This window comes from Amycolatopsis tolypomycina, assembly GCF_900105945.1.
Taxonomy (GTDB): Bacteria; Actinomycetota; Actinomycetes; order Mycobacteriales; family Pseudonocardiaceae; genus Amycolatopsis; species Amycolatopsis tolypomycina.
This window is the reverse complement of record NZ_FNSO01000001.1, coordinates 108,334-164,259: the sequence shown is the minus strand read 5'-3', so window position 1 is coordinate 164,259 and position 55,926 is coordinate 108,334. Positions and strand designations below refer to the sequence as shown.

Annotated in this window: 61 protein-coding genes (2 of these 61 cut by a window edge); 14 read left to right on the top strand and 47 right to left on the bottom strand. The window is 70.2% G+C overall.

Annotated elements, in window-relative coordinates; all coding sequences use genetic code 11:
- Positions 1 to 207: the 5' end (the start) of a polyprenyl synthetase family protein gene (locus tag BLW76_RS00900; RefSeq protein WP_091303934.1), read on the bottom strand. 846 nt of this gene lie to the left of the window's left edge; the window shows 207 of its 1,053 coding nt (coding positions 1–207); its start codon is at positions 205 to 207; the stop codon falls past the left edge of the window.
- Positions 208 to 434: 227 nt separating this feature from the next.
- On the opposite strand from BLW76_RS00900, the gene BLW76_RS48270 reads away from it, so the two are divergent.
- On the top strand, positions 435 to 1,067 hold the full coding sequence (locus BLW76_RS48270) for a hypothetical protein (RefSeq protein WP_167384419.1): 633 nt from the start codon (positions 435 to 437) through the stop codon (positions 1,065 to 1,067).
- 75 nt (positions 1,068 to 1,142) lie between these two features.
- On the opposite strand, the gene BLW76_RS49395 is transcribed toward BLW76_RS48270, so the two are convergent.
- On the bottom strand, positions 1,143 to 1,778 hold the full coding sequence (locus BLW76_RS49395; protein ID WP_244169999.1) for a hypothetical protein: 636 nt from the start codon (positions 1,776 to 1,778) through the stop codon (positions 1,143 to 1,145).
- 76 nt (positions 1,779 to 1,854) lie between these two features.
- Positions 1,855 to 2,142, bottom strand: coding sequence for a hypothetical protein (locus BLW76_RS49390; protein ID WP_244169998.1), 288 nt, complete (start codon positions 2,140 to 2,142; stop codon positions 1,855 to 1,857).
- A 459-nt stretch (positions 2,143 to 2,601) separates the two neighbouring features.
- Here BLW76_RS49390 and BLW76_RS00885 point away from each other — a divergent pair, with 459 nt between their 5' ends.
- Genes BLW76_RS00885 through BLW76_RS00870 form a run of 4 tightly spaced genes read left to right on the top strand, consistent with a single transcriptional unit; the run spans position 2,602 to position 5,688 of the window.
- Positions 2,602 to 3,027 carry a hypothetical protein gene (locus BLW76_RS00885; RefSeq protein ID WP_091303933.1) on the top strand — a complete coding sequence of 142 codons (426 nt, stop codon included), beginning with the start codon at positions 2,602 to 2,604 and terminating at the stop codon, positions 3,025 to 3,027.
- Entirely contained in the window at positions 3,027 to 3,635 is a 609-nt protein-coding gene (locus BLW76_RS00880) for a DUF3558 domain-containing protein (protein ID WP_091303932.1), read from the top strand. Before BLW76_RS00885 ends, BLW76_RS00880 begins: the two co-directional genes overlap by 1 nt.
- Positions 3,635 to 4,909, top strand: a complete 1,275-nt coding sequence (locus BLW76_RS00875) for a PPE domain-containing protein (RefSeq protein WP_091303931.1) — start codon at positions 3,635 to 3,637, stop codon at positions 4,907 to 4,909. Before BLW76_RS00880 ends, BLW76_RS00875 begins: the two co-directional genes overlap by 1 nt.
- Positions 4,910 to 4,935: 26 nt before the next feature.
- Positions 4,936 to 5,688, top strand: a complete 753-nt coding sequence (locus BLW76_RS00870; protein WP_244169997.1) for an ESX secretion-associated protein EspG — start codon at positions 4,936 to 4,938, stop codon at positions 5,686 to 5,688.
- Positions 5,689 to 5,698: 10 nt separating this feature from the next.
- Here BLW76_RS00870 and BLW76_RS00865 read toward each other — a convergent pair whose 3' ends face one another.
- The 19 genes from BLW76_RS00865 to BLW76_RS00775 form a co-directional block, all read right to left on the bottom strand.
- Complete coding sequence (locus BLW76_RS00865; RefSeq protein WP_244169996.1) at positions 5,699 to 6,286, bottom strand: DUF5753 domain-containing protein; 588 nt, start codon at positions 6,284 to 6,286, stop codon at positions 5,699 to 5,701.
- Positions 6,287 to 6,507: 221 nt separating this feature from the next.
- Entirely contained in the window at positions 6,508 to 8,079 is a 1,572-nt protein-coding gene (gene nuoN, locus BLW76_RS00860) for an NADH-quinone oxidoreductase subunit NuoN (RefSeq protein WP_091303929.1), read from the bottom strand.
- 2 nt (positions 8,080 to 8,081) lie between these two features.
- Positions 8,082 to 9,632 (bottom strand): NADH-quinone oxidoreductase subunit M, encoded by a 1,551-nt coding sequence (locus BLW76_RS00855; protein ID WP_091303928.1) that lies wholly within the window; start codon positions 9,630 to 9,632, stop codon positions 8,082 to 8,084.
- Positions 9,632 to 11,533 (bottom strand): NADH-quinone oxidoreductase subunit L, encoded by a 1,902-nt coding sequence (gene nuoL / locus BLW76_RS00850; protein WP_091303927.1) that lies wholly within the window; start codon positions 11,531 to 11,533, stop codon positions 9,632 to 9,634. The genes BLW76_RS00855 and nuoL overlap by 1 nt, the downstream gene beginning before the upstream one ends.
- An 11-nt stretch (positions 11,534 to 11,544) precedes the next feature.
- Positions 11,545 to 11,844 carry an NADH-quinone oxidoreductase subunit NuoK gene (gene nuoK, locus BLW76_RS00845; protein ID WP_091303926.1) on the bottom strand — a complete coding sequence of 100 codons (300 nt, stop codon included), beginning with the start codon at positions 11,842 to 11,844 and terminating at the stop codon, positions 11,545 to 11,547.
- A complete protein-coding gene (locus BLW76_RS00840) occupies positions 11,841 to 12,701 on the bottom strand; it encodes an NADH-quinone oxidoreductase subunit J (protein ID WP_091303925.1) in 861 nt (286 codons plus the stop codon). Before BLW76_RS00840 ends, nuoK begins: the two co-directional genes overlap by 4 nt.
- Positions 12,698 to 13,222, bottom strand: coding sequence for an NADH-quinone oxidoreductase subunit NuoI (gene nuoI, locus BLW76_RS00835; RefSeq protein ID WP_091303924.1), 525 nt, complete (start codon positions 13,220 to 13,222; stop codon positions 12,698 to 12,700). The genes BLW76_RS00840 and nuoI overlap by 4 nt, the downstream gene beginning before the upstream one ends.
- Entirely contained in the window at positions 13,209 to 14,558 is a 1,350-nt protein-coding gene (gene nuoH / locus BLW76_RS00830; RefSeq protein WP_091303923.1) for an NADH-quinone oxidoreductase subunit NuoH, read from the bottom strand. The genes nuoI and nuoH overlap by 14 nt, the downstream gene beginning before the upstream one ends.
- Entirely contained in the window at positions 14,555 to 17,026 is a 2,472-nt protein-coding gene (locus BLW76_RS00825; RefSeq protein ID WP_091303922.1) for an NADH-quinone oxidoreductase subunit G, read from the bottom strand. The genes nuoH and BLW76_RS00825 overlap by 4 nt, the downstream gene beginning before the upstream one ends.
- Entirely contained in the window at positions 17,023 to 18,303 is a 1,281-nt protein-coding gene (gene nuoF, locus BLW76_RS00820) for an NADH-quinone oxidoreductase subunit NuoF (protein WP_091303921.1), read from the bottom strand. The genes BLW76_RS00825 and nuoF overlap by 4 nt, the downstream gene beginning before the upstream one ends.
- Positions 18,303 to 19,160 carry an NADH-quinone oxidoreductase subunit NuoE gene (gene nuoE, locus BLW76_RS00815; protein WP_091303920.1) on the bottom strand — a complete coding sequence of 286 codons (858 nt, stop codon included), beginning with the start codon at positions 19,158 to 19,160 and terminating at the stop codon, positions 18,303 to 18,305. The genes nuoF and nuoE overlap by 1 nt, the downstream gene beginning before the upstream one ends.
- Complete coding sequence (locus tag BLW76_RS00810) at positions 19,157 to 20,536, bottom strand: NADH-quinone oxidoreductase subunit D (protein WP_091303919.1); 1,380 nt, start codon at positions 20,534 to 20,536, stop codon at positions 19,157 to 19,159. Before BLW76_RS00810 ends, nuoE begins: the two co-directional genes overlap by 4 nt.
- Positions 20,533 to 21,282 (bottom strand): NADH-quinone oxidoreductase subunit C, encoded by a 750-nt coding sequence (locus BLW76_RS00805; protein ID WP_091303918.1) that lies wholly within the window; start codon positions 21,280 to 21,282, stop codon positions 20,533 to 20,535. The genes BLW76_RS00810 and BLW76_RS00805 overlap by 4 nt, the downstream gene beginning before the upstream one ends.
- Positions 21,283 to 21,286: 4 nt before the next feature.
- Entirely contained in the window at positions 21,287 to 21,835 is a 549-nt protein-coding gene (locus BLW76_RS00800) for a NuoB/complex I 20 kDa subunit family protein (protein ID WP_020643101.1), read from the bottom strand.
- 4 nt (positions 21,836 to 21,839) lie between these two features.
- A complete protein-coding gene (locus BLW76_RS00795) occupies positions 21,840 to 22,259 on the bottom strand; it encodes an NADH-quinone oxidoreductase subunit A (RefSeq protein WP_091303917.1) in 420 nt (139 codons plus the stop codon).
- 464 nt (positions 22,260 to 22,723) lie between these two features.
- A complete protein-coding gene (locus BLW76_RS00790; protein ID WP_167384418.1) occupies positions 22,724 to 24,010 on the bottom strand; it encodes a geranylgeranyl reductase family protein in 1,287 nt (428 codons plus the stop codon).
- Between the two features lie 64 nt (positions 24,011 to 24,074).
- Positions 24,075 to 24,764, bottom strand: coding sequence for a class I SAM-dependent methyltransferase (locus BLW76_RS00785; protein ID WP_091303916.1), 690 nt, complete (start codon positions 24,762 to 24,764; stop codon positions 24,075 to 24,077).
- Positions 24,765 to 24,774: 10 nt separating this feature from the next.
- The gene (locus BLW76_RS00780; protein WP_091303915.1) at positions 24,775 to 25,890 is read right to left on the bottom strand and encodes a glycosyltransferase; all 1,116 of its coding nucleotides are present in this window, start codon (positions 25,888 to 25,890) and stop codon (positions 24,775 to 24,777) included.
- Between the two features lie 2 nt (positions 25,891 to 25,892).
- On the bottom strand, positions 25,893 to 26,963 hold the full coding sequence (locus BLW76_RS00775) for a glycosyltransferase family 4 protein (protein ID WP_279627645.1): 1,071 nt from the start codon (positions 26,961 to 26,963) through the stop codon (positions 25,893 to 25,895).
- 177 nt (positions 26,964 to 27,140) lie between these two features.
- On the opposite strand from BLW76_RS00775, the gene BLW76_RS00770 reads away from it, so the two are divergent.
- Both BLW76_RS00770 and BLW76_RS00765 read left to right on the top strand, forming a co-directional pair.
- Positions 27,141 to 27,971 (top strand): inositol monophosphatase family protein, encoded by an 831-nt coding sequence (locus tag BLW76_RS00770; RefSeq protein WP_091303913.1) that lies wholly within the window; start codon positions 27,141 to 27,143, stop codon positions 27,969 to 27,971.
- Positions 27,972 to 28,001: 30 nt separating this feature from the next.
- Complete coding sequence (locus BLW76_RS00765) at positions 28,002 to 28,628, top strand: GNAT family N-acetyltransferase (RefSeq protein ID WP_091303912.1); 627 nt, start codon at positions 28,002 to 28,004, stop codon at positions 28,626 to 28,628.
- Here BLW76_RS00765 and BLW76_RS49385 read toward each other — a convergent pair.
- The 3 genes from BLW76_RS49385 to menD form a co-directional block, all read right to left on the bottom strand.
- Positions 28,555 to 28,992, bottom strand: coding sequence for a DUF3592 domain-containing protein (locus BLW76_RS49385; protein WP_091303911.1), 438 nt, complete (start codon positions 28,990 to 28,992; stop codon positions 28,555 to 28,557). The two genes, BLW76_RS00765 and BLW76_RS49385, sit on opposite strands and share 74 nt — an antisense overlap.
- Positions 28,993 to 29,014: 22 nt before the next feature.
- Positions 29,015 to 30,526, bottom strand: a complete 1,512-nt coding sequence (locus BLW76_RS00755; RefSeq protein WP_091303910.1) for a M1 family metallopeptidase — start codon at positions 30,524 to 30,526, stop codon at positions 29,015 to 29,017.
- Between the two features lie 120 nt (positions 30,527 to 30,646).
- The gene (gene menD / locus BLW76_RS00750; protein WP_167384417.1) at positions 30,647 to 32,323 is read right to left on the bottom strand and encodes a 2-succinyl-5-enolpyruvyl-6-hydroxy-3-cyclohexene-1-carboxylic-acid synthase; all 1,677 of its coding nucleotides are present in this window, start codon (positions 32,321 to 32,323) and stop codon (positions 30,647 to 30,649) included.
- 54 nt (positions 32,324 to 32,377) lie between these two features.
- Here menD and BLW76_RS00745 point away from each other — a divergent pair, with 54 nt between their 5' ends.
- Genes BLW76_RS00745 through BLW76_RS00735 form a run of 4 tightly spaced genes read left to right on the top strand, consistent with a single transcriptional unit; the run spans position 32,378 to position 35,543 of the window.
- Complete coding sequence (locus tag BLW76_RS00745; RefSeq protein WP_091303908.1) at positions 32,378 to 33,301, top strand: 1,4-dihydroxy-2-naphthoyl-CoA synthase; 924 nt, start codon at positions 32,378 to 32,380, stop codon at positions 33,299 to 33,301.
- Position 33,302: 1 nt separating this feature from the next.
- Positions 33,303 to 34,427 carry an o-succinylbenzoate--CoA ligase gene (menE, locus tag BLW76_RS00740; RefSeq protein ID WP_091304060.1) on the top strand — a complete coding sequence of 375 codons (1,125 nt, stop codon included), beginning with the start codon at positions 33,303 to 33,305 and terminating at the stop codon, positions 34,425 to 34,427.
- Between the two features lie 50 nt (positions 34,428 to 34,477).
- Positions 34,478 to 34,621 (top strand): hypothetical protein, encoded by a 144-nt coding sequence (locus BLW76_RS48265; RefSeq protein ID WP_167384415.1) that lies wholly within the window; start codon positions 34,478 to 34,480, stop codon positions 34,619 to 34,621.
- Positions 34,622 to 34,670: 49 nt separating this feature from the next.
- A complete protein-coding gene (locus BLW76_RS00735) occupies positions 34,671 to 35,543 on the top strand; it encodes a 1,4-dihydroxy-2-naphthoate polyprenyltransferase (RefSeq protein WP_167384414.1) in 873 nt (290 codons plus the stop codon).
- Here BLW76_RS00735 and cds1 read toward each other — a convergent pair.
- Genes cds1 through BLW76_RS00720 form a run of 3 tightly spaced genes read right to left on the bottom strand, consistent with a single transcriptional unit; the run spans position 35,540 to position 37,391 of the window.
- On the bottom strand, positions 35,540 to 36,622 hold the full coding sequence (gene cds1 / locus BLW76_RS00730) for an L-cysteine desulfhydrase Cds1 (protein WP_091303905.1): 1,083 nt from the start codon (positions 36,620 to 36,622) through the stop codon (positions 35,540 to 35,542). The genes BLW76_RS00735 and cds1 overlap by 4 nt on opposite strands.
- Positions 36,619 to 36,906 (bottom strand): DUF4229 domain-containing protein, encoded by a 288-nt coding sequence (locus BLW76_RS00725; protein WP_091303904.1) that lies wholly within the window; start codon positions 36,904 to 36,906, stop codon positions 36,619 to 36,621. The genes cds1 and BLW76_RS00725 overlap by 4 nt, the downstream gene beginning before the upstream one ends.
- Before the next feature lie 11 nt (positions 36,907 to 36,917).
- Positions 36,918 to 37,391 carry an Lrp/AsnC family transcriptional regulator gene (locus tag BLW76_RS00720; protein ID WP_167384413.1) on the bottom strand — a complete coding sequence of 158 codons (474 nt, stop codon included), beginning with the start codon at positions 37,389 to 37,391 and terminating at the stop codon, positions 36,918 to 36,920.
- Positions 37,392 to 37,669: 278 nt separating this feature from the next.
- Between BLW76_RS00720 and BLW76_RS00715 the strand changes: the two genes are divergently transcribed.
- Both BLW76_RS00715 and BLW76_RS00710 read left to right on the top strand, forming a co-directional pair.
- Positions 37,670 to 37,882, top strand: coding sequence for a BldC family transcriptional regulator (locus BLW76_RS00715; protein WP_091303902.1), 213 nt, complete (start codon positions 37,670 to 37,672; stop codon positions 37,880 to 37,882).
- Between the two features lie 145 nt (positions 37,883 to 38,027).
- Positions 38,028 to 38,213, top strand: a complete 186-nt coding sequence (locus BLW76_RS00710) for a hypothetical protein (RefSeq protein WP_091303901.1) — start codon at positions 38,028 to 38,030, stop codon at positions 38,211 to 38,213.
- A gap of 198 nt (positions 38,214 to 38,411) precedes the next feature.
- On the opposite strand, the gene BLW76_RS00705 is transcribed toward BLW76_RS00710, so the two are convergent.
- The 8 genes from BLW76_RS00705 to hemL form a co-directional block, all read right to left on the bottom strand.
- Positions 38,412 to 39,764 (bottom strand): MinD/ParA family ATP-binding protein, encoded by a 1,353-nt coding sequence (locus BLW76_RS00705; RefSeq protein WP_091303900.1) that lies wholly within the window; start codon positions 39,762 to 39,764, stop codon positions 38,412 to 38,414.
- A gap of 77 nt (positions 39,765 to 39,841) precedes the next feature.
- Complete coding sequence (gene ccsB, locus BLW76_RS00700) at positions 39,842 to 40,810, bottom strand: c-type cytochrome biogenesis protein CcsB (protein ID WP_091303899.1); 969 nt, start codon at positions 40,808 to 40,810, stop codon at positions 39,842 to 39,844.
- Between the two features lie 3 nt (positions 40,811 to 40,813).
- Positions 40,814 to 42,415 carry a cytochrome c biogenesis protein ResB gene (resB, locus tag BLW76_RS00695; RefSeq protein WP_091303898.1) on the bottom strand — a complete coding sequence of 534 codons (1,602 nt, stop codon included), beginning with the start codon at positions 42,413 to 42,415 and terminating at the stop codon, positions 40,814 to 40,816.
- A complete protein-coding gene (locus BLW76_RS00690; protein WP_091303897.1) occupies positions 42,412 to 43,185 on the bottom strand; it encodes a cytochrome c biogenesis CcdA family protein in 774 nt (257 codons plus the stop codon). Before BLW76_RS00690 ends, resB begins: the two co-directional genes overlap by 4 nt.
- Positions 43,186 to 43,393: 208 nt before the next feature.
- Positions 43,394 to 43,765, bottom strand: a complete 372-nt coding sequence (locus BLW76_RS00685; RefSeq protein WP_091303896.1) for a hypothetical protein — start codon at positions 43,763 to 43,765, stop codon at positions 43,394 to 43,396.
- A 96-nt stretch (positions 43,766 to 43,861) separates the two neighbouring features.
- A complete protein-coding gene (locus tag BLW76_RS00680) occupies positions 43,862 to 44,425 on the bottom strand; it encodes a TlpA family protein disulfide reductase (RefSeq protein ID WP_091303895.1) in 564 nt (187 codons plus the stop codon).
- A complete protein-coding gene (locus tag BLW76_RS00675) occupies positions 44,422 to 45,048 on the bottom strand; it encodes a histidine phosphatase family protein (protein ID WP_091303894.1) in 627 nt (208 codons plus the stop codon). Before BLW76_RS00675 ends, BLW76_RS00680 begins: the two co-directional genes overlap by 4 nt.
- Positions 45,045 to 46,346: a glutamate-1-semialdehyde 2,1-aminomutase gene (gene hemL, locus BLW76_RS00670; protein WP_091303892.1), complete on the bottom strand. Its 1,302-nt coding sequence runs from the start codon at positions 46,344 to 46,346 to the stop codon at positions 45,045 to 45,047. Before hemL ends, BLW76_RS00675 begins: the two co-directional genes overlap by 4 nt.
- Before the next feature lie 60 nt (positions 46,347 to 46,406).
- On the opposite strand from hemL, the gene BLW76_RS00665 reads away from it, so the two are divergent.
- Positions 46,407 to 46,883, top strand: coding sequence for a TspO/MBR family protein (locus tag BLW76_RS00665; RefSeq protein WP_091303886.1), 477 nt, complete (start codon positions 46,407 to 46,409; stop codon positions 46,881 to 46,883).
- Here the strand turns inward: BLW76_RS00665 and BLW76_RS00660 are convergent.
- The 11 genes from BLW76_RS00660 to BLW76_RS00610 all read right to left on the bottom strand — a co-directional run.
- Positions 46,880 to 47,428, bottom strand: a complete 549-nt coding sequence (locus tag BLW76_RS00660; protein WP_091303882.1) for a hypothetical protein — start codon at positions 47,426 to 47,428, stop codon at positions 46,880 to 46,882. The genes BLW76_RS00665 and BLW76_RS00660 overlap by 4 nt on opposite strands.
- 9 nt (positions 47,429 to 47,437) lie before the next feature.
- Complete coding sequence (locus tag BLW76_RS00655; RefSeq protein ID WP_091303880.1) at positions 47,438 to 48,640, bottom strand: ABC transporter permease; 1,203 nt, start codon at positions 48,638 to 48,640, stop codon at positions 47,438 to 47,440.
- Complete coding sequence (locus BLW76_RS00650) at positions 48,637 to 49,341, bottom strand: ABC transporter ATP-binding protein (RefSeq protein WP_091303879.1); 705 nt, start codon at positions 49,339 to 49,341, stop codon at positions 48,637 to 48,639. The genes BLW76_RS00655 and BLW76_RS00650 overlap by 4 nt, the downstream gene beginning before the upstream one ends.
- Positions 49,338 to 50,618 (bottom strand): efflux RND transporter periplasmic adaptor subunit, encoded by a 1,281-nt coding sequence (locus BLW76_RS00645; RefSeq protein WP_091303878.1) that lies wholly within the window; start codon positions 50,616 to 50,618, stop codon positions 49,338 to 49,340. Before BLW76_RS00645 ends, BLW76_RS00650 begins: the two co-directional genes overlap by 4 nt.
- A 62-nt stretch (positions 50,619 to 50,680) precedes the next feature.
- Positions 50,681 to 51,019, bottom strand: coding sequence for a hypothetical protein (locus BLW76_RS00640; protein ID WP_091303875.1), 339 nt, complete (start codon positions 51,017 to 51,019; stop codon positions 50,681 to 50,683).
- 13 nt (positions 51,020 to 51,032) lie between these two features.
- Entirely contained in the window at positions 51,033 to 51,473 is a 441-nt protein-coding gene (locus BLW76_RS00635) for a hypothetical protein (protein ID WP_091303873.1), read from the bottom strand.
- The gene (locus tag BLW76_RS00630) at positions 51,470 to 52,006 is read right to left on the bottom strand and encodes a hypothetical protein (RefSeq protein WP_091303871.1); all 537 of its coding nucleotides are present in this window, start codon (positions 52,004 to 52,006) and stop codon (positions 51,470 to 51,472) included. Before BLW76_RS00630 ends, BLW76_RS00635 begins: the two co-directional genes overlap by 4 nt.
- A gap of 17 nt (positions 52,007 to 52,023) precedes the next feature.
- A complete protein-coding gene (gene hemB, locus BLW76_RS00625) occupies positions 52,024 to 52,995 on the bottom strand; it encodes a porphobilinogen synthase (protein WP_091303869.1) in 972 nt (323 codons plus the stop codon).
- A 169-nt stretch (positions 52,996 to 53,164) separates the two neighbouring features.
- Entirely contained in the window at positions 53,165 to 54,697 is a 1,533-nt protein-coding gene (locus tag BLW76_RS00620; RefSeq protein WP_091303868.1) for a bifunctional uroporphyrinogen-III C-methyltransferase/uroporphyrinogen-III synthase, read from the bottom strand.
- Between the two features lie 118 nt (positions 54,698 to 54,815).
- The gene (gene hemC, locus BLW76_RS00615) at positions 54,816 to 55,745 is read right to left on the bottom strand and encodes a hydroxymethylbilane synthase (RefSeq protein ID WP_091303866.1); all 930 of its coding nucleotides are present in this window, start codon (positions 55,743 to 55,745) and stop codon (positions 54,816 to 54,818) included.
- A gap of 20 nt (positions 55,746 to 55,765) precedes the next feature.
- A protein-coding gene (locus BLW76_RS00610; protein ID WP_091303865.1) for a glutamyl-tRNA reductase crosses the window boundary here: on the bottom strand, positions 55,766 to 55,926 show its 3' end. 1,147 nt of this gene lie beyond the right edge of the window; only the last 161 of its 1,308 coding nucleotides appear in the window; the start codon falls outside the window, past its right edge — the gene reads right to left on this strand; it ends in the stop codon at positions 55,766 to 55,768.

Here is a 55,926-nt window from a genome sequence, read left to right as displayed (position 1 = left end):
GACCAGGTGCAACGCGGCGTCGTTGACGGCCTGGACGTCACTGCGCACGACCTCGCGCAGCAGCTTCTCGACCTCGGCCAGCCCGCCGGCGATGGATCGAAGGAGGGTTTCGTCGGCGATCTGCAGCCCGACCGACGCCCGCAGGTCGTCGAGGGCGCCGCCCGGCGCAGCGGGGAGGGATCCCGCCCCGGGGGCTGGGGAAGGCACAGACACGTCGGCTCCGCTCTACTCGTGCACCGGTCGGTTGCCCCTTGAGCGTAGTGGCTACGCCGCGCGGTCGTTTACCCGCTGTCCTGCGGAAACGGTGACGAACATGACACCACCCCGGGTGGTTCGCGCTCCTCGAAAGGGTGATCGGAGATTCCGGACGCAACGGACGGCTCGGGCGGGCGGATATTCAGAAGGTGAACCCCGCTCGGCAAGGAGGAACGCGCATGCGCGGCACGGTTGTTACGGCTCTGTTGGCCCTGGTGGCTGCCGCTTCGCCTGCTTCGGCGGACCCGCTGCGGGGCGTGGCGGACATCGGCTCGGCGTCGTTCACGAAGGCGGGCTCGACGGTGGAGGTGCCGACGCAGGGTCAGTGTTCGATCACCGGCCCGGCGAGCGCGTCGGCCCAGGTGGCCTCGAAGCCAGGAGTGACATTCGGCGGCGGAACGTCCTCCTGCACGACAACCGTGACGGACCCGAACACGAACGCGACAGCGACCAAGTCGACGGCAACGAGCAAGAACTTCGAGCTGTCGGCGCTGGTGAGCGCGGGTGGGCCGAGGGTGAAGCTGGCGAGTTACACGGTGACGTGCGAGGGAACGCAGACGCAGACGAGCGCGAACTGGTCGTACGGCGGGATGTCGGGAATCACGAACCCGCCGAACCCGGTGCCGGTCGGGTACGTGTCGCCGATCCGGAAAGCGGACGGAACGGTGCTGGCGAACGCGGTGTTCAACATCCAGAGCCTCCCGGGCGACGGAAGCATCGGCTTGACGATGCTGCGCCTCGAGTTCCTGCCGGCATCGGGCATCAGCGGAGCGGTGACACTGGGCCGGACGAGCTGCACACCGACCCCATAGGGCCCGGGGGCGCCGCGGCCTGGGACGAGCCGAGAGGGTGGCCGCGGCGCCTTCGCCAGTTTGCGCAGCATCGAGTCAGCGACCTGGTCCGAAATGGTGCTCCAGCACTGACGCGACGACAGCCTTTGCCTTCAGCGTGACATCCATCGGCAAAACCGGCTGGACGTCGGTGTCGATGCCGCGCTCGCGCTCGGCACTGATCTGCAACCGGACATGCCCTCGGCGGTCGAGGGCGCCGTACGGCGAAGCGTAAACGGAGTACTCGTTTCCGGTCAGATTCCGAAAAGCCACCGCCGGCTTCTGTCCGAGGGTGACGATCTGCCGATCCGTCCAAAGGTTCGGATCCGAGCCGAAGATCCCCGGGCGGTCTCCCAGCACCGTCGCCCCCACCTCGATCCGCAGACGATGCTGCGGTTCGACGAACCAGCAGGCACCCGGCGTCGCCACCGGCTCGAAGGCACCTCCGAACACCGCGGCAACGGCCGCGCGGAAGACCGCGCATTCGACGTTCGGGTTGCGCGCTCCGGCGTTCAGGACCACGTCCACACCGCCGTTCAGCACGTCAAGGTCGACGGCGGGATCGCAGTCGCTGCCGTCGGTGTTGACGACCATGTTGGCGCAGGCCCCAACGCGGCCGGAGTCCTGACCGCCAGGCGGGTAAACAAGCTCCTTCGGCAGGGAGCGGGCACCCGCATCGGCGAAGTCACGCACGATTTCACAATGGGCTTTGTCCTGCCGCTCGCCGTAGGCGATCTCGAACGCACTGCCCGGACAAAACTGACCGGAATCAGCACACTGCAGCCGACGATCCGCCCTTCATGTGGCGTTCTGTCTGGTATCCCTTCACGCCCGACAGATCGACGACCGCCCCGTCGTTTCGCAGCGGAGCGCTCTCCGGCGACCCGTCACGAACCGTGATCAACGGGAGTACATCGCGCACGAGGTCACACTGGCACCGGCCATCGAAGACCCTCGCTTGCCGCGTGGCCGGCGCAGCACCTGGCGCTTTCCGGCGGTCGTAGACGCCGAGGTCGATCAGCGAGCACAGGTCGAGGGCGGCGAGCGCAGCGTCCACCGCGCGCTCGTCCCGATCCGCCGGACGGGGTTGTTTCGGATGCCAAGGAAGTGACAGCGGTGCGTGACGCGTCGCCTCCGAGGTCTCGCCGGTACAGCCGGACGAGACCAGGAGACATATACAGAGGACGACGGTGAGTTGCCAAGCAGGTCGCATTACGCAGAGTGTGCCTACGGATTTCCCTATTGACCAGCTAGAACCTTGCCTTTGGCCGGCATTCCACCGAAGGGTTATCACTTATTGTCACCGGGTTTCCGATCGTCATTCCAGGCGGAACGGATCTTCTTGCAAGGGGAACCGGCGGCCGGGAACCCTGGTAATCTCCGATGCGTCGAACTACGCAGGGTGCCGGGGCAGGAGCACCCTGCAGCCAAGGGGAGAGCACAGTGACGACGACGGCTTCGGGGCGCTTCAGCGCTGTCACACCCGGTCGCGACGAGCCGACAGGGGCGCAAGACGATGCCTGACAGCCAGCCGCCGGTCTACGATCCGAACACGCGTCGGGCGCCACTGACGCCCGTCACCCAGCGCGCGGGGACGTACGGGGCACCCGCCGGGGCGGAGGCGAGCGGCCCGGGCTTCAAGTACGACGAGGCGACGCTTCGCGAACTGATGAACGACTGGAACGAGCTGGCGAACGAGTTCCAGGACGACCAGCGGGAGGCGCGGACCATCGCCGTAACCGGCGGTCCTGGACTGGAGTACGCCAGCGGCAGCAACGCTGACCAAATCTGCAAATCGGGCAACGTGCTCCTTGCAACGCTCAAGGAGCGCGAAAAGTATTGCCGGAACATGGCAGCCAAATTCGATGCCGCACTCGGCAAATATGCCGCATCAGAAGATGCCCACACGACAGAAATCAAACAGACCGGAGGCAGCCTCTGATGCGCCGCACGCTCGTCCTGATCAGCGCATCGTTGCTGACTCTTGCCGCCTGTACGACCCCGAATAAAGGCACGCCGGCACCCGCAGGCACCACACAGAGCCAGGCGCCACCAGCAAGCTCAACAGACGGGGTTCCGAAGGTGACGAATCCGATCGACACCGCTCGGTTCAAGCAGGCGCCTTGCGACACACTTACGCGAGCACAGATCGCAGAACTCCTCGGCTCCGAAGCCACATCCACGCCGGACCTCAACGCGCAAAGCGGACCAACTTGCCGCTGGAATGTCCCTGAAGTCTCACAAGCCAGCGTCTCTGTGACCTACATCAAAGCTAACACTGCCGGTTTGACTGCGATCTACGCTAAACGGAACACAACATTTCCCTTCTTCCAACCGATGGAATCGATCAACGGCTACCCGACCGTCGCCTACGGTCTGGTCGACGAGCGAAGCGATGGTCGCTGCGCGATCGCCCTTGGAACTAGCGACCAAGAAGTGATCGATGTGGCCATCGCGCAGTCAGAGAAGAACATTGGCAAAAGTGACCCCTGCGCCGCTGCACACAACGTCGTATCCAAGGTGCTTGACAACCTTCGGAAGGTGAACTGATGGTCACCGAAGGACCATTGACCGCCGCGCAGATCTATGAACAGATCACCGGTGGCAAGGGAACTCAGTCCCTGATCGACACCCAAGAGAGCACTAACCACCTGACCCAGCGGATGATCGAGCGGGCCGAGCGGATCTCCGCCCTTCGGGCCAAGACCATGAGCGGCTGGCAAGGCGACGCCGGCAGTGCGGCCGCGGACTCGACAGCACCGCTCATCCAAGCCGCGATGGACGATGCCATTCACCTCAAGAATGCGCAGACCGCCGTCGAAGCGCAGATCGGCGCTTTCGGCACGGCCAAGAACTCCGTGAAGCCCGTCGCTGCTCAACCGCCTGATATCACCGCCAGTGACCTCTACGACACCTTCGCAGGTGATGGCAAGTTGTACCAGACCAAGGTCGCCGGATGGCAGGCTGACAGCCAGGCCAACATCGACGCCTTCCGCGTCTACCACTCCGCCAGCACCACCAACGGCACGCAGATGCCCGCCCAGTACGCCCAGCTGTCCGGCTCCGGCGCCCCCATCACGATGGACACCGGGACGCCACCGGCCACGGGCCGGACGACCGACACCGGGAACAACACACAAAACCAGCGGCAGACCCGGCAGCCCGGTATCCCGGAGCGGTCTCAGTACCGGCCCGGCACGCAAGCCGGGCAAGACCGAACCGGGCAGAACCAGACGGGGCAGAACCAGACGGGACAAAGCCAGACCGGGCAGAACCAGATCGGCGGACGTCCGCCGGAGATTCCGTCGGACGGCACTCACGCGAACAGCTACGTCCCCAAGCCGGTCATGCCCGCCGCGAATACCGGATACCAGTTCGGGCCGACCGGGCAACCGATCAACTCGCTCGGGCCGGGCGGGTCCGGTCCGTACAGTGGCGGCGAGTTCGGACCCGGGACCGGCTACGGCCCTGGCTCCGGTACCAGCTACGGCCCTGGCTCGGGTACCGGCAGCTACCGCGGCACGGGTAGCGGTGCCGTGAACGAACCGGGTGCGCGCGGGATGGGGCCCGGCTCCGGCTCCGGGCGTGGCCTGCCCGGCGCGAGCGTCGCCGGTGGACGTCCTGGCGCTCCTGGTGTCGCGGGTGGACGGGGTGCCGGCGGGATGCCCATGGGCGCCGTCGGCGCCGGACAAGGCAAGAAGGAAGAGGACACGGAGAAAAAAGCTGCGGCTTACCTCCGCAATCCCGACCCGGACGACACCTTCGGCGGTGACATCGAAAAGCCGATGCCACCCGTGATCGGCGAAAAGCGCGCGCAGCGCTAGCACCACACCAAAGGGGAGGAAACGTGGTGCGCGAACAAATCGAAGTTTCGCTGAACACTCTGCTGACCGCGATGCGACAGGCAGGGGGCGGCGAGCCGCACCAGATTTTTGCCGGTGGCCTGCGGTACATTCCGCCGTCCTCGGTGAAGCAGGTGAATCGGGAAGCATTTGAAGAACTGAGCCAGTACGGGCTCACCCAGGGCGACGGGTTCACCCCTGAATTCGAGGAGATCCTGCACCTGCTCGACCGTCCGGCGACCGAGTACTTCGCTTACGCGCGCGACATGAAGGAACAGCTCGGGGTGCTCGTCGCCGGCCGAGGGCGGTTCGCCGTCACCGCGCTGTGCCAGGGCGACCGTGTGTGGTTGAAGACCGTTTCGCCGGACAACTCCCCTGCGGACGCGCTGATCGCCAACCTGCCGCCGTACGCTCCGGCGCACTTCACACCGTTCTCCGTTCCGCAGGAGGAGTTCCGGCGCGGAGAAGAAGAGCACGACATTTACGACAGCAGTCCGGCACGTAGCCGCGACGCCCGGCAGCTCGACGAGATTTTCGGTCAGCCCCACTACGGCGTCGGCCAGTTCTACGCCGCCAAGCGCAGCCCGGACGGTTCGCGGACGATGACCCGTGACTCGATGAGCTACCTGGACGTCGACTCCGGGCGCGTCGCCATGACGCTTACCGGCTCACCGGGCAACCGGCACATCACCGTGCTGCCCGGCGCGCCGGGGCTGATGGCTCAGAAGGTCGCCGCGCTGCGGGCCGGCCTTGACCACTGACTCGTGCCGCTCAGCAAGGTGCTCGATCAGCTGCAGCGACTTCGCAGGGGTGAGCGCGACCGAGTCCAGCGCGGCGATAGCGCGGACGTAGGGACCAACATCGGCGCTGGTCGAGGAACAGGCCGGAACCGAGCTGTTCGAGATACACCAGCGGGCGCCCGTCGGCGAAGTCGAGCAGCTCGAAGGCGCCGTTCAGCGCGGCATGTCCACCCGCTCCCCACGGGATGACGCGGACCTCGACCGGTGCGCGTTCGGCCGGCACGGCCAACTGCCGCAGCTGGTCCGCCATGACCTTCGCGCTTCCGATCACGCGGTGGAGCGCCGCCTCGTCGAGGTAGGCCAGCAACTTCGGCGGGCGTTTGCCGTTCAGGACCTTCCGACGCTCCGGCGTTACGCCGCAGGACGCCCTCACCGAGCGAGCGTATCCCGGCGTCTGCAGCAGCTCGGGGATCGTGCTGACGGCGGCCTCGACGATCTCGACCGCCTCCGCTTCGTACCGCGCCAGGAGTCCGGCTTGCTCGGACACTTCACCATGTCGTATCTCGAGCCAGGCCGGGCGATCGACGTCACGCGACATTTCGAGCAGTTTTTCGACCATCGCGAGCCTGCAGGCCCGTCGTTCGGCGCGCAACCCTCGGCAAGACCACGCGCCTGCGGTTTGGGCTTCGGCCTCGGCATGGCGTCGAGCCTGGCACGCCCGAAGCGGCTCGAGGAGAGCTGACCGCGAGAACAACCTGTCCGGGAAGCGGGACACCTCGAATGCTGTGAAGGCCGTCTTGAGGAGAAACCCTCAAGGCGGCCTTCACGGAACACAAGACCTCAGAAAGCGAACCCGCCCGAACCGGCCCACCCCAGCGCGAACGCCGGCACCAGGCCCAGCACCAGTGTCACCGCCGTGCCGAGGAAGATCGCCGTTCCCGTGCCGAAGCCCGGGACGGACACCGACGGTCCGTCCGGCGCCGGCTCGGAGAAGTACATCAGGACTATCACTCGCAGGTAGAAGAACGCCGCCACCGCGCTGAAGACCAGTGCCACCACCACCAACGGTGCCATTCCGTCCGACAACGCTGCCGAGAACACCACGAACTTGCCCACGAAGCCCGATGTCAACGGGATCCCGGCCAGAGCCAAGAGCAAGAACGTGAAGACCCCGGCCAGCAACGGCGACCGCTTCGCCAGCCCGGCCCACGCCGAGAGGTGCGTGGCCTCGCCCGACGAATCGCGCACCAGGCTGATCACGCCGAACGCCGCCAGGGTCGTGAAGCCGTACGCCAGCAGGTAAAACAGCGTGCTCGACAGGCCGTCGCGGGTCATCGCGATCGCGCCGACCAGCAAGAAGCCTGCGTGGGCGATCGACGAGTACGCCACCATGCGCTTGACGTCCGTCTGGGTCAGGCCCAGTACCGCGCCGATCACCATCGAAATGATCGCCACGCCCCAGAGGACTCCGCGCCACTCCCATGACGTCGACGAGAACGCCACCGACAGCACCCGGAGGATCCCGCCGAACGCCGCGACCTTCGTGCACGCCGCCATGAACGCCGTCACCGGCGTTGGCGCTCCCTGGTACACGTCCGGGGTCCACGTGTGGAACGGGCCCACCGAGCCCTTGAACAGGAGGCCGACCACCAGGAGACCGAGCCCTGCGAACAGCAGCGTGTCCGAGCGGTCCGTGCCCGCAGCCGCGGCTGCGATGTCGCCCAGCTTCACCGAGTTCGCGTAGCCGTACAGCAGCGCCAGGCCGTACAGGAAGAACGCCGACGAGAACGCTCCGAGAAGGAAGTACTTGACCGCCGCTTCCTGGGACAGCAACCTGCGACGGCGGGCGAGGCCGCACATCAGGTACAGCGGGAGGGACAGCACCTCCAGCGCGATGAACATCGTCAGCAGGTCGTTCGCCGCGGTGAACGCCATCATGCCGCCGAGGGCGAACAGCGTCAGCGGGAACACCTCGGTCTGCATCACCGTCGCCGTCTGGGCGCGGTCCTGGACCGTGCCCGGGCGGATGCTCGCCTGGGCGACCAGCGCGCCGCCCGGCTCGACCACGCGGTCCGAAACCAGCAGCACCGCGCCGACCGCCAGTGCCAGCAGCGTGCCCCAGAGGAACAGCGCCGGCCGGTCGATCGAGATCGCGCCGCTGAACGTCGTCACGCCGCCCGCGGGCGCGCTGCCCGTCGCGTACACCACGAGGGCGACCCCGGCCGCGACGATCGACGCCAGGCTCAGGCCGACCTGGATGCCGAACCGCGAACGCTTCGCCGCGAACGCCTCGACCAGCACGCTGACGCACGCCGCGCCGAAGACGATCAGCACCGGCAGCACCGCCGGGTAGTCGATCGACGGCACCTGCACCGGCGGCTCCGGTGCCTGGGTCAGGAGGATGTCGAGCACTTTTACTTGCCTCCCTGGACCGCGGACAGCGTCTGCTGCACCGTCGGGGTGACTGTGTCGAGCACCGGCTTCGGGTAGAAGCCGAGAACGATGATCAGCACGACCAGCGGCGCGAGGATCGCGATCTCCCGGCCGGACAGGTCGCGGATCGCCTTCTTGGCGCCCAGCTCCGGCGCGATCGCCGTGCCCGGGCCGCCGCCGACACCCACGAGGGCGTCACCGCGGACCGGGCCCTGGAAGACCCGCTGGTAGAGCCACAGGACGTACGCCGCGGCCAGGACCATGCCCACCGTGGCGAGGATCGTGTACACCGGCTGGTCCACAAAGGACCCGATGAGCACCAGGAACTCGGAGACGAACGAGTTGGTGCCCGGCAGCGAAAGCGTCGACAGGCCGGCGAGCAGGAACAGCCCCGCCAGCAACGGCGTCACCTTCGCCATGCCGCCGTAGTCCGAAATGCGAGAAGACCCGCCCCGCGCGATCACCAGGCCGATCACCACGATCAGCATGCCGGTCGCCAGGCTGTGGTTGAGCATGTACGTCGCCGAGCCGACCATCGCCTGCTCGTTGAACGCGAAGATGCCCAGCGAGATGAAGCCGAAGTGGGCGATCGACACGTACGCGATGAACCGCTTCATGTCCCGCTGCCCCGCGGCGAGGATCGAGCCGTAGAGGACACCGATCACCGAGAGCACCAGCACCAGCGGCGCCAGCGCCTTGCTCGCGTCCGGGAACATCGGCAGGCAGTAGCGCAGGAAGCCGAACGTGCCGACCTTGTCCAGGATGCCGACCAGCAGGACGGCGACGCCGATCGGCGCCTCCCCCGCCGCGTCCGGCAGCCAGGTGTGGAACGGCACCAGCGGCGCCTTGATCGCGAAGGCCAGGAAGAACCCGAGGAACAGCCAGATCTGCGTGGACAGCGGCGCGTCGCGCACCACCGTCACCAGCGTGGCCCAGTCGAACGTGCCCTTGCCGAGCTTGTCCGCCGCCAGCGAGTACGCCCCGATCGCCGACGCCAGCATGATCAAGCCGCCGAGGAACGAGTACAGGAAGAACTTCACCGCCGCGTACTGCCGGTTCGCGCCGCCGTAGCCGCCGATGAGGAAGTACATCGGGATCAGCATGATCTCGAACAACACGTAGAACAGGAAGACGTCGGTCGCGGCGAACACGCCGATCGTGAGCGCCTCCTGCAGCAGGATCAGCGACAGGAACCCGCCCGCGCTGCGCCCGGCCGGCAGCTTGTCCATCGTGCCGAGGCCGCCGACGACGATCGGGACCAGCAGCGCGATCACCGCGATCATGATCAGTGCGATGCCGTCGACGCCGAACGCGATGTGCACGCCGAAGCTGGGGATCCAGTCGAAGCTCGACGTCATCTGCAGGCGGGGCCCGGACGCGTTGTAGCTGAGCCAGAACGGGATCACCAGCAGGAACTCGAGGATCGAGAACCCGAGCGCGGCCAGCACCGCGGCGCGGTCGTTCCCCTTGAGGAACGCCAGCACCAGGGCGCCGGCCAGCGGCACCAGGATGAGGATGAGCAACCAGGTCATCAGGAGAACCTCACCAGCAGGAGAGCCGCCAGAAGCAGGAACGTGCCGCCCAGCATCGACAGCGCGTACGACCGGACGAACCCGGTCTGGAGCCGCCGCAGCCGGCCGGACCCGCCGCCGAGCGAGGCGGCCAGGCCGTTGACCGCGCCGTCGACGCCGCGGTTGTCCACGAACACCAGCGCCCGCGAGAGCCAGGTGCCCGGGCGGGCGACCAGCGTCTCGTTGAGGGCGTTGCCGTACAGGTCCTTGCGCGCGGCCCGGGTGACGAACGAGACCCGCTGGGGCTGCTCGACCGGGACGTCACGGCGGAAGATCAGGTACGCGATCACCACGCCGAGCACGGAGAACACGATCGCGCCCGCGGAAATCACCCCGGCACTCAACGGCGAGTGGTGGACCTCCTCCAGCTCGCCGACCGACGGGGTCAGCCAGTGGGCGAAGCGCTCACCGAGTGCGAAGAAGGCACCGGCGCCGACCGAGCCGACCGCCAGGATCGCCATCGGGACCCACATGATCGCCTTGGACTCGTGCGGGTGGAAGTCACGGCCGTCGGAGCTCTTGATGTCCTTCCAGCGCTCCTTGCCGAAGAACGTCATCATCATCAGGCGCGTCATGTAGAACGCGGTGAGCCCGGCGCCCAGCAGCGCGGCGCCGCCCATCACCCAGCCGCGCCAGCCGCCCTGGCTGAACGCCGCTTCGATGATCGCGTCCTTGGTGAAGAAGCCCGACAGCGGCGGGATGCCGATCAGGGCCAGGTAGCCGAGGCCGAAGGTGATGAAGGTGATCGGCATGTGCTTGCGCAGGCCGCCGAACTTCCGCATGTCGACCTCGTCGTTCATGCCGTGCATGACCGACCCGGCCCCGAGGAACAGCCCGGCCTTGAAGAAGCCGTGCGCGACCAGGTGCATGATGCCCAGCGCGTACGCGATCGGCCCGAGGCCGACGGCGAGCATCATGTAGCCGATCTGGCTGACCGTCGAGTACGCGAGGACCTTCTTGATGTCGTCGTACGCGCAGCCGATGATGCACCCGAGCAGCAGCGTCACCGTGCCGACCAGGGTGACGATCAGCCTGCCGTCCTCGGTGGCGTTGAAGATGTCCTTCGAGCGGGCCACCAGGTAGACGCCCGCGGTGACCATCGTCGCCGCGTGGATGAGGGCCGACACCGGGGTCGGGCCCTCCATCGCGTCCGGGAGCCACGCCTGCAGCGGGAACTGGCCGGACTTACCGCAGGCACCCAGCAGGAGCAGGATCGCCATCGCGGTGATCGCGCCGGTCGAGAACTTGCCGTCGCCGACCGCCTTGAAGACCTCGGCGTAGCCGGTCGAGCCCGCGTACTTGAACATGATGAAGATCGCCAGCGCGAGCCCGACGTCCCCGACGCGGTTCATCAGGAACGCCTTCTTCGCCGCGGTCGCGGCGGACGGGCGGCCCTGGTACCAGCCGATGAGCAGATAGGACGCGAGACCCACGCCCTCCCAGCCCATGTAGAGCGTCACGAAGCTGTTGCCCAGCACCAGGACCAGCATCGAGGCGACGAAGAGGTTGAGGTACGCGAAGAAGCGGTACCGGCCCTCGTCGTCGGCCATGTAGCCGATCGAGTAGAAGTGGATCAGCATGCCGACGCCGGTGATGAGCAGCACGAACGTCAGCGACAGCGCGTCGATCCGGAGCCCGAAGTCGATCTGCAGCGCGCCGGCCGGGATCCACGAGTACAGCTTGGTGTCCACAGTGGACGACGTGTCGGCGGTGAAGAACAGGATGACGCCGTAGATGAATGCCAGGGTGACGGTGGCACAGCCGAGCAGATGCCCCCACGCCTTGGCGCGCTTCCCTGCCAGCAGCAGGATCAACGCGCCGAGACCAGGCAGGGCCACCAGCAGCCACGATGATGCGGTCACTCGGGGGTCTCCTAGTACTTCAGCAGGTTGGTGTCGTCGACCGAGGCCGAGCGCCGGGTGCGGAAGATGGCCATGATGATCGCCAGGCCGACCACGACCTCGGCGGCCGCGACGACCATGACGAAGAACGCCATGACCTGGCCGTCGAGCCCGCCGTTGATCCGGGCGAAGGTGACCAGCGACAGGTTCACCGCGTTGAGCATCAGCTCGATGCACATGAACACGACGATCGCGTTGCGCCGCACCAGCACGCCGACCGCGCCGAGCGCGAACAGCAGCGCCGACAGCAGCAGGTAGTACGTCGGGGTCATTCCTTCTCCCCCTTGGTTTCCGCCGCGTCCGAGCCGACCAGCGCGTGCGCGTCCGGGTGTTCGACGTCGTCCGCGACGAGCTTGCGTTCCTTCGCCAGCTCGATCGCCGAGGTGGACTCGATGATCGCCGACAGCGACTCCGGGGCGACCGAGCCGTCCGGCAGCAGCGCCGGGGTGGCCACCGAGTTGGCGGTGGCGAAGACACCCGGGCCGGGCAGCGGCGACGGCCGGTCGTGCTCGCCGCGGAAACGCAGGAGCACGAGTTCCTTCTGCGACAGCTTCCCGCCCTTGGCGTGCCGGTCGGTGAAGGCCAGCACCATCGCGCCGATCGCGGCGGTGATGAGCAGCGCCGACGTCAGCTCGAACGGGAACAGGTAGTCGGTGAAGATCAGCTTGCCGAGGCCCTTGGGACCGCCGCCCGCCGACGTCGTCGAGTCCAGCGGGATCGCCGGCGTGACGTTCTCCAGCGCCCGGTAGATGCCGGTGGCCAGCAGCGCGGCCATCCCGATGCCGAGCACCGTCGCGGCCAGCCGCTGGCCGCGCAGGACTTCGACGACCGAGTCGGAGCTCTCGCGGCCGACCAGCATCAGCACGAACAGGAACAGCATCATGATCGCGCCGGTGTAGACGATGATCTGCGTGAAGCCGAGGAACGGCGCCGACTGGATCATGTACAGCGCGCCCAGGCTCAGCATGGTCAGCACCAGCCACAGCGCCGAGTGGACGGCGTTGCGGGAGAAGATCATGCCGAGCGCGCCGAGCAGCGAGAGCGGGCCGAGGATCCAGAACGCGATGGCTTCCCCGGTGGACACACCCGCCGACGCGTTGGGCGCCTGGGCCAGAAGTGCAGTGATCACTTCGAAGCCTCCCCGCGCGCCAGCTCGGGGCCGTTCACGTAGTAGTCCTGCTCGTTTTCGCCGAGCCGCATCGGGTGCGGCGGCTGCTCCATGCCGGGCAGCAGCGGGGCGAGCAGGTCTTCCTTCGTGTAGATCAGCCGCTGGCGGTCGTCGTCGGCCAGCTCGTAGAAGTTGATCATCGTCAGCGACCGGGTCGGGCACGCCTCGATGCAGAGGCCGCAGCCGATGCAGCGCAGGTAGTTGATCTGGTAGTCCGCGCCGTACCGCTCGCCCGGCGAGTACCGGGCTTCCTCGGTGTTGTCACCGCCCTCGACGAAGATCGCGTCCGCCGGGCACGCCCACGCGCACAGCTCGCAGCCGACGCACTTCTCGAGGCCGTCCGGGTGGCGGTTCAGCTGGTGCCGGCCGTGGTAACGCGGGGCGGCGGGCGCGCCAGCCTCCGGGTACTCCTCGGTGGCGACCTTCTTGAACATCATCCCGAAGGTGACGCCGAAGCCCTTGACGGGATCAAGAAACCCCATCTTGTGCCCCTTCCTTTGCGGTACCGACGGCCGCCGGCTTGCGGCGGGCCGCCTTCGCCTCGGCCTTGGCCAAGGCCTTCTGACGCGGGGTGGTCTGCGGGACCTTGAGGTCCAGCGGCGGAACCGGGAAACCGCCACCGGTCACCGGGATCGACTCGCTCTCCTCTTCACGGCTCGCGGCGCGGACGTAGAAGAACAGCGCGACGACGATGAAGATCGCGACCGCGGCGATGATGATGGTCGCGGTGTTCCAGGTGATCACCTTCGCGAAGGTCACCATGATGATCCAGACCAGGTTCAGCGGGACCAGGACCTTCCAGCCCAGGCGCATGAACTGGTCGTAGCGCAGACGGGGCAGCGTGCCGCGCAGCCAGATGAACCCGAAGAGCAGGACGAACATCTTCGCGAAGAACCACAGCACCGGCCACCAGCCGGTGTTGAGGACGTTGTTCCCGATCAGCGACAGCGGCCACGGGGCCATCCAGCCACCGAGGAACAACGTCGTCGCGAACGCCGAGACGATCACCATGTTGACGTACTCGGCGAGGAAGAACATCGCGAACTTCATCGAGCTGTACTCGGTGTGGAAGCCGCCGACCAGCTCCGACTCGGCCTCCGGGAGGTCGAACGGCGCGCGGTTGGTCTCGCCGACCATCGAGATCAGGTAGATCACGAAGCTCGGGACCAGGTAGAGGAACCACACCGGCTGCTGCTTGCTGACGATGTCGGCCAGGTTCAGCGACCCGGCCTGCAGGATCACCGCGACGATCGAGAGGCCCATCGCGATCTCGTAGGAGATCACCTGCGCCGCGGAGCGCATGCCGCCGAGCAGCGGGTACGGCGAGCCGGACGACCAGCCGGCGAGCACGATGCCGTAGACGCCGATCGAGGAGCAGGCCAGGATCACCAGCGCGCTGACCGGCAGGTCGAGCAGCTGGAGCACGGTCCGCTCGCCGAAGATCGACACGACCGGCCCGAACGGGATGGCCGACAGCGCGATCAGCGACGGCACCACGCACATGACCGGGGCGAGGAAGTACACCTTGCGGTCGGCGGTGTCCGGGATGATCTGTTCCTTGAACGGCAGCTTGATCGCGTCCGCCAGGGACTGCAGGTAGCCGCCCGGGCCGACCCGGTTGGGGCCGGGCCGGTTTTGCATCCGGCCGACGGCCTTGCGCTCCCAGACGATCAGGAAGATCGTCATGATCGGCCCGATCAGCAGGATGACCACGCACTTGAGCAGGATCAGCCACAGCGGGTCGTCGGCCAGCAGCGCCGCCCGCGTCGCCGCGTCCGGCACGCTGCCGACGGCTGCTTCGGTCAGCAGCGGGGTCATTGCCCACCTCCAGCGAGGTTCACCACGGCGCCGTGGCCGGCACCGAGCGTCTTGAACACGGCGGAGCCGTCGGAGTTGCCCGGCAGCCACACGACGCCGTCGGGCAGGTCGGCGATCTCCACCGGCAGCGTGATCGCACCGCGTTCGGTGCTGACCCGCACGGTGGTGCCCAGCTCCTCGGCGGTCTTCGCGGACAGCCGCGCGACCGGCGTGCGCTGGGTGCCCTTGAGGTGCGGCTCGCCGTCCTGCAGGGAACCGTTGTCGATCAGCTGGCGCCAGGTCGACAGGATCGCCTGGCCGTCACCCGGCGTCGCGGGCGGCGCGACTTCGGCGGCCACGTGGCTCCACCGCAGTGCCGAGGCCGGGCCGAGCTTCTCGAAGTCACCGCGCGCGGCGGCCGGCGTCTGCGTGAACAGGTCCGCGTCCATCTCGACGGCGAGGGTGTCGAGCACCCGGCAGTCGGGCAGGGCGCCGGTGCCTTCGATCGTCGTGTCGAACGGGCGGGTGCGGCCCTCCCAGTTGAGGTAGCTGCCGGACTTCTCGTCCGACGCCGCCACCGGGAGCACCACGTCCGCGCGCTCGGTCACCGCGCTGAGCCGCAGTTCCAGGCTGACCACGAACCCGGCGTTGTCCAGCGCGCGCAGCGCGAGGGCCGGGTCCGGCAGGTCGTACGGGTCGACCCCGCCGACGACCAGGCCGCCGAGCTCGCCGGCCGAAGCGGCCAGCAGGATGTCGGTCGCGTCGCGGCCCGGGGTCGCCGGGAGCGGGACGCCCCAGGCGTTCTCGACGGCGACGCGGGCGGCGTCGTCACCGACCCGGCGGCCGCCGGGCAGCAGCGACGGCACGCAGCCGGCCTCCAGGGCGCCCCGGTCGCCGGCGCGGCGCGGGATCCACGCGAGCCGGACGCCGGTGCGCTCGACCAGGTCGTGCAGGGCGGCGAAGAGGCCGGGGATCGCGGCGGCGCGCTCGCCGACAAGGACGACCGCACCCTCGCCGCGCAGGCCCTCCTCGAGGTCCGGCGCGTGCTTGGCGATGCCGTCGACGGCCGCGGCCTCCTGGCCGGGGACGCAGGCGAGCAGCTCTCCGAACGTCTTGCGCACCGACGACGTCGTCCACTGTCCCAAGTGGACGACCCGGGTGCGGTTCTTGCGGGCCGCCTTGCGCAGCCGCAGGAACACGATCGGGGCTTCGTCCTCGGGCTCGAAGGCGACGCACAGGACCGTGCGGGCCCGCTCGAGCTCGCCGAAGGTGACGCCGGACTCCGGCGTCACGCCCACGACGTGCGAGGTGAGGAACGCGAGTTCCTCGGCCGAGTGCGGGCGGGCGCGGAAGTCGATGTCGTTGGTGCGCAGGGCGACGCGGGCGAACTTCGAGTACGCGTAGGCGTCCTCGACGGTCAGCCGCCCACCGGGCAGGACGCCGACGCCACCGTTCGCGCGCGCCGCGGTGAGACCTTCGGCGGCGATGCGCAGCGCGTCGGTCCAGGACGCCTCTTCCAGCTCACCGGTCTCGCGGTTGCGGACCAGCGGGCGCCGGATGCGGTCCTCGGCGCCGGTGTAGCGGAAGGCGAACCGGCCCTTGTCGCAGATCCACTCTTCGTTGACCTCGGGGTCGTCGCCGGCCAGCTTGCGCTGGACCTTGCCGCGCCGGAAGTCGGTGCGCTCGGCGCAGCCGGACGAGCAGTGCTCGCAGACGCTCGGCGAGGACACCAGGTCGAACGGCCGCGACCGGAAGCGGTAGGCCGCGCTGGTGAGAGCCCCGACCGGGCAGATCTGGATGACGTTGCCGGAGAAGTACGACTGGAACGGCTGGCCGCTGGTCGTCCGCGACGCCATGTCGAGCACGTCCGCCGTCTCCGCGGTGCCGATCTGCTGGTGGGCGCCGCGTTCGAGGAGCTCGATGAACGGGTCGCCGGCGATCTCGCGGGAGAACCGGGTGCAGCGCTGGCAGAGCACGCAGCGTTCGCGGTCCAGCAGCACCTGCGTGGAGATCGGCAGCGGCTTCGGGAACGTCCGCTTGGTGTCGACGAACCGGGAGTCCGTGCGGCCGTGGGCCAGCGCCTGGTTCTGCAGGGGGCACTCGCCGCCCTTGTCGCAGATCGGGCAGTCCAGCGGGTGGTTGATGAGCAGCAGCTCCATCACGCCCTGCTGCGCCTTGTCCGCGACCGGCGACGTCAGCTGCGTCTTGACGACCATGCCGTCGGCGACGGTCATCGTGCAGGACGCCTGCGGCTTCGGCATCGGCCTGCCGCCCATCTCGACCTCGACCAGGCACTGGCGGCAGGCGCCCGCCGGGTCGAGGAGCGGGTGGTCGCAGAACCGCGGGATGACCGTGCCGAGGCGTTCGGCCGTGCGGATGAGGAGCTCGCCCTTGGGGGCGATGACCTCTTCGCCGTCGATGACCAGCTTGACGTGGCCTTCGGGGACCGGGGTTTCGGTCGTCTCAGGCTTGTCGGGGGCGATCGTCATGCCTGCGCTCCCACCAGTTCGCGCTTGTTGCTCTCACAGAGAGCGAGGAATTCCTCGCGGAAGTACTTGATACCGCTCTGGATCGGCGACACCGCGCCGTCGCCGAGGGCGCAGAACGACCGGCCGAGGATGTTGTCGCAGACGTCGAGGAGGGTGTCGATGTCCTCCTCGGTGCCGTGGCCCTCGACCATGCGCTCGAGGATCTGCGCCAGCCAGTACGTGCCTTCGCGGCACGGCGTGCACTTGCCGCAGGACTCGTGCTCGTAGAACTGGGTCCACTTCATCACGGCCCACGGCACCGACACGGTCTCGTTGAAGACCTGGACGGCGGTGGTGCCCAGCATCGACCCGGCTTCCGCCGCGCCTTCGAAGTCCAGGGGAACGTCGAGGTGCTCGGCGGTGAACATCGGGGTGGACGAGCCGCCCGGGGTCCAGAACTTGAGCGGGATGCCGTCCTTCATGCCGCCCGCCATGTCCAGCAGCTCGCGCAGTGTCGTGCCGAGCGGGCACTCGTACTGGCCGGGCTTCTCGACGTGGCCGGAGATCGAGTAGATCTTCGGGCCGGGCGACTTCTCGCGGCCCATCTCGCGGAACCAGCTGGAGCCGGCGTTGACGATGTAGGGCGCGCTGGCGATCGTCTCGACGTTGTTCACCGTGGTCGGCGCGGCGTAGAGACCCGCGGCGGCCGGGAACGGCGGCTTGAGCCGCGGCTGGCCGCGACGGCCTTCGAGCGAGTCGAGCAGCGCCGTCTCCTCGCCGCAGATGTACGCGCCCGCACCGGCGTGGACGGTGATCTTGAGGTCGAAGCCGGAGCCGAGGATGTTCTCGCCCAGGTAACCCGCCGCTTCGGCTTCGCGCACGGCCGCGTTGAGCCGGCGGATGCAGTGCAGCGCTTCCCCGCGGACGTAGATGAAGCAGTGGTTGGACCGCATCGCGTACGAGGCGATGATGCAGCCCTCGATCAGCGAGTGCGGGTCCGCCATCATCAGCGGGATGTCCTTGCAGGTACCGGGTTCGCCCTCGTCGGCATTGATCACCAGGTAGTGCGGCTTGTCGAAGTTCGGCGGCATGAACGACCACTTGATGCCGGCCGGGAAGCCCGCGCCGCCGCGGCCGCGCAGCCCCGAGTCCTTGATCAGCTGGACGAGCTGCTCCGGCGTCCCGGCCAGTGCCTTGCGGATCGCCGTGTAGCCCTCGAGTGCTTCGTACTGCCCGATCGTCCAGGAGTTCGGCGACAGCCAGCGCTTCGTGAGGACCGGGGTAATGGGATCGGCCATTACTTCTTCTCCACTTCTGGCAACGGCACATCGGAGGCCACCGGGGCGACCCAGCCGCGCTCCTGCGCGAGCTTCGCGCCCCGCAGCGTCTCGACGGCCTGCGACGGGCCGTCGACGTCCTTGCGGTAGGTCCGCTCGTCCTCCGGGAAGAACCCGGCGAGCTGCAGTTCGGCGCCCTTGAAGTTCGTCAGCGGGGCACCGCGCGTCGGGGCCGGCTTCTTGCCCGCCTGCAGCGCGTCGACCAGCGCGACGGCCTTGTCCTCGGTCTGGTTGTCGAAGTACTCGTAGTTGACCTGGATGACCGGCGCGAGGTCGCAGGCCGCGAGGCACTCGGCGTGCTCGAGGGTGATCGAGCCCGGCTCGTTCGGCGTGCCCGCGGTCTCGTTGTGCCCCAGCGGGTTCTCCTCGGAGCCAAGGTGCGTCTGGAGCTTCTTGTAGATCGCGTCGCCGCCCATCGCCGCGCACAGCGTGTTGGTGCAGACGCTCACGAGGTGCTCGCCGCACGGGCGGCGCTTGTACATCGTGTAGAACGTCGCGACCGCGCTGACCTCGGCGTCGGACAGGTCGAGCTGCTTCGCGCAGAACGCGATGCCCTCCTGGCTGACGTAGCCCTGCACCGACTGCACGAGGTGCAGCATCGGCAGCAGTGCCGAGCGGGACATCGGGTAGCGCGCGATCAGGTCCTGCGCCTTGGCGTGGATGTCCGCGTCGAAGATGTCCTCGAGCGGCGTCTCGGTGATGATCCCGGCCGCCACTTCGGGGTCCGGCGCGATGGCGACGGCGTCGGTGTCGGGCCCGGCCGCGGCGTGCGTCGTCGCGGAGTAGTTCGGGCCCGGCTCGGGAACTGCTGTGGTCATCGGTCCACTCCCCCCATGACGGGGTCGATCGAGGCGATGGCGGCGATCACGTCGGCGACCAGGCCGCCCTCGGCCATGGCGGGCATCGACTGCAGGTTCACGAAGCTCGGTTCGCGCACGTGGACCCGCAGCGGCCGGGTGCCGCCGTCGGAGACCAGGTGCACGCCCAGCTCGCCGCGCGGTGACTCGACCGGCGCGTAGACCTGGCCCGGCGGGACCTTGAAGCCCTCGGTGACCAGCTTGAAGTGGTGGATCAGGGACTCCATCGACTGGCCCATGATCTTCTTGACGTGCTCGAGCGAGTTGCCCATGCCGTCGCTGCCGATGGACAGCTGCGCGGGCCACGCGATCTTCTTGTCCTCGACCATGACCGGGCCCGGCTCGAGCTTCTCGAGGCACTGCTCGATGATCTTGAGGCTCTCGTGCATCTCGTGCACCCGGATCAGGTAGCGCGACCAGCAGTCGGCACCGTTGTCGACCGGCACGTCGAACTCGAACTCGTCGTAGCAGGAGTACGGCTCGGTCTTGCGCAGGTCCCACGGGAGGCCCGCGGACCGCAGCACCGGGCCGGTGACGCCGAGCGCGAGGCACGCGTCGACCGGCAGGTACCCGACGCCCTTGAGCCGGTTGCGCCAGATCGGCTGGCCGGTGAAGAGCTTGTCGTACAGCGGAAGGCGTTCCTTCATCGTCTTGAGGAACGCCTTGACGACCTCGACGTAGTCGGCCGGCATGTCCTGCGCGAGGCCGCCGGGGCGGATGAACGCGTGGTTCATCCGCAGGCCGGTCAGGTGCTCCAGCAGGTGCAGCACCTCTTCGCGCTCGCGGAAGCCGAGCGTCATCGCGGTGGTGGCGCCGAGCTCCATGCCGCCGGTGGCGATGTAGACCAGGTGCGAGCCGATCCGGTTGATCTCCAGCAGCATCACGCGCAGCAGCTGCGCGCGGCGCGGGGCCTCGATGCCGAGCAGCTTCTCGACGCCGAGGCAGTACGCCATCTCCGTCGACAGCGGGGCCAGGTAGTCCATGCGCGTCACGAAGGTGACGCCCTGGGTCCAGGTCCGGTACTCGCAGTTCTTCTCGATGCCGGTGTGCAGGTAGCCGATGACCGACCGCAGCTGCGTGACGGTCTCGCCCTCCATCTCCAGCACGAGCCGGAGCACGCCGTGCGTCGACGGGTGCTGCGGGCCCATGTTGATGACCATGCGCTCGTCGTGCTGGGCGTCGGCGATGACGTCGTCCCAGTCGCCGCCGGAGACCGTGTAGACGCGGCCTTCGGTGGTGTCGCGGGAGTCGGCGTAGTTCGCGTTGTCCGTGCTGTCGCTGCCGGCTTCGGTCGTGCTGGTGCCGGTCGTGACGTCCGACAGGTTCTCGGTGCTCACGAGTAAGACCTCCGCTGGTCCGGCGGCGGGATCTCCGCGCCCTTGTATTCGACCGGGATCCCGCCGAGCGGGTAGTCCTTGCGCTGGGGGTGGCCGTCCCAGTCGTCCGGCATGAGGATCCGGGTCAGCGCCGGGTGGCCGTCGAAGACGATCCCGAACATGTCCCAGGTCTCGCGCTCCTGCCAGTCGGCGGTCGGGTAGATCCCGACCAGCGACGGCACGTGCGCGTCCTCGACGTCGAGGGTGACCTCGAGGCGGATCCGGCGCCGGTAGGTCAGCGACGTGAAGTGGTAGACCGCGTGCAGCCGCTGCGGGACGTCGACGCCGTAGTCCACACCGGACACCGACGACAGCAGCTCGAACCGGAGACCGCCGTCGTCGCGCAGGGTCTGCGCGATGGCGGGCAGGTGCTCGCGGGCGACGTAGAAGGTGATCTCGCCGCGGTCGACCGTCGTCTGCAGGATCGCCTCGGCGGGGATCTTGCGCTCGGCCAGCGCGGCGTAGAACTCGTCGGCGAACTGGTCGAACCAGCCGCCGTACGGGCGCTCGGCCGGCGCCGGGCTGTACGCCGGGAGCCGGACGCCGCCGTAGCCGGAGGTGTCGCCGGAGCCCTGGACGCCGAACATGCCCCGGCGTTCGCGGCCGGTGACGACCGCTTCGGCCGCGCCCGGGCCCTTGGCCGTCAGGCCGGTTTCGGCTCGCTCGGCGCTCGACTGCTCTTCGCCGGGTTGGGGGTTCTCAGTCATCGCTCTACTTCTTCGCGTACTTGATCGACGACGCGACGAGCTCGGTCCGGGCCCCGCTGGCCGCGCGGATGGCGGCGCGGCGGGCGTTGATCGGCTCGTCCTGGATCTTGGCGTGCAGCTTGAGGATCGCGTCAAGCAGCATCTCCGGCCGCGGCGGGCAGCCGGGCAGGTACATGTCGACCGGCACGATGTGGTCGACGCCCTGCACCACGGCGTAGTTGTTGAACATGCCGCCGGAGGAGGCGCAGACGCCCATGGCGAGCACCCACTTGGGCTCGGCCATCTGGTCGTAGATCTGGCGCAGGACCGGGGCCATCTTCTGCGTGACGCGCCCGGCGACGATCATCAGGTCGGCCTGCCGCGGCGTCGCGCTGAAGCGCTCCATGCCGAAGCGGGCGATGTCGTAGCGGGAACCGCCGACGGTCATCATCTCGATCGCGCAGCAGGCGAGCCCGAAGGTGGCCGGCCACATCGAGTTCTTCCGCGACCAGTTGACGAGACCTTCGAGGCTGGCCAGCAGGATGCCGTTGGGGAGTTTCTCTTCGAGGCCCATGGGTCTAGTTCCAATCCAGGCCGCCGCGCCGCCACACGTAGGCGTACGCGAAGCCGACCGTCGCGATGAACAGCAGGATCTCCACCAGGCCGAACGTGCCCAGCGCGTCCGCCTGCACGGCGAACGGGTAGAGGAAGACCATCTCGATGTCGAACAGGATGAACAGCATCGCGGTGATGTAGTACGCGACCGGCATCCGCCCGGCGCCGACGAGCGGCTGCGGGGACGGCTCGATGCCGCATTCGTAGGCGGCCAGCTTGGCCCTGTTGTACCGGCTGGGGCCGACGAGCGGTCCGAGCAGGACCGACAGCACGGCGAAAGCGAGCGCCAGCACGAACAAGATCACGATGGGCAGGTAGGGCTTCAGGCTCGGGGCCTCTTGCGCCAGCTGCACCGTGTCGGTCCGGGTCAGCAACGTCAGCACGGGGTCTTCGCCATCCTTTCCGCGCCGCTGCGGTTGTGCTTGTGGTGGGGAACCGCTGGGCCTCGTCGGCACCCTAAGGGACCTGGGTCACACCGCCGAGGGTCAGGGTCTCCTTACGGCCCGTGGCTGGACCTCAAGGTGCTTGTGAAATAGTTCACAAGCCACTCGTCGTGGATGTGAAGGGATTCACAAAGCATGGGGGGAGTCTAGGACGCGACTCACACTCTTGTCCCTAGTACCCCGTGTTATCAGGGTCGCCTAAGTTCTGCCGCCATCGTTGTCACGGGTGGCCACCCCCGCGCGCACGACCTGCACGAAGAGGCTTCAAGATCACGTTCCGGACGGACAAAACGGGCGCTGACCTGTGATCTATCCCACTGACCGCACGGCCAACTTGTTAGGCCACTCGTGTGTCCGCGCGCGCAGGCGAAGGGCACTTTCACGTGAAAGTGCCCTTTGGGGTGTCAGCGCGGGGTGGGGGTGGCGCGGGCGAGGGCCGCGATGAGGCGGTCGACGCCGTCGCCGCCCTTGGCGTCGTAGCAGCCCGAGAGGCCCTTGTAGACCAGCGGCAGGAGCTTGTTGATGCGCAGCCCGTACTTGGTGCACGCGTGCATGATCTTCGGCTTGCCGATGATCTTCGCGAAGACGTTGCCCAGCGCGTAGTAGCCGCCCATCAACTCACCCACGGCCCGCGGGTACGCCTCCAGCGCCCGCTCCCGCGAAGGCCCTTCGCGCCGCGCAAGCGCCTGCACGACGACCTCCGCGGCGATCTGCGCGGACTCCATCGCCGCCGAGATGCCCTCGCCATTGAACGGGCTGACCATGCCGCCCGCGTCGCCGAGCAGCAGGAGGCCGTCGCGGTAGTGCGGGGTGCGGTTGAAGCCCATCGGGAGGCCGGCGCCGCCGACCTTGCCGATCGCGTTCTCCTCGCGGTAGCCCCACTCCTCCGGCGTCCCGTCGAGCCACTGGCGCAGCAGCGCGCGGTAGTCGGTGTTCCGGAACGAGGCCGACGTCGAGAGCATGCCGAGGCCGACGTTCACCGTGCCGTCGCCGAGCGGGAACGCCCAGCCGTAGCCCGGCAGCAGCTTCGGGTTCCGCGGGTCGGACCTGTCCCACAGCTCGAGGTGGCCCTCGATGAACGGGTCGTCGTGGCGCGGGCTCTTGTAGTACTGGCGCACGGCCACGCCCATCGGGCGCTTCTCGTTCTTCTGGATGCCGACGCTCAGCGCGAGCCGCGCGGACACGCCGTCGCAGGCCAGGACCAGCGGCGCGCGGTAGTGCACCGGCGTCTTCTCCGGGCCGACCTTGGCCTCGACGCCGATCACGCGGCCGCTCGCGTTCGTGATCGCGCTGGTCACGGTGGTGCGCTCGTACAGCCGCGCGCCCGCCTTCACGGCGAGCTTCGCGAGGAGGTCGTCGAAGTCGTGGCGGGTGCGGGAGACGCCGTACGGCGGGTAGCTCGTGAGGTCCGGCCAGTCGAGCTCCAGCGTGAGGTCGCCGGTGAGGATCCGCAGGCCGCGGCTGTGCACCCAGCCCGCGTCCTCGCTGGTGTCGATGCCCAGGTCGATGAGCTGCTTGACGCCGCGGGGGGTCAGGCCGTCGCCGCAGACCTTCTCGCGGGGGAACTCGGTCTTCTCGAGCAGCAGGACGTCGACGCCCGCGCGGGCCAGGTAGGTGGCCACGGTGGACCCTGCGGGTCCGGCGCCGACGACGATGACTTCGGCGTCCTGGTCTGCGGTGCGTCGCGTCATACTTCGAATCTAACAGCGGAGCGAAGCTCCTCCTTTGAGGGCGGTGGCGGGGAGGAAGGCGGGGTTAGGCAGGCTTTCGGGCGCGGTGGATCGCCACGACCCCGAATGTGAGGTTCAACCACTCGACGTCGGTCCAGCCCGCGCTCGCGATGATCTCGCCGAGCGTGCGCTGGTCGGGCCAGGTCAGCATGGATTCGGCGAGGTACTTGTACGCCTCGGGGTTCGACGACGTCCGGCTGCCGACCCAGGTCAGCAGCTTGAGGACGAAGTTGCGGTGGACGAACCGGATGGGCGCGAACGGCGGCGTCGAGACCTCGCAGATCACCAGGCGCCCGCCCGGCTTGACCACGCGGGCGATCTCGGTGAGCGCGGCCTTCGGGTCGACGAAGTTGCGCAGCGCGAGCGAGATCGTCACGGCGTCGAAGCTCTCGTCCGCGAACGGCAGGTTGAGCGCGTCGGCGGCCACCATCGGCACGTTCCGGTGCAGGCCGGCGCGCAGCATGCCGAAGGAGAAGTCCGCGGCCAGGCACCAGGCGCCCCCGCGGGCGTACTCGACGGTCGACACCCCGGTGCCGGCCGCGAGGTCCAGGACCTTCTCGCCGCGGCGGGCGTCGAGGACGCGGGCGGTCGTCGTGCGCCAGCGCCGGTCGAAGCCGAAGGTCATGAACGAGTTCGCCCGGTCGTACCCGGACGCGACGCCGTCGAACATCGCGGCGACTTCGTGCGGGTCCTTGTCCAGGCTTGCGCGTGACATGGTCCTGAGGTTAGTCCGGCACCCCGGGCCCGGTCGCCAGCATCCCCGCCACCGCCGCGGGCCAGGTGAATTCCTCCGCCCGCGTCCGCGCCGCGGCCCGGCGAGCCTCCTCAGGGCTCTCCAGCAGGTCCGTCACCGCCGAGGCGAACGCGGGCGCGTGGTCGGCCACCGCCGCGCCACACCCCGGCCGCACGATCTCCTGCAGCGCCGACGACGCCGACACCACCACCGGCGTCCCCGAAGCCAGGGCCTCCAGCGCGGCCAGCCCGAACGTCTCGTGCGGCCCCGGCGCGAGGGAGACGTCCGCGCTGGCCAGCAGCCGGGCGACGTCGCCCCGGCCGGGCAGGAACCCGAGGAACGTCACCGGCAGGCCGCGCGCCCGGCGTTCCAGGGCCCGCCGCCGCGGTCCGTCGCCGGCCACGACCAGCCGGACCTTCACCCCGGCCTCGGTCAGCGAGGCGACGGTGTCCACACTGCGCTCGACGTGCTTCTCCGGCGACAGCCGTCCACAGTGGACCAGCAACGCGTCCGCTCCCCCGGCCAGGTCCGTGCGCCAGCCGTCGTCGCGCATGGCGGGCCGGAACGTCGTGAGGTCGACGCCGAGCGGGACGCGCCGGACGTTCGGCGCCGCGATCCGGTCGAACTCCGCGCGCGCGAACGCCGTCGTGCAGACGACCGTGTCGTAGCTCGCGGCCATCCGGCGGTTGGCGACGTCGGCGACGCGGCGGGCCACCGGCGCGGGCAGCAGGAACTGCTCCAGCAGGCGGTCGAGGCGCTCGTGGGAGATGACCGTGCTGGGCACGCCGTGGCGGCTCGCCCAGCCGCCCATCCCCCGCAGCGTCAGCCGGTCGGACACCTCCAGGCGGTCCGGTTCGAGCCTGCGCAGCACCGCGCGGACCCGGTGCGGGTCGACGGCGCGGTAGCCGCCGGTGCCCGGGATCCGCGGTGCGAGCAGGGAAAACCGGCGCACGCCGGTCGGGAGGACCTCGTCGGCGTACCGGCGGCCGGGCACCACGAGCGTCACCTCGTGGCCGCTCGCGACGTAGCCGGCGCCGAGGTGGTGCAGCGCGGTGCGCAGCCCGCCCGAGCGCGGTCCGTAGAAGTTCGCGAGCTGGACGATGTGCACGGTCAGGCCGCGCGGGCGGCCCGGCCCCGCACGGCTTCGTAGTGCCCGAGCAGCTCGTGGCAGACCGCCGGCCACGTGCGGCCCAGCACGACCTTGCGCGCCTTTTCGCCGAGCCTCGCGCGCAACGCGGCGTCACGGAGGGCGTCGACCTTCTCGACGAGCGCCGGCCCGAACCGCTCGCGGTCCGCGGGCAGCAGGTAGCCGGTGCGGCCGGGCAGGACGAGGTCCTTCGGGCCGCCGGCGTCCGGCGCGAGCACCGGCAGCCCGGACGCCATCGCCTCCTGCACCGCCTGGCAAAACGTCTCGTGCGGTCCTGTGTGGACGAAGACGTCGAGGCTGGCGTAGGCCTTCGAGAGGTCGTCGCCGTACTTCGCGCCGAGGAAAGCGGCGTCCGGCAGCTGCTCCCGGAGGCCGTCGAGTTCGGGCCCGTCACCGACGACGACCACGCGCACGCCCGGCATCCCGGCGAGCGCGGCCAGCCGGTCGACCTCCTTTTCGGGCGCCAGCCTGCCGACGAACCCGACGAGCAGCTCGCCGTCCGGGGCGAGCTCGGCCCGCAGCGCGGGGTCGGCGTGCGCCGGGGAGAACCGGTCGATGTCGACGCCGCGGGCCCACCGGTGCACCCGCGGGACGCCGTGCAGCCGCAGCTGCTCGACGGAGTCGCTGGAGGGGGCGAGGGTCCGGTCGGCGCGCGAGTGCAGCCGCCGCACCCACCGCCACGCGGCGCGGGCGGCGATGCCGAAGCCGTACGCGGCGGCGAACCCGGCGATGTCGGTCTGGTAGACGGCGATCGCGGGGACGCGCAGCCGTCTCGCGGCGGCCAGCCCGCGCGCGCCGACGACGAACGGCGACGCCAGGTGCACGACGTCCGGGCCGAACGCGGTCAGCGCGTTGAGCACGGTGCGCGTCGGCACCCCGATCGGCAGGGAATTGACCCCGGGGAAGTCCAGCGCGGGGATCCGCACCACGGGCGCGCCGCGGTAGGAGTCCGGGCCGGGACCGGGCGCGATGACCAGCACGTCGTGCGCGCGTTCGCGCAGGTGCTCGACGACCCGCAGGACGGAGTTGGTCACGCCGTTCACCTGGGGCAGGAAACTTTCGGTGACTATGGCGACTCGCACGTCCTGGACGATCGCACCCGATCCTGGCGGTGGTGTGACACGCGGGCCAACGCTGCCGGAACAGATCGGCTACGACATGTCATCTCAAGGTCGTGTCCCGGAAACCAGGGTGGCCCACACTAAGCAGGCATGACCCTCTTGTCCTCCCGGCCGCCGCGGCCCGTCGAGCCCGGCCTGCTGTCGAGGGCGCTCGAAGTGGCCGGGCGGCTGGCCAACGACGCCACCGACGTGATCACCGCGACCGCCGGCCGCGGCGCCCACCCGTCCACGCTGGACTCGCCGTTCGACTGGGTCACCGACACGGACCGCATTCTGGAGCGCCACACGCGGCGCGTCCTGACGGCGGAGTTCCCGGGCATCCCGGTGGTCGGCCACGAGTTCGGCGCGGATCACGGAGCGGACGTCGCGGAGTACCGCTGGGTGGTGGACTCGGTGGACGGCACGGCGAACTACGTGGCCGGAGTGCCGTGGTGCGCGTACAGCCTGGCCCTGGTGGACGCGGCGGGCCCGGTGGTCGGTGTGGTGGCGGACCCGTATCGCGCCCAGATCTACGCCGCGGCGCGCGGCCGGGGGGCCCGCGCGAACGGCAAGCCGATCCAGCTCGCGGACCGCCGTGTGACGGCGGGCGCGATCGTGTGCACGGAACTGGCCCGCACAGGCCCCTGGCCGGGAATGGGCGGCTTCATCGAGCGAGCAGCGGCGGCGCACGCCGGCGTGCGGGTGCTGGGCTCGGCGGCGCTGTCGATCGCCCAGGTGGCACTGGGTCACGCGGCGGCGGCGGTGCTGCACAGCTACCACGAGTGGGACGTGGCAGGCTCGGTGGCCATGGCGATCGAGGCGGGCGCGGTGGTCCTGGACAAGCACGGTGAGGACACGGCACTGCCGACGGACGGCCTGCTGGTGGCGGCCCCCGGAGTGGCGGACGAGGTCCTGGGCTGGTGGCAGGAGACGGCGGGCTAATCGGGTTGCGCCGGTGGCGATGATCGAGACATGCCGACCCTCCACACACCAAGGCTCACGCTCGTCCCCCTGGCCGACGAGCACCTGGAGCTGGAGTACGAGCTGGACGCCGACCCACAGGTCATGCGCTACCTGACCGGCCGAGCGTCGACCCGGGAGGAGGTCGCGGCGGCCCACGCCCGCCGGATGGCAGTCGAGCCGGGGTTCGGCTTCTGGATGGGCTTCGCGGGCGAGGACTTCGTGGGGTGGTGGCTCCTGCGCCCGCCAAACGGTCCCGACCAGCCCTATGCCGAGGGTGAAGCCGAACTGGGCTACCGCCTCCTGCGCAGCCAGTGGCGAAAGGGATACGCCCGGGAAGGCTCGCTCGAGCTGCTGCGGTACGGGTTCGAGGAGCTGGGGTTGGACCGCATCTTCGCCCAGACGATGGCGGTCAACACGCCCTCCAGGGCGACGATGGCCTCGGCGGGGCTGACATTCGCGAGGGCGTTCACCTCGGCCGCGGAGTACGACGACCCGATAGAGGGCGCCGAGCAGGGCGAGGTCGAGTACGAGATCACGCGGAGCAGCTGGCTCGAAAGGCGGGCTAAGCCGCCGCCAAGGCCCGCTTCTTCTGCCGCCGGATCCACCAGAGCGCAGGCCCGGCCACCACCCAGGTGAAAAACACGAAACTCCCCAACGGCAACAGCGTCAAAGCAGCCGACCGCCCAGCAACCCGAGCCAGCTCCGGATCAGAAGCGTCGTACTCGATCCGAACCAGCTGCCCAGCCGCCAACCCATCCGGGTAAAGCACCCCATTGGCCGGACTGTGCACGATCCCGTCAGGCGTCTCGAAGTGAATGATGGTCCGATCGAAAGCCACCGAATCCACAGTGGCCGTCGCCGTACCGAGCTGAGCGGAGATGGCACTGTCGTTCCGAACAGCGGCGAACAGCAGGCACCCGCACATCACGGTGAGGAGCGAGGCAACGCCGAGGATGGTCCACCACCCGACGCGCCTCGCCCGTTCACCTCTCGTGCTCACGCCGCGAGCGTAGCGCTCCCGCTCAGCCCGCGTGCTCGGCGTGGAGGAACCGGTGGTTCTGCTGGATCTGGTCGTACGACCGCGGCTTGACGGGAGCCACACGCGCAGTCAGAGCAGCAGCACCGTTCGGACCCACCGAAGGCTTCCCGGCCGTGTACAGCCACGTCTGGAACAGATCGTGCAGCGGCTTGCCCGAGATCTTCTCCGCCAGCGCGATGAACTCGAGGATCCGCCCGTGCGACCCGCGCTTCTGCGCGAACCACGTCTTCAGGATGCTGAAGAACGCCTGGTCGCCGACGGCCGTCCGCAGCGCCTGCAGGGCCAGCGCACCCCGGTCGTACACCGCGTTGTCGAACTGGTTGTCCGCGCCCGGGTCGGCCGGGACCAGCTTCCACAGGTCGCCGTCGGCCGGGTTCGAGTCGTACGTGTACTGGGCCAGCTCCGCGACCGTGCCTTCGCCCTCGTGCTCCGACCACAGCCACTCCGCGTACGACGCGAAGCCCTCGTTGAGCCAGATGTCGCTCCAGCGGCCGAGCGAGACGTCGTCGCCGAACCACTGGTGGGCGTTCTCGTGCGCGACCAACGTCGTGTTCGAGCCCGCGCGGAAGTTGCGCGCGCCGTACGTCGGGCGGGTCTGGTTCTCCAGGGAGAAGCCGATGCCGCTGGTCACGACGCCGCCCTCGGCCTCGAACGGGTACGCCCCGAACTGCGTCGCCAGGAACTCGTTGATTTCCGGGGTCCGCTCGACGCTGGCCTTCGCCGCGTACAGCGAGTCGCCGAGGTCGGCGCCGTACGCCGTGATGAACGGCTTGCCGTCGGGCGTGGCCGACTGGACGAGCTCGTACTTGCCGACGATGAACGACGTCAGGTACGTGGCCTGCGGCTTTGTGCTGCGCCACTGCCAGCGGGTCCAGCCCGCGCGGCTCTTCGACGTCCGGACCAGGGTGCCGTTGGAGATGGCGGTGTTGCCGTCCGGCGCCTCGATCGTGACGTCGTAGGTCGCCTTGTCGGTCGGGTGGTCGTTGGCCGGGAACCACCACGCGGAACTCTGCGGCTCGTCGATGCCGAGCGCACCGAAGGAGCCCTTCTTCCACGCGTTGAGGCCGTCCACCGTCTCGGTCGACGGCGTGTCCGCGTAGGCGACGACGACGGTCGCGGTCTGGCCCTTGAGCAGCGGCTGCGCCGGCGTGACGACGAGCTCGCCGTTGCCGTTCTGGTTCGTGAACCGCGCCGGCCGGTTGTTCACCCGCACGCTGGAGGCCTTCAGCGCGAAGTCCAGGTCGAACCGCGAGAGGTCCTGCGTCGCGGTGAGCAGCAGCGTGGTGGTGCCGGAGAGCAGGTCGGTCGCCGGCTGGTAGGTGAGCCGGATGTCGTAGTGCAGCACGTCCGTGCCGCCGTTGCCGGCGTTCGGGTAATAGGTGTCGCCGACGCCGGGGGCGCCGGGCGCGGGCGCCGCGCTCGCGGTGCCGGCGAGCAGCACCGAGACGACGCCGGCCGCGAGCGCACCGAGGCCGGTGCGCGTTCTTGCACGCATTCGTTTTCCTCCTGAAGGAGTGAGAAGCAGCGCGCTCGAACGTAGCCAGCCGGACACACCCCAGGAACAGCCGAAGGAAGGTTTCTTGCCTACTGGGATACCACCCGGAAAGCGGTTGACTCAGCCCGCCGAGACCGCTGCGGACACCGCCGCCCGGAGGCGGGCGTGCAGGTCGCGGTGCCGGGACCGGTCCACCCGGACCTCGACGACCCGCAGCCCCGGCGCCGGGGCCAGTGCCGCCCGGAACTCCGTGAGCGTCTCCGCGACGACGTGCGGGACGCGGTAGCCCGCGCACAGCGCGCCCAGGTCGGCGCCGTGCGGGGTGCCGAAGACGCGCTCGAAGCTGGCCGAGTGCTCCGGCGCACCCTGCTCCAGCAGCGAGAAGATGCCGCCGCCGTCGTCGTTGAGCACCACGATCGTCAGGTCGGGCCGCTGCTCGGCGGGTCCGGTCAGCAGCCCGGAGGCGTCGTGCAGGAACGTCAGGTCGCCCAGCAGCGCGTACGACGGCCCCCGGTGCACGTACGCGGCCCCGATGGCCGTCGAGACCGTGCCGTCGATGCCCGCGACGCCGCGGTTGCGGTGCACGAGGACGTCCGGGCGCAGCCGCCCGGCCAGCGCGACGTCCCGGGTCGGGTTGGACGAGCCGACGACCAGCAGGGAGTCCGGCGGCAGCGCGTCGACCAGCTCGGTCGCCACCCGCAGCCCCGACGGCCACGCTTCCGACGCCAGCGTCTCGGCGACGGCGGACGCGGCTGCCGCGTCCGCCCGGCGCCAGCTCGCCAGCCACTCCGGGTCGGCGGGCTTGGTCGGCTCGTCGAACCACTGCCCGACCTGCCGGACGTTGTGCGCGGGTGCCGGCCAGTCCGAGTCCGGGCGCACCAGCAGCACCTCGACGTCGGGGTCCGAGATCACCTGCTGGATCTGCCGGAACACCGTCGGGCGGCCCAGGCAGAGCACCTGCTCGGGCTTGTGCCGCGAGATGAACTCCTCGACGCCGAGCAGCCACGCCCCGGACGAGATCGCCGTGCCGCCGGACAGCCCGATCCCGCCGGTCTCGGAGATCACCGGCCAGCCGTGCTGCTCGGCCCACTCGCTGGCCGCCTGGACGCCGGTGTCGCACGCGATGACCAGGCCGTGCCGCGCCGAGGGCACGACGAACGAGGGCAGCGCGCCGAAGTCCGGCAGCTCGGTCCACCGGGACCCGTCGGAGCGGCCGTCGAGCGATTCGTACCACTCGCCGTCATCGTCGAGGTCCGGTACGAGCGGTTCGCGGAACGGGATGTTGAGGTGCACCGGCCCGCAGCGCCACTCGCCGTAGGCCGCGTTCCAGGCCCGGCAGATCTGGCTGCGCCAGTACGAGTTCTGGCCGGCCCGCCGCTCGGCGACGGCCAGCTCGTCGAAGTACCGGACGGCGTCGCCGTAGAGCTGGTGCTGGTCGATGACCTGCGACGCGCCCGCGGCCCGGAGCTCGGGCGGCCGGTCGGCGGTCAGCACGATCAGCGGGACGCCGGCCCGGTCGGCCTCCAGGACGGCCGGGTGGAAGTTCGCGGCCGCGGTGCCGGACGTGCAGAGCACGGCCACCGGGCGGCCGGTGCGCGCGGCGATGCCCAGGGCGAGGAACGCGGCGCCCCGCTCGTCGATGCGGACGTGCAGCCGGAGCTTCCCGGCCGCGGCCGCGTCGTACAGCGCGATCGACAGCGGCGCGTTGCGGGAGCCCGGGCAGAGGACGACGTGGGAAACGGTGTTGCGGACGAGCTCGTCGACGATGACCCTGGCCTGCGCGGTGGAAGGGTTCACCGGGCCTCGCATCCGTCGAGATCAGATATGTCCACAGGTCCTATCCTCGCAAACGTGGATGACGCCCGAGTTTCCGAGCTGTTCGACCCCGCCGCGTGGACCGAGGTCGAAGGTTTCGCCTTCACCGACATCACCTACCACCGCTCCGCTGAGAGCCGCGGGGGCAAACGCGTGGTGCGCATCGCGTTCGACCGCCCCGAGGTCCGCAACGCCTTCCGGCCGCACACCGTCGACGAGCTCTACCGGGCCCTCGACCACGCCCGGATGAGCGCCGATGTCGGTTGTGTCCTGCTCACCGGGAACGGCCCGTCGCCCAAGGACGGCGGGTGGGCGTTCTGCTCCGGTGGTGACCAGCGTATTCGCGGACGGTCCGGGTATCAGTACGCGAGCGGGGAGACCTCCGACACGGTGGACCCGGCGCGGGCCGGCCGGCTGCACATCCTCGAGTGCCAGCGGCTCATCCGGTTCATGCCGAAACCGGTGATCGCGGTGGTGCCGGGCTGGGCCGCGGGCGGCGGGCACTCCCTGCACGTCGTGTGCGATCTCACGCTCGCCTCGGCCGAGCACGCGAAGTTCAAGCAGACCGACGCCGACGTCGGCTCGTTCGACGGCGGCTACGGCTCGGCCTACCTGGCGAAGATGGTCGGGCAGAAGTTCGCCCGCGAGATCTTCTTCCTCGGCCGCGAGTACTCCGCCGAGCAGATGCACGCCATGGGCGCGGTCAACGCCGTCGTCCCGCACGCCGACCTGGAAAAAGAGGCCCTGACCTGGGCGTGGGAGATCACGCGCAAGTCGCCGACGGCGCAGCGGATGCTGAAGTACGCCTTCAACCTCACCGACGACGGCCTGGTCGGCCAGCAGCTGTTCGCCGGGGAGACCACCCGGTTGGCGTACATGCAGGACGAGGCCGTCGAAGGCCGTGACGCGTTCCTCCAGAAGCGCGACCCCGACTTCAAGGACGTCCCCTATTACTACTGAGCTGCGCCCGGTCCACCTCGACGGCTCGCCTACCGCGCTGACCACGCTCCAGGACGCCGTCGCGGCCGCGCTGGACGGCGGCCCGGCGGTACTGCCGTTCACCGACCCCGCCCTGCGCGACGCCATGGCGCCGGACGAACCCGCCGAGCCGGGCACCGCCGTGGTCATCGCCACGTCGGGCTCGACCGGCGCGCCCAAGGGCGTGCTGCTGTCGGCCCGCGCGCTGACCGCGTCGGCCGAGGCCACGCACGCCCGGCTCGGCGGGCCGGGGCACTGGCTGCTGGCGACGCCGGCGCAGTACATCGGCGGGCTGCAGGTGCTGGTCCGGTCCCTGCTGGCCGGGACGACCCCCGCCCTGCTGACCGGCAGCGGTTTCCGCCCGGACGACTTCGCGGCCGCGGCGGCGACGCTCGGGGGCAGCCCGCGGTACACGGCGCTGGTGCCGACCCAGCTGGTCCGCCTCCTCGACGACGGCGGCGCCGGGCTGGCCGCGGCGAAGACGTTCGACGCGATCGTGGTCGGCGCGGCGGCGACCTCACCGGCCCTGCGGGAGCGGGCCGCGGACGCTCGCGTGCGGATCGTGCCGGCGTACGGGATGAGCGAGACGGCCAGCGGCTGCGTCTACGACGGCGTCCCCCTCGACGGCGTCCGGGTGGACGTCGACGGGGACCGGATCCGGATCGCCGGCGACGTCCTCGCGCACGGCTACCGGCTGCGCCCGGACCTGACGGCGGAGTCCTTCTCGGACGGCTGGTTCACGACGTCCGACCGCGGGGTGCGCCACGCCGACGGCCGCATCGAGGTGCTGGGCCGGGCCGACGACATGATCAACACCGGGGGCGTGAAGGTGTCGGCGACCGCGATCGAGCGGTGCCTCTGCGCGCAGCCCGGCGTGCGCGACGCGTGCGTGGTCGGCGTGCCGGACCCCGAGTGGGGCGAGGCCGTGGTGGCGCTGGTCGTCCCCGAGGGTGCGCACGGCGACCTCCGGGCCGCGGTCCGGGCGGCGCTGGGACCCACGTCGACGCCGAAACGCGTCGAGTTCACCGGGGCGTTGCCCCTGCGCGGACCTGGGAAGATCGACCGGGCGGCGGTGAAAGCCCGGCTCCGGGCCGAGCCGGGCGGCTGAATGGCGGGACTTCGTTGACTTTACGGGCTGCGCCCGGTTGGCTACCCACCATGACGCGCCTGATTCGCACCGTCCTGATCAGCACCGCCGTCGCCCTGGGGGTCCTCCTTCCCGCGGGTGCGGCGCTGGCCGACGTTCCCGCCGCGGACCCGAACAGCGGCTCGCTCGTGCTGCAGGTGCCGTCCACGGACTGACTTCCCGGGTTCCTCCGCACCGGTGATCACCATGGCGTTGAATGGCGCCATGGCGAGCTTGAGCGAGTGGATCGAAGGCGCCCGGCCGCGGACGCTGCCCAACGCGGTGGCGCCCGTGGTGGCGGGCGTCGGCGCGGCGATCGCGCTGGACGGGTTCTCCTGGTGGCGTTCGGTGCTGGCGCTGCTGGTCTCCCTCTCGCTGATCGTCGGCGTCAACTACGCCAACGACTACTCCGACGGCATCCGCGGCACGGACGAACACCGCGTCGGCCCGCTCCGGCTGGTCGGCTCCGGCGTCGCCGCGCCGAAGGCCGTGCTCACCGCCGCGCTGGTCTCGCTCGGCCTCGCCGGGGTGCTGGGCCTGCTCCTGGTCGTGCTCAGCGGGCACTGGTGGCTGCTCGGGATGGGCGCGCTGTGCATCCTCGGCGCGTGGTTCTACACGGGCGGCAAGAAGCCCTACGGCTACTACGGCTTCGGCGAGGTCGCCGTCTTCGTGTTCTTCGGCCTGGCCGGCGTGCTGGGCACGGTGTACGTCCAGGCGGGCCGGGTGAGCTGGGCGGCGCTGGCCTGCGCGGTCGCGGTCGGCTGCTTCTCGACGGCGGTCCTGACGGCCAACAACCTGCGTGACATCCCGACCGACATCGAGTCCGGCAAGCGCACCCTGGCCACCCGCCTGGGTGACAAGGGCACGCGACGGCTCTACGTGGCGCTGATCGGGATCCCCTACCTGATCAGCCTGTCGTTCGTCTTCACCGGCTACCCGATCGCCGCGCTTTCGACGCTGACCATCGGCATCCTGCTGCCGGCCGCGGGCGCGGTCCAGAGCGGCAAGACCGGCCGTGAGCTGATCCCCGCGTTGCGCGACACCGGCCTGGCCATGCTGGTGTGGGCCGTGTTCACCGCCGTCGCGATGAACCTCTAGCCCTCCGGGACGAACTTCCCGGTCGTCAGGAACTCCTCGAACAAGGCCGTGTGCGGCGCGAGGTCCAGGTTCTGCTGGGCCAGCCACTCGTCGTTGTAGTACGTGTGCGCGTACCGCTCGCCGCCGTCGCAGAGGAGCGTCACGACGCTGCCCGCCTGGCCGTCCTCGACCATCCGCGAGATGAGCCGGAAAGCGCCGTAGAGGTTGGTGCCGGTCGAGCCGCCCGCCCAGTGCCCGGTGCGCTCGCGCAGCAGCCGGATGGCCGCCAGGGACCCGGCGTCGGGGATCTGGAACATCTCGTCGATGACGCCGGGGACGAACGACGGCTCGCAGCGCGGCCGCCCGATGCCCTCGATCCGGGACGGCATGCCGGTGGCGTAGTCCATGGCGCCGGTCTCCCAGGCGCCGTAGAACGACGAGTTCTCCGGGTCGACGACGCAGATCTTCGTCGTGTGGCGCTTGTAGCGGACGTACCGGCCGAAGGTGGCGCTCGTACCGCCGGTGCCCGCGCCGACGACGATCCACTTCGGGATCGGGTGGCGCTCCGAGCGCATCTGGGCGAACACCGACTCGGCGATGTTGTTGTTCCCGCGCCAGTCCGTCGCGCGCTCGGCGTAGGTGAACTGGTCGAGGTAGTGCCCGCCGCACTCGGCCGCGAGCCGCTCGGCCTCGGGGTACATCGCCGGGGCCTCGTCGACGAAGTGGCACTCGCCGCCGTAGAACTCGATGAGCGCGACCTTCTCCTTCGACGTGCGCCGCGGCACGACGGTGATGAAGCGCAGCCCCAGCATCCGGGCGAAGTAGGCCTCGGACACCGCGGTCGAGCCGCTGGAGGCCTCGACGAGCACGGTGTCCGGGCCGATCTGGCCGTTGACCAGCCCGTAGAGGAACAGCGACCGGGCCAGCCGGTGCTTCAGCGAGCCGGTCGGGTGGACCGACTCGTCCTTGAGGTAGAGGTCGATGCCCCACTCCGGGGGCAGCGGGAAGACGTGCAGGTGCGTGTCGGCGCTGCGGTTGGCGTCGGCCTCGATGATCCGGACGGCCTCGCGGACCCAGCTGCGGCTGTGCGGGCGGCTCACTCGGACTGCCCGGCGGCGTCGCCGCGCAGCTGCGCGCGCAGCTCGGCGCGGGCGCGGGCCCGCTTCTCGTTGCGCTTCGCCAGCCCGGCGGTGACGCGGGCGTTGAGCGAGCGGAACAGCAGCAGGCCGAGCGGCAACCCGACGACCAGGCCGATGAGCAGGGCGACCAGCAGCGGCACGCCGACCAGGGACAGCACCCACGCGATCACCGCGACCAGCACGAACCGCGCCAGCAGGTACAGCGTCAGGTCACGGGCCAGCTGCGGGGCCTTCTCGTCGCTCACATCAACGCAGGCTACGCCCCGCCCGCGCGGTCCTTCTGCAGGCCCGCGTTGTTCGGGCGGCCCTCGAAGCGCGTCGAGAGCACCACGGTGGTGTTCGTGCGCCCGACGCCGGGGATGCGGCGCAGCCGGCCGAGGGTGCGTTCCAGCTCGTCGACGGTCGGCACGCGCACCTTGACGACGAACGCCTCGTCGCCGGCCACGGCGTAGCAGCTCTCGACCTCGTCGAGCTCGCCGAGCGCGTCGGCGACGTCGTCTTCGGTCGCGGTGTCGGTGGGATGGATGCCGACGAGGGCGGTGACGCCCAGCCCGACCGAGCTGGGGTCGACGACCGCGTGGTAGCCGGTGATCACGCCGGCGGCTTCCAGTTTGCCCACGCGCTCGTGCACCGACGACGCGGACAACCCGACGGCCCGGCCGAGATCGGCGTAAGTGGCCCGTCCGTTGATGCGCAACGCTGCGATGATCTTCCGGTCCAACTGATCCACGGGATCACTCTATGCGGTTGGACAATCCCCCATTGGCACCACGCCTCGCGCCCGGCGACCCGACGGAGCGACGTTCCGGCTCGTCAGGTCACCGGAAGGTAGTTGCTGAGCGTGCACAACCTGTCCGTTTTGACCTTTAAGGGCTCTTTACTCAAAGACAACCGTTCGAGTACCCGGCGGGTGAAGTGCAACGATTGCCTTGTTGGCACTCCGGCGCGACGGGCCAGAAGGGCCCGGACGCCTCCGGTATAGCAGTGAGTTCGTGAAGGAGGCGGAAAATGACCGCGACGATGGGCGGACGTCTGCTCACCCCGGGCGAGGTGGCAGCCCTGTTCCGCGTGGACCCGAAGACGGTCACCCGGTGGGCGACCGCAGGCCGGATCGGCTCGATCCGCACGCCGGGCGGGCACCGGCGGTTCCGGGAGGCCGAGGTGAACGACCTCCTCGCCGAGCTGACCACCGACGCCAGCGAACCGACGCGCACCGCCTGAACCATCCGGACGCCAGGGCCGTGTCGGGTACGGGAACCACCCCGTCCCCGACACGGCCTTCGTGCTCTTCCGGTCGGCTTCAGGCCCACCACACGGCCGGAGAGGTTAACCTCGGGGGACAGGCAGCCATACGGAAGGATCCGGCATGCTCGCTCTGCTCGCGGCGGTCGGCGCGCTGGTCGTCGCCCTGCTCCTGTGGCGGTCGTTCGCCGGCCAGCGGATCGGGGTCACGTCGGCTCCGCGCCGCGCGCCCCTCGCCCCGGACGACGACCCCGACTTCCTGCGCCAGCTGGCCGAACAGCAGCGCAAACGCCGGGACGAAGACCTTTAGGAACCCCTTTACCTTCGCCACCCTCGGCTCACCCGGAACTCACGTGACGGGGCCCGTCACCCACGTGATTGAAGCCGGAACTCGCGTGATTGAAGCCGGAACTCGCGAGTTCCGCCTTCGATCACGTGACTTCCGTCTCTGATCACGCGAGTTCCGTCTCTGATCACGCGGGTGACGGGCCTGATCACGTGGGTTCGGTCAGCGGTAGCCCTGCGAAAGCGGGGTGGCGAAGCCGTCGGCGACGGTTGCGGCCAGCTCCAGAAGCGCGAGCCGCGTGTCGCCGGAGAGGCGGTCCAGCTCGATCTCCGCGCCTTCCTCCAGGTGCGGGTCGAACGGGACCTTGCAGACCGCCCTGACCTTCGCCCCGAAGTGCGCCGACAGCTTGTCGAGGTCGACGGACCCACCCTTCGGGCGGACCGAGTTGATCACCGCCACCGAGCGCTTGACCAGCTCGCCGTAGCCGTGGGCCTCGAGCCAGTCGAGGGTCGCCGAGGCGCTGCGGGCGCCGTCGACCGAGCCGGACGAGACCACCACCAGGGCGTCCGCGACGTCCAGGACGCCCTTCATGGCCGAGTGCATCAGGCCTGTCCCGCAGTCGGTGAGCACGATGTTGTAGAAGTGCTCCAGCAGGTTGACCGTGCGCCGGTAGTCGTCTTCGGAGAACGCCTCCGAGACGGCCGGGTCCTGCTCGCTCGCCAGGATCTCCAGCCGGCTCGAGCCCTGGGACGTGTACGAGCGGACGTCGCTGTAGCGGGTGATGCGGGCCGCGTCACGCAGCAGGTGGCGGACCGTCGCCGTCGTTTCCAGCGGGATCTTCTGCGACAGCGTGCCGCGGTCCGGGTTGGCGTCCACCGCCACCACGCGGTCGCCGCGCAGCGAGGCGAACGTCGAGCCCAGCGTGGTCGTCACCGTGGTCTTGCCGACGCCGCCCTTGAGCGACAGCATCGCGATCTTGTAGCACCCGCGCAGCGGCTGGTTGACGCGGGCGATCAGCTCGCGGCGGCGGGTGTCCGCCGGGCTCTCCCCCGGGTTGACCAGCTTGCCGGTGCCGACGTAGAGCGCCTTGCGCCAGCCGGACTGCGGGGGCCGCTTGTTCTGCTTGACCAGGTGCGCGGTCGACAGGTCGTGCCCGTGGCCGCCCGGCTGCGGCGGCGCCGCGTGGCGGCCGCCCTGGGGCTGGGGCAGCCCCGACGGCTGCTGCGGGTACTGCGCCTGCGCCGGGTACGGCTGCGGCTGCAGCGGCGGGAGGTTCTGGTCGTAGCCGTAGGGCACCTGGTGCGGCCCCGAGACGGCCGGGTTGACCTGGTGCGGCCCCGACCCGGCCGGGTTGACCTGGTGCGGCCCCGACCCGGCCGGGTTGACCTGGTGCGGGCCGGACACCGCCGGGTTGGGCGGCGGGGCCACCGCCTGCGTCGGCTGCACGTCGTAGGCACCCGACGCGTCGGGGTGCGGGTGCGAGTCCGTCCGGTCGTCGGCGAACAGGCCCGGCTGCGGCGCCGCCGCGGCCGGGTCGGGGTGGCCAGGAGCCGATTCTTCGCTGGGTCCGGTCACCGGTGAAAACCTCCGCGCACTCCGCCTGACACCTCAGTCCCCCGATGTCGACGGTAGTCGGCGGCGGCGCGGGACGCTCAGCCCACCCCGGCGTAGGAGTGCAGGCCGACGGAGACGAGGTTCACGAAGAACAGGTTGAAGATCATCGCGGCGAACCCGACGATGTTGATGATCGCCGCCCGCGCGCCCCGCCAGCCCGCGGTCGCCCGCGAGTGCAGGTAGGCCGCGTAGACGACCCAGGCGATGAACGCGCAGGTCTCCTTGGGGTCCCAGCCCCAGAACCGGCCCCAGGCCGACTCGGCCCAGACCGCGCCGCAGAGCACGCCGAAGGTGAACACCGGGAAGGCGAAGATGGTGGTCCGGTAGGCGATCCGGTCGAGGACGTCGGCCTCGGGCAGCTTCGGCGCGAACCGGGCGAACTTCGTGTTGTCCTTGTCGTAGGCCGCGCGGAACAGGTACAGGACGCTGGCCACACCCGGCACCAGGAAGACGCCGGAGCCGATGATGGCCGCCGCGACGTGGATGACCAGCCAGTACGACTGCAGCGCGGGCTGCACCGGCGCGGCGATCGTGTACAGCAGCGTGCCGTTGACGAACATCAGGATCACGACGGGCAGCAGCAGGAAGCCGGTGAGGTGCCGGACCGGGAACTTCCCCATCACGATCAGCCAGGTGACCACCGTGATGAAGGTGACCGCCATGCCGTACTCGTACATGTTGCCCCACGGCGCGCGGTGCACGGCGAGCCCGCGCAGCACGATCGCCGTCAGCTGCAGCAGCGCGCCGAGCACCAGCAGCGCCGCGCCCATCCGGCCGATCCGCTCGGGCCTGCCGACCTCGCGCTGCGCGGCCGGGACCTGGGCGACCGGCGGCCCGCCGGCGCCGACGAGCTCGCGCGCCCGCAGCTTGGCGCGCTCGGTGGCGAGCCTGCCCTTGGCGCCGAAGCCCTGCTCGATCAGCGTCATCATCAGCGCGACGACGTAGATCGCCGCGGCGGTGGTGTACAGCCAGTCACTGTATTGCGACAGCGTCTCGTTGATCGGCATGCCTCAGCCCTTCTGCCCGCCGAGCAGGCGTTCGCTGACCCGGTGGAACTCTTCGCCGTACCCGGCCTGGTCGGTGCGGGCCAGCCCGGCAACCTCGATCACGGTACCCGGCTCGGCTTCGGTGCCCGGCTTCACCCGCACCCACAGCCGGCGGCGCTTGACCAGCAGGGACGCGCCGAGCCCGAGGAACATCGCGATGGCGAAGCCGAGCACGAACCCCTGCGTCGGGTCGTGGGACACCTGCAGGGAGACCCACTGGCCGACGCCGTCGAAGCGGATCTTCGTGCCGTCGTCGAGCTTGATCTCCTGGCCGACCTTGAGGTTCTCGCGGGCGACCTTCTTCAGCCTGCCGTCGTCGACCCGTGACTGGTCGACCTCGAAGACCGACTGGCCGCGCCCGGAGTCCAGGCCGAGGTCGCCGCGCAGGACGTCGACGGCGACGGCGGGGTCGCTCGCCTCCGGCGCCGACGACGTCAGGACGTTGCCGTGCAGGAACGCCGTCGGGGCGAACAGGCCGGTGATGGCCAGCTGGCGGGTCCGCCGCTGCACCTCGTCGGTGACGCCGGGCTGGTCGAACTTCGTCGCGCCCTCGGCGAGCATCGTGGCCGGGTCGACCGTGCGCCACTGGGTGTTCTGGGTGCGCTGCGTGCCGTCCGGGAAGGTGACCGTGAACTTCGGCGAGTAGCCGTGGCCGAGCAGGTAGACGCGGTCGCCGGCGGTGCGCAGCGGCGAGTTGACCTCGAGGCCGTACGGGCGCCAGGTGTTCGTGTCGAGGTCCGCGCCGGACTGGTACTCGATGTTCGAGTGGTAGTAGTCCGGCTGGCCCGACGCGGTGAAGCGCGCGGTGAAGTCGTTGACCTTCACGCAGAACGGGTTGAGGTCGGTGCCGTCGACGCGCAGGCCGGCGTTGAAGGAGTCGTAGTTGTAGATGCCGGAGTTGCAGAACGTGCTGCCGTCGGCCTGGACGATGACCTGGCCTTCGTAGCTGAAGAGCTTGCCGAGGGCGAAGAACACGATCAGGCCCAGCATGCTGAAGTGGAAGAGCAGGTTGCCGGTCTCGCGCAGGAACCCGCGTTCGGCCGAGATCGTGCGGACGCCGCCGGCCTCTTCGCGTTCGACGCGGCGCCAGCCGGAGAGCTGCTTGTGGACGGCGGCGATCTCGGCGGTGACGTCGGTCTTGCCGCGGCCGAGCCGGTAGTGCGGCATCCGGGCCAGGTTGCGCGGGGTCAGCACCGGCTTGGCGCGCATGGCCTTGACGTACTCGAAGCTGCGCGGGGTCAGGCAGCCGACGAGCGAGATCATCAGCAGCAGGTAGATGGCCGAGAACCAGATGCTGGAGTAGACGTCGTAGAACTCGAGCTTGTCGAGCAGCGTCCCCCACCAGCCGTGGGCGGCGATGTACTCGTCGACCTTGGGCGCGTTCAGCTTCCGCTGCGGCAGCAGCGCGCCCGGCAGGGCGGCCAGCGCGAGCAGGAACAGCAGGACGAGCGCGGTGCGCATCGACGTCAGGCCGCGCCAGGTGTTGCGCAGGAAGGCGAGGGTGCGCCTGGCGGGTGTGTGGTGCGGCGGCTTCGGCGCGGCGGGCGGCGCCTCGGTGGTCGTCACAGCGGCAGCTTCAGGTCGACGACGAACTCGTTGCGGAGCCAGCCCATCAGATCTCCCCAGACGCCGGTGACCAGCAGGAGGCCGACGATCAGCAGCAGCACGCCGCCGAAGACCTGCACCTGGCGGCCGTGCCGGCGGACCCAGTCGGTGGCGCGCACGGCCCAGCGGGCGCCGAGCGCGATGAGCAGGAACGGCAGCCCGAGGCCGAGGCAGTAGACGGCGATCAGCAGGTAGCCGCGGGCCTCGGCGCCGCCGGTGGCGCTGGCCAGCGTCATGACCGCGGACAGGGTCGGGCCGATGCAGGGCGTCCAGCCGAGCCCGAAGATCGCGCCGAGCAGCGGGGCGCTCCACACGCCGCCGCGGGGCACGTGGTGCGAGCGGACCTCGCGCTGCAGGCCGGGGATCCAGCCGATGAACACCAGGGCCATGGCGATGGTGAGGACCCCGCCGAGGCGCTGCAGCAGGTCCTGGTTGAGGGTGAGGGTCGCGGTCAGCCAGACGAGGGTGCCCAGCGTGGCGACGAACACGACGGTGAACCCGAGCACGAACAGCAGCGCGGCCCCGACGACGGCCCACCGGCCCTGCTTGCGTTCTTCGTCGGCGCGGACGGCGGGCGCCTCGGCCCCGACGAGCGCGGCGAGGTAGGCGAGGTAGCCCGGCACCAGCGGCACCACGCACGGCGAGGCGAAGGAGACGGCGCCGGCCAGCAGCGCGACGCCCGCGGCGAGCAGCAGCGGTCCGGAGATCGCCAGCTCGGTCACGGAGTTCACCCCGTTGAGGGTAGGCAGTGAGGTCCCGGTGAGAACGCCGGGGCCGCTTCACAGGACCTCGGTCACAGCAGATCAGGACCTTGGTCCCGGCCGCGGCGCCGGCCAAACGCCCCAATGTGGCGTTCGGTGCGTCCAGCGCACCCAATGTGGCGTTCGGTGCGTTGAACGCAACCAACGCCACATTGGGGCGCTTCGGGTGCCGGGACGATCAGAAGCGCACCTCGACGCACGGCCGGCCGCGCAGGGAGTGGCCGCCGTCGGCGTTCTTCACCCAGGCTTCGACGCAGAGGACCGAACCGTTCGGCAGGTCACGCCGCGGGTAGATGGTCCAGCCGAGGCCGGGTGTCCAGTTGCCCGTCGAGCTGTTGGTGTCGATGCCGCCGCCGTAGATGTGGTAGTGGCCGTAGAAGCCGTAGCCCGACAGCGAGTCGGCGGTGATCGCCTCGACGCGCAGGCTCTGGCCCTCGACGCCGATGCAGGTGCCCGCGTTGCACCCGCTCGCCGAGGCGAACGCGGCCGTCGGCACGAGCACGGTGGCAGCCCCCGCGACCAGCGCGGTGGCAGCGATCTTCTTCAGCATGGGTTCCCCCTTGGTCCGGCAAAATGATCAAGGGAAAACCTAGCCGAAAAATCACCCGTGCCGGTTAAAAACCGGCAAAAGCTCCGCCAGGTGCGGTCAGGCTTCCGCAGCCAGCCGCTGCACGACCGGCAGCACGTCCTGGGCCAGCACCGGCCGCAGGAACACCGCGGCCACCCGGTGCTGCTTGTCCAGCACGATCGTCGACGGGATGATGTTGCGCGGGTAGCCGCTGAGCTTGAGCAGCACCCGGCCGTCCGGGTCGTAGATCGACGGGAACGTCAGCTGCCGGTCGCGCACGAAGTCCTGGGCCACCTCGCGGGCCGGGTCGCGGACGTCGATGCCCACCACCTGCACACCCTGCTTGGCCAGCGACTCCATCTCCGGCGCCTCCGTGCGGCACGGCCCGCACCACTGGCCCCACAGGTTCAGCACCACGACCTTGCCGCCGAAGTCGGCCAGCGACAGCTGCTTGCCCTCGTTCATCAGGTCCTCGCCCGCGAGGACCGGGGCCGTCTGGCGCTGGGCGACGTCGTAGGTGATGTCGACCTGGCCGCCCGGGGAGACGAAGCTGAAGCTGCTCCCCTGCACCACGGCGTCCTTGCCCGTGCTGCAGCCCGCCAGGGCGAGCGCCGCGACCAGGCCGGTGACCAGCCGTTTCATGCGCCGGTCACCTTCGGGTCGGTGGTGCCCGCGGGCTCGCTGTAGACGATCTCGCGCAGCTCGTCGCCGTCGAAGACCAGGCTGGTCAGCGACGCCAGCGAGCACTGGCGGCGGCGCGGGTCGTGCCACAGGCGCTTGCCCTCGAGGAACCGCCGGAGCGTCCAGATCGGCAGCTGGTGCGACACGCACAGCGCCTCGTGGCCCTCCGCCGCCTCGCGCGCCCGGTGGACCGCGCCGAGCATCCGGTGCGCGATCTCGAGGTAGGGCTCGCCCCACGACGGCTTGAACGGGTTGACCAGCTTCGGCCAGTGCTTCGGCTCCCGGAGCGCACCGTCGCCGACCGCCACGTGCAGGCCCTCGAACTGGTTGTCGGCCTCGATCAGGCCCTCGTCGGTCGCGATGTCGAGCCGGTGCGCGGCGGCGATCGGGCCCGCCGTCTCCTGCGCCCGCTGCAGCGGCGAGGCGACGACGTGCACGAGGTCGTGGCCGGCGACGGCCTCGGCGACCGTCAGCGCCTGCCGCTGCCCGCGCTCGGAGAGCCGGTAGCCCGGCAGGCGGCCGTAGAGGATCTTCGACGGGTTGTGCACTTCGCCGTGGCGCAGCATGTGGACGACGGTGGTCACTGAACCGCCTCCGCCGCCGCGCGCGCCGCGGCGGGCAGCGCGGCTTCGATCACGGAGAACGCTTCGTCGTCCATGGCCGCGTTGACGAACCAGGCCTCGTACGCGCTCGGCGGCGCGTACACGCCTCCGTCGAGCAGCGCGTGGAAGAACGCCGGGAAGCGCCAAGTCTCCGACGCCTGCGCGCCGGCGTAGTCGCGGACCGGCGCCTCGCCGAAGAACACGCTCACCAGGTTGCCCGCGTACTGGACGTTGTGCGCGACGCCGGCTTCGCTCAGCGCGGCGTGGAAGAGGTTGCCGAGCCGCTTCGCGTTGGCGTCCAGCGCCGCGTACACGGCGTGGTCGGCCGCGCGCAGCGTCGCCAGGCCCGTGGCCACCGCGACGGGGTTCCCGGACAGCGTCCCGGCCTGGTAGACCGGCCCGCCCGGGGCGAGCTTGGCCATCACGTCGGCGCGGCCGCCGAAGGCCGCCGCCGGCAGCCCGCCGGACATCACCTTGCCGAACGTGTAGAGGTCACCGGCCACGCCGTCGAGGCCGAACCAGCCCGCGTGCGAGACGCGGAACCCGGTCATCACCTCGTCCATGATGAGCAGCGCGCCGTGCTCGTGGGCGAGCTCCCGCAGCCCCGCGTTGAAGCCCTCGGCCGGGGCGACCGCGCCCATGTTCCCGGCCGCCGCCTCGGTGATCACCGCGGCGATCTCGCCCGGGTTGTCCACAAAGGATTTCCGGACGGCGTCGAGGTCGTTGTAGGGCAGCACCAGCGTGTCCGCGGCCTGCGCACCGGTGACACCGGGCGACGTCGGCAGCCCCAGCGTCGCGACGCCGGAGCCGGCCTGGGCGAGCAGCGCGTCGACGTGACCGTGGTAACACCCGGCGAACTTCACGATCTTCGACCGGCCGGTGAACCCCCTGGCCAGCCGGATCGCGCTCATGGTGGCCTCGGTGCCGGAGTTGACCAGCCGGACCCGTTCGACGGGTTCGACCCGGCCGATGATCTCCTCGGCCAGCTCGACCTCGCCGATGGTCGGCGTGCCGAACGACAGGCCGGACGTCGCCGCCGTGCGCGCCGCCTCGACGACCGCCGGGTGCGCGTGGCCCAGGATCATCGGGCCCCAGGACGACACCAGGTCGACGTAGCGGTTGCCGTCGGCGTCCCACAGGTGCGGGCCCTCGCCGCGGACCATGAACCGGGGCGTGCCGCCCACCGAGTTGAAGGCCCGGACCGGCGAGTTCACCCCACCCGGGATGGCCGTCTTCGCGCGGTCGAACCATGCCTTGGACTGCTCGGTTCCAGTGCTCACGGGTCCAGTCAACCAAACCCGCCTAGGATGGCGGGCAGCCGCCCGGGAGGGAAACAGCCGGTGACCGAACGCGCCCCGCACCGCAACCAGTGGCTCATGCTGGCCGGCTTCCTGGGCGTCGTCGCCGTGGTGGCCGTGGTCGGCGGCCTGGCCGCGACGTCGGCGAAGGAGGTCTACGCCCGGCTCGAGCAGCCGCCGTGGGCCCCGCCCGCGTCCGTGTTCGGTCCGGTGTGGACAGTGCTGTACATCACCATCGCGGTGGCCGGCTGGCTGTACTGGCGCACGGACGGCGAGACCCGCGGGTTCGCCGTCTACGGCATCGGCCTGCTGTTCAACCTGCTCTGGACGCCGCTGTTCTTCGAGGGCCGCGCGGCCGGGCTCGCGCTGGCCGACATCGTGCTGCTCGACGCCGTCGTGGTGGTGACGATCGTGCTGTTCGGCCGCCGGTCGAAGGCCGCCGCCGCGCTCCTGGTGCCCTACCTCGGCTGGATCCTGTTCGCGACGGCCCTCAACACCGCGGTCGTCGTCCTCAACTAGCGCCCGGCCTCCTGGGTGATGCTCTGCGCGGCCACCGTGCCGTCGCTGCCCGCCTGGCCCTGGACGACGACCGTCGCGCCCGGCTTGAGGTCCGACAGCTTGCCCTGCTGGGTGACCCCGACGGCCGTCGAGTCCGATGTGGACACCTTGACGTCGGCGCCCTGTGCGGTCTTGACGTAGACGGTGGTGCCGTCGACGTGGTCGACCGTGCCCGTGGTGCCGCGGCCGCCGCGGAACCCACCGCCCTGCTGGCCGGCACCGGCCTGCTGACCGGTCCCGCCCTGTGCCCGAGCCTGCGTGCCGCCGGTCTGCCGAGCCGGGGTGGACGAACCGAACGCCGCGTGCGTCCAGGCACCGCCGCCGAACGCGATCGCGAACACGACCAGCCCGGCCAGCACCAGCGTGGTGCGAGAGAACGGCTTGGCGGCGCGGCGCATCTCGGCGTTCAGATCACCGTCGACGGCCGGGCTGGCGACGATCTGTTCCGCGGTCGGCTCCAAGGCGCCACTTTCACGTGAAAGTGCCGGGTCGGCGGAGGAAGACATGGGGACTCCTTATTCGTGACGCAGGGCCTCGATGGGCCTCAGTTTGGCGGCCCGGTTCGCCGGGAAGCTGCCGAAGAACAGCCCGATCAGTGCGGACACCGCGAAGGCGAGCAGGATCGACGAGGGCACGATGACGGGTTTGATCCCGGAGATGGTGAACCGGCTGCCGATCAGCCCGATGGCGACGCCGAGCAGCCCGCCGAACAGGCTGAGCATGGTCGCCTCGGCGAGGAACTGGCCGAGGATGGCCGAGCGCGGGGCGCCGATGGCCTTGCGGATGCCGATCTCGCGGATCCGCTCGGTGACCGTGACGAGCATGATGTTGGTGACGCCGATGCCGCCGACGAGCAGCGAGATCGCCGCGACCGCGGCCAGCAGCACGGTGAACGTCTCGGTCGCCGACGTCCGGGTCGCCAGGAGCTGTTCCGAGTTCTGGATCTGGTAGTCCGGGGTGCCGCCGAGCCGGATGCCGTGGCGGGCGTTGAGGATGGCGGTGATCTCGGACTGGGCCAGCGAGACGGAGTCGGCGCTGGTGGCCTGGACGGCGATCTGGCTGAGGCTGCCGTACCCGGCGAGGGAGTTCTGCACCGCCGAGATCGGCGCGATGGCGACGTCGTCGGCGTTCTGCAGGCCGGTGCTGCCCTTGGCCTGGAGCACCCCGATCACGGTGAACTGGATGCTGTTCAGCAGGACGTTCTTGCCGACCGGGTCGGTACTGCCGAAGATCGACTCCGCCGTCGTCGGGCCGAGCACGACGACCTTGCGCGCGGCCGTGACGTCCTCGCTGGTGAACAGCTGCCCCTGGGCGAGCTCGCGGTTGGTCGTGGTGAAGTACGCGGGCTCGGTGCCGGCGACGCTGGAGATGTCGTAGGACGTCTGCCCGTAGGTCGCGGTGGCCGTCGTGTTGACCACCGGGGACGCGGCCTTGACGTCCGGGGCGCCGACGGGGTCGACGAGGGCGTGCGCGTCCTGCACGGTCAGCGGCCGCGCGGCGGCGCCCTGGCCGCCGCCGCGGGCCGGGGAGACGTTGACGACGTTGGTGCCGAGGCCCTGGATGCTGGCGGCGATGGCCGCCGACGCGCCGTTGCCCACCGCGACCAGCAGGATCACCGCGGCGACGCCGATGGTGATGCCGAGCGTGGTGAGGGCCGAGCGCAGCTTGTTCGCGGTGAGGCCGCGGACGGCGAACCGCACGATTTCGAGGACGTTCACGAGACCGCCCCCACCGCGCGGGTGACCTCGTCGGACACGATGAGCCCGTCGTCGACCCGGACGACGCGGTGCGCGTGCTCGGCGACCTCGTCCTCGTGCGTGATGACGACGATGGTGCGGCCGAGGCGGTTGAGCCGGTCGAAGACGCCGAGGACGTCCTCGGTGCTGCGCCGGTCGAGGTTGCCGGTGGGCTCGTCGGCGAGCAGCATCGCCGGCCCGGTGACGAGCGCCCGCGCCACCGCGACGCGCTGGATCTGGCCGCCGGAGAGCTCGCTCGGGAGGTGCTTGGCCCGATCGGACAGCCCGACCATCTCCAGCGCGGCGAGCGCGCGGCGGCGGCGTTCCGACCGCTTCAATCCACTGTAGACCAGCGGGAGTTCCACATTGGACAAAGCCGACGTCCGGGGCACGAGGTTGAACGACTGGAAGATGAACCCGATCTTCCGGTTGCGCAGCAACGCCAGCTGCCGTTCGTTCAGCCTGCTGACGCCGAACCCGTCGAGGAGGTACCGGCCGGACGTCGGCACGTCGAGGCAGCCGAGCATGTTCAGCAGCGTGGACTTGCCGGAGCCGGACGCGCCCATGATGGCGACGTACTCGCCGGGCCACACGGTGAGGTCGACGCCGCGCAGCGCGTGCACCGCCGTCTCGCCGTCGCCGTAGGTCTTGCGCAGTGCGGAGACCGCGATCACCGGGTTCATCCGCGGCCGCCGAACCCGCCGCCGCCGGTGCCGCGCTGGCCGCCGCCCGGGAAGCCGCCGGTCCCGCCGCCGGGGAACCCGCCGGTGCCGCCACCCGTGCGGCCGGTGCCGCCGGTGGTCCCGGTCGAAGCGGTCGCGGTGAGCACGACGTTCTCGCCTTCGGTGAGCCCGGAGGTGATCTGGACCGTCGACTCGCCGCGCAGCCCGACCTGCACCTGGCGGGTGACGTTCTGCCCGTTTTCCTGCACGGTGACGAGGTTGGTGCTGCCCACGGTCTGCACGGCCGCGGCCGGCACGCTCAGCGCGTCGTCCGCCTCGGCGACGGTGATGACGACGCTCGCCGACTGGCCGGGCCGCAGCCCGTCCGGCGGGCTGGCCAGCGCGAGCTGCGCGCCGTAGGAGACGACGCTGCCGCTGGTGGTCGGGGTCAGGTTGACGCTCGACACGGTGGCCTGGATCGGCTTGTCCGGCAGCGCGTTCAGCGTCACGGTGGCCTTCTGGCCCGCCTTGACCTTGCTGACGTCGATCTCCGCGACGGAGGTGTTGACGACCAGGCCGGTCAGGTTCGTGATGGTGATGAACCCGGAGCTGCTGGTGCTGCTGGACGCGGCGGCGCTGGAATTCTGCGAGCCTTGGCCGCCCTGGCCACTGCCGCTGGACGACTGGCTCGTGGCCGAGGAGCTGCCGGAGCCGCTGGAGGACTGCTGCCCGACGGCGCCGTTGATGGCGGTGACCGTGCCGGCGCCGGGGGCGTACAGCACGGTGTTGTCGAGCGCCTGCTGCGCGGTCTGGACGTCCAGCTCGGCTTGATCGAGCTTGGCCTGGGCCGAGGTGACGTTGTTGGCCGCGTTGGTCTGCGCGTTCTGGCTGTTCTGGCCGGTGGCCGGGGTGTCTTCGGCGGTCTCGGCGGTGTCGAGGCCGTCCTGCGCAACGGCGAGGTTGGCCTTCGCGACTTGAAGCTGTTTCGCCGCCTGGGTGCTGTCGACGGTGGCGAGCTTCTGCCCGGCGCTGACGACGTCACCGACCTTGACATCGATCGAGGTGACCTTGCCTGCCGTGGCGAAGTTCGCAGCGCCGGTGTAGCTGCTGGCGAGCGTCCCGGCGGCGGAGACGGTCTCGGTGACCGTCGCCCGGCGCACCGGGGTGCTGCGCGACTGCGCCTGCGCCGAGCTCGGTTCGGGGCTGAATGCCTGGTATATCCCGAATCCCGCCCCGGCCAGCAGTACGACCAGAGCTCCGTTGATCACCCATGCCTTCGAGGCACGCACGCGCGTCATGCGGCAACTTTCGTGCCGCCGCTTAGCAATTGACTGTTGGTTGCCTGTGCGCGAGCTGTGTATCAGGCCTTCGGCTTGGGACTCCGCGCACGGATGGCGAGCGTGAGCTGACGCACCGCATCGACGAGCAGCAGGGCGGCCACGGTCCCAAGCCCGATGGCGGCGACGAGCATCCCCCCGAAGTACCGGTGCGACTCGAGCACGGCACCGTCATCGGTGGTGGTGACGACGGTGGCGACGCTGGAGCGCCAGCAGGCGTAGGCGCCCCACCCGGCGGCGACGGCGAGCAGCACCTCCACCACGGCGACCAACATCCGCCACGGCTTGTGCAGCCGGGCAGCGGGGCCGGCTTCTTCCGGCGGCCAGAGCTCGGCCCCGGTGGGCTGCGGAAGGTCGATCACGGTGCCGATTTTCTCATGCTTCCCGCGGCGTCGCCCGGACGAGCCGGTCCAGCGCGTCCCGCAGGGCTTCCACGTCCTTCGCCCACGCGAGCACCACCGTGCCGTCCGCGAGCTTCACCGGCAGCTCGTCGTACTTCCGCGGCACCGACCACCCGCCGCCCAGGACACGTGCGCCCACCGGTGCGCCGACGTCCGTCACCGATGCGATCTGCGCCGCCGGGACCTTCTCGCGGCCCTGGCGCAGCTGCTCGGACGTCACCTCCAGGGACAGGAACCGGCGGCGGGCGTACACCCACGGCATCGTGATCACGCAGAGCGCGAACCCGACCATCAGCCAGCCCACCACGTGCACCGGGCCGCCCGTTGCCAGCTCCGCCAGTGCGCCCACCAGTGCGAACGCCGGGCCCCAGCCGATCGCCGCCCAGCTCACGCCGGACTCGGCGTAGAGCCTCACAGCTTCTTGCCGACCTTGGGGAAGTAGCCGCTCACGGACGGCAGGTACAGCAGCACCAGCGCGATCACGAACAGCAGCACCGCGATCAGCGTCAGGTACGTCAGCACCGGCGCGAAGGTCAGGATCAGCAGCAGCAACACGATCGGCAGCACGGTGAGCACCGTCCGGGCCGAGCGGGTGCCTTCGCGGGCCTTGTACGCGAACAGCAGGAACAGGAGGGTGAACACGACCGCCCCGGCGAGGAAGAACCACAGCATGGCCGTGACGCCGTCCTCGATCACCTGGCGCGTGATCTTCGGGTCCTTCGTGCCCTCGACGAACCGGTCGACGACCGCGGACTTGGCGGCCATCAGCTGGACGTACCCGAGGATCAGCACCACGCCGCCGGCCAGCCACAACCAGAACGAAACGGCCACCGGCCGCGGCGGGGTCGCCTTCGGCGCGCGCTCGCCGGGGAGCACCGGGTCGGGCGAGCGGCCCTTCTTGCGCCGCTCGTCGTCCGTCAGACCCGTGAGGTCCTCTTTGTCTTCCACGTGAGGACTCTAGCCGGTCAGTCCAGCCACGCAGCTGCTTCCGCGGCCCAGTAGGTGAGGATCATGTCGGCGCCCGCGCGGCGGATCGACGTCAGCACCTCGAGGACCGTGCGCTCGCGGTCGAGCCAGCCGTTCGCCGCGGCGGCCTCGACCATCGCGTACTCGCCCGAGATGTTGTACGCCGCCACCGGGACCGGGGAGATGTCCGCCGCCGCCTTGATGACGTCCAGGTAGGCCAGCGCCGGCTTGACCATCACCATGTCCGCGCCCTCGGCGAGGTCGAGCTCGATCTCGCGCAGCGCCTCGCGGCCGTTGCCCGGGTCCTGCTGGTAGGTCTTGCGGTCGCCCTTGAGCTGCGAGTCGACCGCCTCGCGGAAGGGGCCGTAGAACGCGCTGGCGTACTTCGCCGAATAGGCGAGGATCGCCGCGTCCTTGTGGCCGACCTCGTCGAGCGCCCGGCGGATGACGCCGATCTGGCCGTCCATCATCCCGGACGGGCCGAGCACGTGCGCCCCGGCTTCGTACTGCGCGATCGCCATCTGGGCGTAGATCCGCAGGGTGGCGTCGTTGTCGACCGCGCCGTCGGCGTCCAGGACGCCGCAGTGGCCGTGGTCGGTGAACTCGTCGAGGCACGTGTCGGCCATCAGCACGGTGGCGTCGCCGAGCTCGTGGCGCAGGTCGCGCAGGGCGACGTTGAGGATGCCGTTTTCGTCGACGGCTCCGGAGCCGTCGGCGTCGCGCGTGGCCGGGATGCCGAACAGCATCAGCCCGCCGACCCCGGCGTTGACCGCGTCGACGGCGGCCTTCCGCAGCGTGTCACGGGTGTGCTGGACGACGCCGGGCATGCTCGCGATCGGCCGCGGCGCGTCGAGCCCTTCGGCGACGAACATGGGGAGGATCAGCTGGCGTGGCCGCAGCGTCGTTTCGCCCACCAGCCTGCGCATGGCCGGGGTGGTGCGAAGCCTGCGGGGACGATGCTCGGGGAACACCCCTACCAAGTTACTCCCGACGCTTCCGCCCGGGTTCCGCAAGGGTGCTCAGCGGTCCGCCCCGATCGCCGAACGCGCGGCCGGCGACTCGCAGGCCAGGCGCCGAACGCACTGAACGACTCGTTCATGTCATCTGGCGACATGAACGAGTCGTTCAGTACATCGGACTTCAGGAGCGGCGGGCCCGCTTCGCCTTGCGCGGCGGCGGCAGCGCACCCTCGGCGCGCAGGCGGGCGGCGTGCTCGGCCAGCGCGTCCACCAGGTGCGGCACGTCCGCCTTCTCCGGCTGGACGTCGACCCGGAGCCCGAACTCCACCGCGGTCTCGGCGGTCTTCGGGCCGATGCACGCGACCAGCGTGCGGGTGTGCGGCTTGCCGGCGATGCCGACCAGGTTCCGCACGGTCGAGGACGAGGTGAAGCAGACCGCGTCGAAACCGCCGGTCTTGATCATCTCGCGGGTCTCGGCGGGCGGCGGGGCGGCCCGGACCGTGCGGTACGCCGTGACGTCGTCGATCTCCCAGCCGCGCTCGCGCAGGCCCGCCGACAGCGTCTCGGTGGCGATGTCGGCCCGCGGCAGCAGCACGCGGTCGACCGGGTCGAGCACGTCGTCGTACGGCGGGAACTCGGCCAGCAGGCCCTCGGACGACTGCTCGCCCGACGGGACCAGCTCCGGGATGATGCCGAACGAGCGCACCTTCGCCGCGGTCGACTCACCCACACAGGCGATCTTCACGCCGGAGAACGCGCGGGCGTCGAGGCCGAACTCCTCGAACTTCTCCCACACCGCGCGGACCGCGTTGGTGGAGGTGAAGACGATCCACTGGTAGCGGCCGTCGACCAGGCCCTTGACCGAACGCTCCATCTGCGCCGGGCTGCGGGGCGGCTCGACCGAGATGGTCGGCACCTCGTGCGACGTCGCGCCGTGGCCGCGCAGGCGCTCGGCCATCTCGCCGGCCTGCTCCTTGGTGCGCGGCACCAGGACCTTCCAGCCGTACAGCGCGCGCGACTCCCACCACGACAGCTTCGAGCGGGCCCCGGCGGCCTGGCCGATCGTGACGATCAGCGGCCCGACGAGCTCGCCGGCGTCGTTGGCGACCTTCTCGAGCGTGGTGTCGAGGGTGCGCTGGGTGTTGATGGTGCCGTTCGCGGTGACCGCGACCGGGGTGGACGCCGGGACGCCGTTGCCGGTCAGCGCCGAAGCGGCCTCGGCCAGGTGCGCCGACGTCGCGTGCAGCACCAGCGGGCCGGGCGCGGCGGCCAGCGCCGCCCAGTCGACGTCGCCGCGGACGTCGACCTCGGTGTGCGTGCCGCCCAGCGCGACGCCCGCGTACGCCGGGACGGCGGCGGCCGGGGAGACACCCGGGATGACGTCGAACACGGCGCTCGTGCGCGCGACCGCCTGGACCTCGGCCACCACGGCCGGGGTGGTCAGCGGGTCGCCGGCCACCAGGCGCAGCACCAGCCGGCCGGCCTTGGCCTCGGTGGTCAGGTCCTTGGCGACCTCGGCGGCCTCGCCGACGGCGGGCCGGACCTCGGCGCCCTCGGCGGCCATGGCCAGCACGGACTGCGGCACGTCGGGGTCGGTCACCACGACCTCGGCCTTGGTCAGCAGCTCCTGGGCACGGACCGTGAGCAGGCCGGCGTCGCCGGGGCCGGAGCCCACGAACGCTACGCGCCCGGTGGTCTTTCGCGCGGGGGTCATCTGTGCGTTTCTCCTCTTGCGGCGGCCGTGCCCGATCGCGCGGCCGCAGATCTCCTATAAAGGTCTTTTCGAAGCACTCTTTTCAGAGCTACAGCCTTCGAAAGCGCTCGCGAGAGCGCTATTGAGCAGGGCCGGAGAGGGCTCCGGCTCCCAGGTCCAGCAGCTCGGCGGCCAGGTCCTTGCCCAGCTGGGCGGCCTGGTCCTTGTCGGCCAGTGCGATGGCCCGGACCATGTCCACCGCACCGTTCTCGCCTTCCGCGGCGGCGGTGCCGCGCAGCGAGATCCGTTCCACGACCTTGCCCTCGGCGTCGAGATCTTCGACGATCTCGGCGAGCGCGCCCACCGGCGCGCTGCACCCCGCCTCGAGCGCGGCCAGCAGGGAACGCTCGGCCGTCACCGCGGCCCGCGTGCCCTCGTCGTCCAAAGTGGACCGGAGCAGCTGCTCGAGGTCCACGTCTCCCGCCCGGCACTCCACCGCCAGCGCACCCTGCGCGGGCGCGGGCAGCATCTGGATCGGGTCGAGGGTCTCGGTGATCGCCTCGGCCCGGCCGATCCTGGCCAGTCCGGCACGCGCGAGCACCACGGCATCGAGCTCGCCGTCGGACACCTTGCGCATGCGGGTGTCGATATTGCCGCGGATCGGCACGATTTCCAAACCGAGACCCAGCGCCTGCAGCTGCGCGGTGCGCCGCGGGGAGCCGGTGCCCACTTTCGAGCCGGGCAGCAGCTCACCGAGCGTCAGCCCGTCGCGCGCGACGAGCGCGTCCCGCGGGTCCTCGCGCGGCGGCACGGCGGCCAGCGTGATGCCCGGTTCGGGTGCGGTCGGCAGGTCCTTGTACGAGTGGACGATGACGTCGACCTCGTTGCGCTGCAACGCTTCCCGCAGCGCCGACGTGAAGACGCCGACCCCGATCGTGGGAATCGGGGCGGAGGACTGGTCACCGGGCGTGGTCACCTTGACGATCTCGACCTCGGCGCCGGTGGCGCGCAGGGCGTCGGCGACGGTCCCGGTCTGGGCGAGCGCGAGCTTCGAACCGCGCGTGCCCATGCGAATGACTCTGGTCACTACTACTTCTTCTCTGGTGGGGGCTTCGGGCTCGCCACCGCGGCGGGCGCCTGCGGGTCGAGGCAGAACAGTTCACGCAACGCGTTCGCGTAGTCGGTGTCGGCCGTCTCGGCGGCCAGCTGCTTGACCCGCACCGTCGGCGCGTGCAGCAGCTTGTCGACCA

Coding starts and splice junctions, on each gene's coding strand:
- BLW76_RS00735 (WP_167384414.1), top strand. CDS start 34,671: ATGGCGAGCTTGAGCGAGTGGATCGAAGGCGCCCGGCCGCGGACGCTG.
- BLW76_RS00865 (WP_244169996.1), bottom strand. CDS start 6,286: ATGGTCGAAAAACTGCTCGAAATGTCGCGTGACGTCGATCGCCCGGCC.
- BLW76_RS00620 (WP_091303868.1), bottom strand. CDS start 54,697: ATGACCCCCGCGCGAAAGACCACCGGGCGCGTAGCGTTCGTGGGCTCC.
- BLW76_RS00885 (WP_091303933.1), top strand. CDS start 2,602: ATGCCTGACAGCCAGCCGCCGGTCTACGATCCGAACACGCGTCGGGCG.
- BLW76_RS00660 (WP_091303882.1), bottom strand. CDS start 47,428: ATGTCTTCCTCCGCCGACCCGGCACTTTCACGTGAAAGTGGCGCCTTG.
- BLW76_RS00650 (WP_091303879.1), bottom strand. CDS start 49,341: ATGAACCCGGTGATCGCGGTCTCCGCACTGCGCAAGACCTACGGCGAC.
- BLW76_RS00755 (WP_091303910.1), bottom strand. CDS start 30,526: ATGCGTGCAAGAACGCGCACCGGCCTCGGTGCGCTCGCGGCCGGCGTC.
- ccsB (WP_091303899.1), bottom strand. CDS start 40,810: ATGCCGATCAACGAGACGCTGTCGCAATACAGTGACTGGCTGTACACC.
- nuoE (WP_091303920.1), bottom strand. CDS start 19,160: ATGACCACAGCAGTTCCCGAGCCGGGCCCGAACTACTCCGCGACGACG.
- nuoK (WP_091303926.1), bottom strand. CDS start 11,844: ATGACCCCGACGTACTACCTGCTGCTGTCGGCGCTGCTGTTCGCGCTC.
- BLW76_RS00770 (WP_091303913.1), top strand. CDS start 27,141: ATGACCCTCTTGTCCTCCCGGCCGCCGCGGCCCGTCGAGCCCGGCCTG.
- BLW76_RS00685 (WP_091303896.1), bottom strand. CDS start 43,765: ATGCTGAAGAAGATCGCTGCCACCGCGCTGGTCGCGGGGGCTGCCACC.
- BLW76_RS00645 (WP_091303878.1), bottom strand. CDS start 50,618: ATGACGCGCGTGCGTGCCTCGAAGGCATGGGTGATCAACGGAGCTCTG.
- BLW76_RS00710 (WP_091303901.1), top strand. CDS start 38,028: ATGCTCGCTCTGCTCGCGGCGGTCGGCGCGCTGGTCGTCGCCCTGCTC.
- BLW76_RS00875 (WP_091303931.1), top strand. CDS start 3,635: ATGGTCACCGAAGGACCATTGACCGCCGCGCAGATCTATGAACAGATC.
- BLW76_RS00790 (WP_167384418.1), bottom strand. CDS start 24,010: ATGACGCGACGCACCGCAGACCAGGACGCCGAAGTCATCGTCGTCGGC.
- BLW76_RS00785 (WP_091303916.1), bottom strand. CDS start 24,764: ATGTCACGCGCAAGCCTGGACAAGGACCCGCACGAAGTCGCCGCGATG.
- hemC (WP_091303866.1), bottom strand. CDS start 55,745: ATGGGCACGCGCGGTTCGAAGCTCGCGCTCGCCCAGACCGGGACCGTC.
- BLW76_RS00825 (WP_091303922.1), bottom strand. CDS start 17,026: ATGACGATCGCCCCCGACAAGCCTGAGACGACCGAAACCCCGGTCCCC.
- BLW76_RS48265 (WP_167384415.1), top strand. CDS start 34,478: ATGACGCGCCTGATTCGCACCGTCCTGATCAGCACCGCCGTCGCCCTG.
- nuoF (WP_091303921.1), bottom strand. CDS start 18,303: ATGGCCGATCCCATTACCCCGGTCCTCACGAAGCGCTGGCTGTCGCCG.
- nuoI (WP_091303924.1), bottom strand. CDS start 13,222: ATGGGGTTTCTTGATCCCGTCAAGGGCTTCGGCGTCACCTTCGGGATG.
- BLW76_RS00765 (WP_091303912.1), top strand. CDS start 28,002: ATGCCGACCCTCCACACACCAAGGCTCACGCTCGTCCCCCTGGCCGAC.
- nuoH (WP_091303923.1), bottom strand. CDS start 14,558: ATGACCCCGCTGCTGACCGAAGCAGCCGTCGGCAGCGTGCCGGACGCG.
- BLW76_RS00805 (WP_091303918.1), bottom strand. CDS start 21,282: ATGACTGAGAACCCCCAACCCGGCGAAGAGCAGTCGAGCGCCGAGCGA.
- BLW76_RS00680 (WP_091303895.1), bottom strand. CDS start 44,425: ATGAAACGGCTGGTCACCGGCCTGGTCGCGGCGCTCGCCCTGGCGGGC.
- BLW76_RS00800 (WP_020643101.1), bottom strand. CDS start 21,835: ATGGGCCTCGAAGAGAAACTCCCCAACGGCATCCTGCTGGCCAGCCTC.
- BLW76_RS48270 (WP_167384419.1), top strand. CDS start 435: ATGCGCGGCACGGTTGTTACGGCTCTGTTGGCCCTGGTGGCTGCCGCT.
- BLW76_RS00880 (WP_091303932.1), top strand. CDS start 3,027: ATGCGCCGCACGCTCGTCCTGATCAGCGCATCGTTGCTGACTCTTGCC.
- BLW76_RS00715 (WP_091303902.1), top strand. CDS start 37,670: ATGACCGCGACGATGGGCGGACGTCTGCTCACCCCGGGCGAGGTGGCA.
- BLW76_RS00855 (WP_091303928.1), bottom strand. CDS start 9,632: ATGACCTGGTTGCTCATCCTCATCCTGGTGCCGCTGGCCGGCGCCCTG.